We start from the raw sequence: 57,671 nt of genomic DNA on the forward strand, positions 1-57,671 counted from the left end.
GTCCCGCGCCGCGTCGAACACGCCCGACACCCACGACGACGGTCCAGGCACCGTCCCACCATCACTCGGCAACACCATCTCTCCCCCGCACAACCGAAACTGCACCAGCAACTCTAGCTACCTGAGTGACAGTGCGTAGCTGTCTCGTCGCAGAGAGCGATCGAATCAGGCCACACGTAGTGCGCCGGGCGACTCGGCCCGCGCCCAGACGCTGGGCGAATCAGTGAGCATGGCTCCACTCCACCCTGGCGCAAGAGCGGCCGCGTAGCGCGTGTACTCAGTTGACTGGGCACAAATGATCAGTGGGGTCCACGCGGCCGGTTCCTGCGCTAGACGGTCGACCAGGCACGGGGCACGTGTGGCCAGTGTCTGAGTCCCGGCCCGCTGCTGGCGTCAGAAACAGAAAGTGCAAGGTGAATGGCCGGTACGCGACAGTACGTGGCGCGGGGCTGGCCTTGACCAGTGCCCGCGACGGCTGGCCCGGATACCGACCGCGGAATGTCGGGTTCGGGGAGGGCGGGTTCGGGGAGGGTGCGCGTTATTCGGGAGGACGTGCATGAGCTTCGTCGGCGCGCCTTCCTGGGGGAAGCGGTAGACCCGACTCATGGGTCACGAAGCCGACGTCCACCCGGGGCTGCGTCACGCGGCGCACCGCATGGTCAGCCGCGTGGCCAGGGGCGGCCGTCAAGACGTTCGATGTCGCGGTTGAAGCGGCTGAGGTAGGCGGCGAACTCGGCCACGTCCTCGGCCGTCCAGTCGACCATGACCTTCTCCAGACCCTCCAGGTTCTCGGTCCGGTGGATGTCCAGACGGCGTTCGCCCTCGGTGGTGATGGCGAACTTGCGGGCCATGCCGCCCTCCGGGTCGGGCATACGCTCGACGACCCCGGCCCGTACCATCGCGGCGGTCTGCCGGTTGAGGGTCGAGGCGTCCAGGCCGAAAGCCTCACTGAACTCGCCGATCGACATCGGCCCCTGTGCCTGGATGCGGCTGAGCAGGACGTACGCACTGCGGTCCAGTCGCTCCTCGCCGGCCCCACGCGCCCGCGGGTTGAGCATGTGCATGTGCCGCCCGAGCAGCATGGTCTCGAATTCCAGCAGATCAAGTGGCTTGTCCACGCGAGGCATCCTTCAGTTCCCGGCTCGCTTCCCCTGTCAGGGGAACTGCCTGCGGCTAGATATACCACCCATATGTGCATCGTACACTCGACATGTACTGTGCACATTCTCCGTCGCCCGAAACGGTGACCTGCTGCGCCCCATGGCGGCCATGGTTATTTATTAGTTCCGTGGGTTCCGGGCGGCCCTCAAGGGGTGGCCGGGCGCCCCGCCCGTCGCCGAGCACCTCGAGGTGCTCGGCGCGTACGTCGCCTGAGGGCGCGCGGGTGTGCGTCCGGTGAGAGTCGGCGGGGCTCCGGGCGCGCTCCCGTGCGGTGGTCCCCGCGCCGAGTAGGTTCGCCCCTGGCCGTGCGGCCGACCGGTCAGGCGGAGCCCTGGCAAGGGCCGGGCGGCGGGTGCGGCCGGCGGTCGGGACCGAGGTGCGTGCGGCGCGGGGAGCCGCGTACGACGTGAGGAACCGCATACGTGACAAGGAAAGGCGGCGTACCTGAGGGATACGCCCGGTGAACGGTTAGCATCGCGGGCAGTGTTGTCGGCCTGGGATGGAGTGGTGTCGTGCCGGAGGGTCCGCGGATCGCCGTTGCCGTCGTGACGATGGGCAATCGGCCCGTCGAGGTCGACGCGCTGCTCACCTCGGTGGCCAAGCAGGACGTCGCGCCCGCCCGCATCGTGATCGTGGGGAACGGGTGCCCGCTGCCCGACTTCGCCGAGCGGCTCGGACTGCCCGGCGACGTGACCACCATCGAGGTGGACGAGAACCTCGGCTGCCCGGGCGGACGGAACGTGGGCCTCGCCCGGCTCGCGGAGTTCGGAGACGTGGACGTCGTGGTCGAACTCGACGACGACGGACTGCTGGTCGACGCGGACGTGCTGCGCAAGGTCCGCGACCTGTACGCCGCCGACCCGCACCTCGGCATCGTCGGCTTCCGGATCGCCGACGAGAACGGCGAGACCCAGCGCCGGCACGTGCCCCGGGTCGGGGCGAAGGACCCGATGCGGGGCGGTCCGGTCACCGGGTTCCTCGGCGGTGGGCATGCCCTGTGGATGCCCATGGTGGCCGAGATCGGTGACTGGCCCGCCGAGTTCTTCTTCGCCCACGAGGAGACCGACATGGCCTGGCGTGCCATCGACGCCGGGTGGACCGTCCTGTACGAGCCCGAACTGCTGCTCCAGCACCCGAAGACCTCACCCGCCCGGCACGCCATCTACTACCGGGTCACCGCCCGCAACCGCGTCTGGCTCACCCGCCGCCGGCTGCCCCTCGCGCTCATCCCCGTGCACCTGGGGATCTGGGTGCTGCTCACGCTCCTGCGGACACGTTCGCTCGGCGGACTACGGGCCTGGTTCGGCGGCTTCGCGGAAGGCCTGCGCGAGTCCGGCGGCCGGCGGCAGCCGATGCGGTGGCGGACGGTGTGGCGGCTCACGCGGCTCGGACGCCCGCCCGTCATCTGACGGTCCGGCGGTCGCCGGGAAGGACGAAGGCCCCGGTCGTTCACCTACGACGACCGGGGCCCTCTCTGTCCCCGGATCCGGCCACGGCGGCGACACTCCCCCGAGTTACGCGTCGTACGCGCGCACCGTCGGGCCAGATCCGATGTGCTGATCCCATCAGGCCGCGCCAACGGATCGCTAACATGTGGCCAACGGTTCCCTCGGGAACCGGCCAACGGTTCCGCCGGAACCGGGGGACGGCCGGTGCGAAGTCGCCGGGGGCACGGTCGGACGGTGGCGTGGGAAGGCAGTGGACGGGCTATGCGGTACGGGCTGCGGTTCGGGCTGCTGGGTCCACCGGTCCTGTACGGCGCCGGCGGTGAGGTCGGGTCGATCGGCAGCGGCAAGCTGCGCGCGCTGCTGGTGGCGCTGCTGCTGGAGCCGGGCCGGGTCGTCTCGGTCGACGCGCTCAAGGACGCGCTGTGGGGCGGGGCGCCGCCCGCGTCCGCGCAGGCCTCACTGCAGAACCACGTCACCCGGCTGCGCCGTCTCCTCGACGATCCGGAGCGGCTGCGGGCGGTGCCGCCGGGGTATCTCCTGCGCGTCGGCGAGGGCGAGTTGGACGTCCGCGTCTTCGAGTCCCACGTCACGGCCGCGCGTGCCGCGCATACCGGGCGGGACGGCGCACGGGCGCTGCGTGAGGCCCTGGCGGCGCTCGCGCTGTGGCGCGGCACCCCGCTCGGCGGAGTCCGGCCCGAGCTCGGCGGCCATGCTCTCGTCCAGCGCCTGGAGGAGGCCCGCCTGTTGCTTCTGGAGTGGCGCTACGAGGCCGAGTTGTGGCTCGCGGGGCCGATCGCCGGAAGTGGCGGTGGCAGTGGCGGCGGCGGGGGAGCGGCCGGGACTTGGGGAAGTACGGAGGGTGCCCGGGGGACGCGTGGCTACGGGAACTCCACGAGCCACCCGGGCACCGGCACGGGCACGGGCACGGGCATGGGTACGGGCACGGAAGTCTCCGGGGACGTCAGGAGCGCTGCGGGCGCGGACGGCTCCCCGGAGGCCGGGAGCGCTGCGCGCGAGGACGGTTATGGGGGTTCCGCGAACCCCTCGGGCGCCGGTGCTTCTGCGCATGCCCGACTCGCGGTTCTCGCACCCGAGTTGGCCGCTCTCGTCGCGGAGCACCCCTTGCGGGAGGCCTTCCACCGGCTGTTGATGCTCGTGCTGCACCGCACCGGTCGCCAGGCGGAGGCCTTGGCCGTCCACCGCGACCTGCGGGCCCGTCTGGTCGAGGAGTTGGGGGTCGAGCCGGGTCCCGCGGTGCGCGAGGCGCATCTGGAGATCCTGCGGGACCGGGGGCCCGGCGGATCGGCCGGGCAAGCCAGAACGGCCGGATCAGCCGTGACAGGCAGGGCGGGTGCGTCGGACGGACCAGGCGGATTTGGTCGGCCGAGGAGAACGGGCGGACCGGGCAGGACGGGCGGGCCGAGCAGGGCAGACGGATCGGACAGGGCAGGCGGGCCGGCCGGAGAGGACAGGGCCGGTGTCGTCGGTCAGGACCTCTGTGTCGACGGAGGCGCAGCGGACATACCGCCCGTACCGCCCGTACTGGCCCCATCCGCGCATCCGCCCCCGCCCCGCCCCGCCCAACTCCCCCCTCCTCCAGCTCACTTCACCGGCCGCGGTGACGTGCGCGACGAACTGGGCCTGGTCCTGGACACGGACCGGCGGCTGCGCCTGCCCGTTCCGGCCGTGGCCGTCATCAGCGGCATGGCCGGGGTCGGCAAGAGCGCGCTGGCGCTGCACGTGGCCCATGGGCTGCGGGAACGATTCCCCGACGGTCAGCTGTACGTCAACCTGCACGGGGCCACTCCCGGAATGACGCCGCTCACGCCCGGCCAGGCGCTGGCGGCGCTGCTGCGCGACCTCGGCGTCGAGCCCCGCCGCATCCCCGAACTCCCCGACGCGGCAGCCGCGTTGCTCCGGTCGACGCTGGCCCCGACGCGCACCCTGATGGTGCTGGACGACGCCGCGCACGCCGCTCAGGTGCGGCCGCTGCTGCCGGCGGGCGCCGGGTGCGCGGTGATCGTGACGAGCCGGTCGCCGCTCACCGCGCTGGACGGCGCACACCGTTTCCCGCTCGCTCCGTTGTCGGACGAGGACAGCGCGGCGCTGCTGCGCGCGGTCTCCGGGCGCCGCGACGGCCTCGACGGCGGGCACCCGCTCGTCGAACTCACCGGCCGGCTCCCGCTCGCCCTGCGTGTCGTCGCCGCCCGCCTCGCCGCCCGTCGCGCGCTCACCCCCGACGCGCTGGCCGGTCAACTGACCGACACGGAAGGCCGGTTGCGTCATCTGGAGTACGACGACCTGAGCGTCCGCAGGTCCCTCGCCGTGGCCCATGACGCGCTGCGCGCCTCGGAACGCGAGGCCGACCGGGACGCGGCGCGCGCTCTGTGCAGCATCGGGGCCCTCGACCTGCCCGTCTACGGTGCGCCCCTGCTCGCCAGGCTCTCCGGGATCGCCGAACACCGCGCCGAGGCCGCGCTCGACCGCCTCGTCGACGTCGCCCTCCTCGAGGAGACGGCGTACGCCCGGTACGCACCCCACGACCTCGTCCGCGACTTCGCCCGGGAGATCGCGGGAGCGACGGGGGCGAAAGGAACGACAGGAACGACGGGAACGACAGGCGCGGCGGGAACGAGAGAGGCAACCCGGGCGACGGAGACAGTGGGGGCGACGAAGGCGGTGACCGCACCCCAGTCGGCCGAGGCACCCGGCGAAGCGGCCGGCGCGGCCGGCGCGGTCGGTGCGGAAGCCGCCAGGACGCATGGCGTGACCGCGGGCCCCTGCGTCTCCGAGCGTGCCCTGCGCTGGTACGCCGGAGTCGCCGCCCGCTCGCTCGAAGTGATCGTCGAGGCGGGGCTCGACCGCGCGGACCGCAGCCGGCCCACCGCCACGCAGCCGGCCGTCCACGCGGAGGACGTCGCCGTCACACCCCCGTTCCGCTGCGCCAAGGACGCCTTCGTGTGGGGCGATCTGGAGCTGGAGAACGTGATGACACTGGTGGAGCGGTACGCGGAGGTGTCCGCGTACGTTCCGGTGCTCGTGCGGCTGCTCAACCCCTACCTCCAGCGCAGCGGCCGGGTCGCGGAGTCGGAGGTGCTCCTGCGGACGGCGCTGGGCGCGGCGCGGCGGCTCGGCGACGAGGCCGCGCAGGCGTACGCGCTCGGGGATCTCGCGGGGCTGCACTTCATGACGGGGCGGGCGGGCGAGGCGCTCACGCTGAACGACGAGGCGCTGGCGATCTGGCGGCGGCTCGGGGTGCTGTCGTGGGTGCGGCGCGGCCTGAACAACCGCGGCATGCTCCTGGAGGGGATCGGACGGTACGAGGAGTCCAGCGAGGCGCTGCTGCTGAGCCTCGAACTCTCCCGGGAGCTGGGCGACCCGCACACGGAGGCCATCACCTACAGCCACCTCGGCAACCTGTACGAGCACACCGACGCCCGTGCCGCCATCGACCACCACGAGCGCAGCCTCGCGATCGGCGACGTCATGGATGACGTGATCATCCGGCACTCCGCGCACTGCAACATCGGCTACGCGCACCTCACTCTCGGGGAACCGGCCGCCGCCGTACCGCACTTCGAGGAGAGCCTGCGCATCCTCGGCGGGCACGACGACTGGCACGGGGAGTCGCAGACCCGGCTCGGGCTGGTGCGCGCGCTGCGCGGGGTGGGGCACTGCGAGCGGGCCGCGCGGGAGTGCGAGCTGCTGCTGTGCCGTGCCGACCGGCGCGCCGACCGGTTCACCGGCGGCCTGGCCCGGCACCAGCGCGGACTGCTGCTGCGCAGCCGGGGGGACGTCGAGGGAGCACACGCACAGTGGAGGACGGCGCTGGAGGCGCTGGACGGCAGGGACACCTCGGTGGTGGGCGAGCTGCGGGAGCTGCTCCACGAGGCGTAGCTACTTCGCGTCCGCGTAACACTCCACCACCGCGGTCGTGAAAGGGAAGTGGACCGGTGTCTCGCCGAACGTCAGCCTGCCCGCCAGCTCCGCGGCCTCCCGGACTGCCGCCACGACCACGTCCGCCTCCTCGGCCGGGCAGTGCACGATCACCTCGTCGTGCTGGAAGAAGACCAGCTCGGCGGCGAGTCCGGAGCAGGCGCGGCGGAGGGCGGCGAGCAGCAGCAGCGCCCAGTCGGCGGCGCTGCCCTGGACGACGAAGTTGCGTGCGAAGCGGCCGCGGGCCCGGGAGTCGGAGGAGGCGTATCCGGGCACCCAGCCCCGGGCGCCGGGTGACTCGGCGGGCTCGTCCTGGGGGAGGCCCGCCTCCTCGGACGCCTGGTCGGAGGCACCGGCGGCCGGGGGGCTGGTCCGGCCCAGCCATGTCCGTACGAGCCGGCCCTCCTCGCCCGCGCGGGCGGCGTCGTCCACGTACGCCACCGCCCTGGGGAAGCGGCGGCGCAGGGCGGCCAGGTTCTTCAGGCCGTCGCCCGACGTCTGCCCGTACACCGCGCCGAGGACGGCGAGCTTGGCCTGGGCGCGGTCGCCCGCGAAGGCCCGGTCCGACACCGCCTGGTAGAGGTCGCCCTCCCGGCCCGCGACCTCCATCAGACCGGGGTCGCGGGAGATCGCGGCCAGTACCCGCGGCTCCATCTGGTCGGCGTCGGCCACCACGAGCCGCCAGCCGGGGTCGGCGACGACGGCGCGGCGGATGACCTTGGGGATCTGGAGCGCGCCCCCGCCGTTGGTCACCCAGCGCCCGGTGACCGTACCGCCCGGCAGGTACTCGGGCCGGAAGCGTCCGTCGCGCACCCAGTCCTGCAGCCAGGACCAGCCGTGGGCCACCCAGATCCGGTACAGCTTCTTGTGGGCGAGCAGGGGCTCCACGGCGGGGTGGGTGAGGGATTCCAGCTCCCACCGCCGGGTGGACCCGACCTTGATCCCGGCCTGCGCGAAGGCTTTGACGACGTCGGCGGGCAGGTCGGGTCTGACCCGTCGGCCGAAGGCCGCCGAGACCTCGTCCGTGAGCTCGGCGAGGCGGCGGGGCTCGCCGCCGCCCGCGTACCGCTCGCCGAGCAGTTCGTTCAGCAGGTCGCGGTGGACGTCCGCGCGCCACGGCAGTCCCGTCGCGTTCATCTCCGCCGCCACCAGCATGCCCGCCGACTCGGCGGTGGTGAGCAGGTGCATGCGCTCGGGGTGGGTGGTGTCCGCGTGACGGCGACGCTGGTCCGCGTACACCTCGATGAGGTCCTCCAGGGGGAGGTGGACCGGGCGCGGCTCGAAGAGGGACGACTGCGAGCCGGGCTCGGCGGAGCGCTGCGGGGGGTCCGGCGGCACGGGCCCGCCGCGCAGCCTGGCCAGCGCGGCGGCCGCCGAGCGGGGTTCGCCGAGCCGGCCCTCGTGGCCGAGCAGCAGGTTTTCGGCGGCCTCGATGTCGTAGCACCGCTCCACGCGCACCCCGGCGGCGAGCAGGCGCGGGTGGACGTCGGCCGTGGACCGCCAGACCCACCGGACCACGTCGGGCCGGGCGCGCACGGCTTCGACGAGATCGGACTCCCTGCGCACCGGTCCCGCGGGCAGCCCGTCGGGTCCGAGGGGGGCGAGCTCCACGCCGCCGTCCTCGGCCGGTCCGACAGCCCACCGGTCGCTCATGATGCCGAGTCTCGCAGCAGGGTCTGACAACGCCGTCGTGACGACGCGGCTGGTCGTGACGACGCGGCTGGTCGGGGCGGCGCGACGGCGCGGCCGGGCACGCCGTCGCGGCGGCCCGGGCTGTCACGGCGCCTTGGTGAGGTCCTCCAGCGCGCGGGCGATGTGGGCTTCGGTCGCCTGCTTGGTGACGCCGACGCCGCTGAGCACGCCCTGGCCGTTCTCGTGCTCCAGGAGGGCCAGAAGGATGTGTTCGGTGCCGATGTAGTTGTGGCCGAGCCGGAGAGCCTCGCGGAAGGTGAGTTCCAGGGCCTTCTTCGCGGCGGGACCGTAGGGGACGAGTTCCGGCACCTCGGCGGTGGCCGGCGGCAGCGCCGCGGTCGCCGCCTCACGCAGCGTGTCCAGGGTGACGCCCTGCGCGGTGATCGCGAGCGCGGCGAGACCCTCGGGCTCGGCTAGCAGACCGAGGACCAGGTGCTCGGGGAGGCCTTCGGCGTTGCCCGAGGCCTTGGCCTCGGCGTGTGCGGCCATGACCACGTGCCGGGCGCGTGGTGTGTAGCGGCCGAAGCCCTGGCTGGGGTCGAGGTCCGACTCGGCCTTCGGGACGAACCGCTTCTGCGCCGCCTGCCGGGTGACTCCCATGCTCCTGCCGATGTCCGTCCAGGACGCGCCCGAACGCCGGGCCTGGTCGACGAAGTGCCCGATCAGATGGTCGGCGACGTCGCCGAGGTGGTCCGCGGCGATCACCGCGTCCTGGAGCTGGTCGAGCGCGTCGGTGTGGACCTTCTTGATGGCCTCGATGAGGTCGTCGAGACGTACGGATGGCGTGCCGAGTGGGTTCGTCGTCATGTGTCAACCGTAGGTTGACAGTCGAGGAGTGTCAACCCGAAGTTGACATCTCCGTGAGAGAGCCTCCGCGAGAGAGCCTCCGCGAGAGGGCCTCCGCCGGAAACGCCCACGGAAAAAACTGTCCACAGGCTGTGGATACTTTTTCCGCCCGACGGAGATCCCGGCGGCACCTGCCCCGGAGGCGGCCCCGGAGCGCGTGGCACGATCGGAGCATGAGCAGCAGTACGACGCCCAGCACCGTGGAGCGCGCCTTCGGGGCCGCCCTTTACGCCGAGACCGACGCGACCCTCGACACGGGCGCCTCGCTGCTCGCCGCCGACCCCGCGTCCGACGCCGAACTCGCCCTGCGCGGCGCGGAGTTCGTCGCCGTCGCCTGGCGCCGCGGCTGGCAGCCCGCCGACGTCGTACGGATCGTGCGGCGCGAACTGGACGACGTACACGTAAGCCTGGTGTCGACCCTGATCCTGCGGGAGGACCGGACACCCCGGGGTCCGCGCTGGGCGGCTCAGCTCGACGAACTGGACGCGGACACCGAGCCGCAGCGCACCGACCGCTTCACGCACGCCACCACCGTCCTGGAGCTGTACCGGCTGCTGCTGCGGCTGCCCGCCATCGAGCCGCTGGACCCGCCCCGGCAGGACGCGCCGCAGGACTCCCGGATGCTCACCCGTATCCGGGCCCTGCTCGCCAAGGCCGAGGCGACCGGCTTCCCGGAGGAGGCGGAGGCGCTGAGCGCCAAGGCGCAGGAGCTGATGGCGCGGCACAGCATCGACGAGGCGCTGCTCGCCGCCCGTACCCACGCCAAGGACGCGCCCGGCGCCTGCCGCATCGGTGTCGAACCGCCGTACGAGACGGCCAAGGCGGTACTGCTCGACGCGGTGGCCGGCGCGAACCGCTGCCGTGCCGTGTGGAACGAGCCTCTCGCCTTCTCGACCGTCGTCGGCTTCGAACCCGACCTGGAGGCGGTCGAACTCCTCTACACCTCGCTGCTCGTGCAGGCCACCGCCGCGATGACGAAGGCGGAGGCGGCCCAGCGGGCGGGCGGGCGGAAACGTACGAAGACGTTCCGGCAGTCGTTCCTCGCCGCGTACGCCCATCGCATCGGGGACCGGCTCGCGACGGCCGCCGAGGGGCAGGTCGCGTCGGCGGAGGGGGAGCTGCTGCCCGTCCTGGCGGCCCGCGAGGTGGCGGTCACCGACCACATGGAACAGATGTTCCCGGACACCGTCACCACCCGGCTGCGCGGGGTGGACGACGCGGCGGGGTGGCAGGAAGGGGCCGCCGCGGCGGACCGGGCCCAGGTCAGGGCCCGGCCGCCGCTGCGATGAGACGACGGCCGGCGTGCCCGGGGAGCGGTGGATCGCTCAGTCGCCGGCCGCCTGGAAGGTGCTCACGGAGGCGTTCAGGTCGTCCGGTCCGGTCTTGCCCGCGAGAGGGCCGTACGACCACTTGAAGCGCTGGGCGTCCTTGGCGCCGGGCAGACTGATCTTCAGTGAGGTCGCGGCGAGGCTCTTCGCGTCGCCCGCGGCGCCCCGCACGTAGGTGATCGTGAAGGAGGCGGTGCCGTCCTTCGCCAGGGTCATCTTCTGCGGCTTCGCCGACTTGTCCGCGAAGACCTCCGTGCCACGGGCGCTGTCGTGCACCTCGATGCCGGGGAAGCCCTCAAGGGTGCACTTGTCGCCGTGGTTGGTGAGCGTGACGGGCACGTTGCCGGTGTCCCCGGCGGCCGGGGCGGTGTTGGCGGGGCCGACCTCGAAGTCGATCCGGTCGATCGCGCAGGCGGTGGAGGAGGCCGAGGTCGCCGGGGAGCCGCCGGAATCCTTCTTGTCGGCGCCGCCGCTGTCGCAGGCGGTCAGCATGAGGGCCGCCGCGGCGGTGACGACGGCGATCGGAAGGGCGCGCATGGGTTTCCCCCTGGGTTCGTGACGGTGCACACCGATCATCACGCAGACCGGGGGACGAGTGTCGCGCGACCCCCCGCTCCGGCGCGTCGTCCGTGCGACCGCCAGCCGGAGAATCACCGGAACGTCGAGCGGGGGCGGGCCGGCGGGCGTCCGATGCGGGGCCGCGGGACTCGGGGAGATCCGCGGCCCGTCCGGGGGCAGGGACCGCAAGTGCGCAGGCGGGAGCCGTGGACGGGGGGTCAGGACCCCAGGCTCGCCGTCGGCAGGCCCGACGGCAGCTTGCCGCCCTGGGCTCTGGTGTACGACTCCTTGCCGAGACCGCCCGACCAGGTGACCTTGAGCGTCGTGCCGTTGACGGAGTCGACCATGCCCGTGGCGCGCTGCTTGTTCCCGTCCGTACAGGTGAGGCGGATCATCCGCATACCCGCCTCCTCCCCGGCCGTACCGCTGCACACGGTGCCGCCCGTCGCGAAGAGCCCGGCCTGCTTCCCGGTGATCACCAGCGCCACCGCCTTGCCGCCCGTGGTGGCCAGCCAGCTGCCCTCGAGCCCCGCGTTGGCGGTGGGCGACGTTCCCGTATCCCCGCCCGCGCCGCCGGTTCCGGAGCCGCCAGGGCTCGCGGTCGTCTCCGGGGAGCCGGAGCCGGAGCCGGAGCCGGAGGGGGTGGAGCCGTAGCTGCTGCAGCCGGTCAGCGTGAGCGCGCCCGCCAGACCCGCGGCCACGAGCGCGGCGGTGGCCGCGGCCCGAGCCCGCCGACGCGGGCGGATCGCCGAAGTCGCCGATGTCACTGAAGCCCCCAAGAGTGGTGGTGTCGCTGGGGTCGCCGAAACGACCGCAGCAAGCTACCAGGAGCATGCGTGAACGCCTCGGGCGAGTCGTGCGGAGATCGTACGGATGTTCCGAGCGGGCCGACCCGGCCCGGCGCGAGCGGTCCCGTCCCGCCCCTGCGGGTCCCGTCCACGACCGCCCATCCGCGCCGTCCCCTCTCGTCCCGTCCGGCCCGGACGCCATCGACGACACTCGATGGGAATACCGCGGCCCCGTTTCCGCGCTCTCCTCTTTCTTTTCCTCACCCGCTGGACATCCGTCACCGCTAGACATCCGTCGAATGACGCTACGAGGAGGCACGGCCGGGTCCGCCGGTGTTCGCGGTGTTCGCGGTGTCAACGACGGCGGTGTCCGGCACCACACCGAGTGCGCCCACCGGACCGTCGGCTCGGATGGCCTGGAAGTGGCTTCGGCGTGACCGTGACCGCGTCCCGGAGAACCGGCCCGCGGCCCGCGAGTCCGGACGCGGCGGCCTGCCCCGCCGCGCTCCGACGTGCTGGACCACGGCGAGATCACGTACGGCGAACCTGTCGGTCCGCCTCGGCCGCGCGGGCGCCGACCTGCCCTGGAGGTTCCTCCGCCGGGGCGGGGCGGTCCGCGACGCCGGGTGCGGTCGTGCGACTGTAGGGGTGGCAGGGGCTGTTGGTGTGTGCGAGCGGGAACGTGGGGAAGCGCGTGCCGCGGCCGGACCGCCGCTCCGGCCGCCGACCGGATCACCGGTCGGAGGTTGAAAACCGGACGTTGAAGCCGAACGTTGAAACTCGAAAGGCTCGCCGTGCGTCTGTTCCTAGTACATAGGGATTCGACCCGGGCGAACCCGTACGGATGCCGGGGCGGACGAGCATGCACGGGGGCGGAGGTCGCGTTTCGGGCGACTTCCGGGGCAGACGATGGACCGTCGGCGGCCTGGCGGGCAGCAGGCCGTAGTCAAGCGGACAGCGGGCAGTAGTCAAAGGCCGGTAAAAGCTGTAACCGTGGGACCACCCCCCGTGCACGTGCATCTGCTCATGCATCTGCACATGAACAGAGCTATGATCCGGGGCAGTTGGCCACTGCATCAATGGCCACATCGGCCACTGCACGACCGGGGAGCGACCTGTGGACCACGACGTGTGCGACGTGGATGACGTGTACAACGGCATGGCTGCGACAGAGCTGACCGGGGTGGCCTGGCAGAAGAGCAGGCACAGCAACTCGCAGGGATCCTGTGTGGAGTTCGCGAGGCTGCCGGGCGGTGACGTGGCCGTGCGGAACTCGCGGTTCCCCGAGGGGCCGGCGCTCGTCTACACCCGCGCCGAGATCGAGGCGATGCTCCTGGGCATCAAGGACGGCGAGTTCGACCACCTGATCGCGGGCTGAGGGCCGGGTGCCGGCGGAGCGTTGGTGGGGCCTCTTTCCGTGAACGCGGCGCGGTTGTCACATCGCGTTGCGTAACGCGCGTAGAACCGCGGCGCCGAAAGGCGCCGCGGTTCTTCATTCGGCCGGGGCCGGGGCCGCCGTGACGGGGGCGTGCGGCGGGAGCCGGAACAGCGCCCAGACGACCTTGCCGCTGAGGGTGCCCGCGAGCGGGTGCCAGCCCCAGCTGTCGGCGAACGAGTCGACCAGGAACAGGCCCCGGCCCGACTCCGCGGAGAAGTCGTCCGAGTCGCCCGCCACGGGACTGTCGTGACTCGGGTCGCGCACCGCGCACACCAGACGTGAGGTCCACCGCATCAAGTGCAGCCGCACGGGCGCGCCCTGGTCGTCCGCGCGGGGTGTGTCCGAGGGCAGGGCGTGCCGCAGCGCGTTGGTCACGAGTTCCGAGACCACCAGGCACACGTCGTCGAAGCGATCGCCTATGTCCCACTGGTCCAGTGTCCTGCGCGTGAACTGCCGGGCCTCGCGCACCGCTTCGTACCGTGGGGGCAGGGCGCAGGAAGCGGCGCTGGACACGGCCGCGGGATCGAGCGGCGGAAGTCCCTGCCGTAAGGGCTCGAGCATGGTCGATCCATTCGTCCCCATGCGAGGCACTCCCGGGTGTTCGCGGTCGTTGCGATGCAGCGGTGGCGCGGGGACCATGGTTCCGAATGCGTACAGCAGATGCAAGGGCAGATGCACGTGCACGCGCCCGAATTGAAGGCTTGTACACCCCTTTCTGGTTACTTCTTCTGTCACCTTCTTCCCTGTTGTTGGCCCTCGCGTGGTCCTTTACTGCATCACGCCTTCGGAAGCTTTCCGTTTCTGTAATCGAACGAGTACTGCTTGAAGTGTTTTAGTGGCAGACTTCGGCGTCTGAAGACGGTTGGGGAGGCGGACGAACGTGAGCGCTGGTGAGTCGAGCGGCTCTGTGGTGCGGCGCATGCTGCTCGGGTCACATCTGCGGCGCCTGCGGGAGGCGCGCGGAATCACCAGGGAAGCGGCCGGCTACTCGATCCGTGCCTCCGAATCGAAGATCAGCCGCATGGAGTTGGGACGGGTGAGCTTCAAGACGCGCGACGTCGAGGACCTGCTGACGTTGTACGGCATCACGGACGAGGCCGAGCGCACCTCCCTGGTGTCCCTCGCCAAGGAGGCCAACGTCGCGGGCTGGTGGCACAGTTACTCGGACGTCCTGCCCAGCTGGTTCCCGACCTACGTCGGCCTGGAGGGCGCGGCCCACCTGATCCGGTCGTACGAAGTCCAGTTCGTGCACGGCCTGTTGCAGACCGAGTCCTACGCCCACGCGGTCGTCGCGCGCGGCATGAAGGGCGCGAGCGCGGCCGACATCGATCGCCGGGTGGCGCTGCGCCTGGAACGGCAGAAGTACCTCGTCTCCGAGAAGTCTCCGGAGTTCCACATCATCCTGGACGAGGCCGCGCTGCGCCGTCCCTACGGCGACCGTGAGGTGATGCGCGGCCAGCTCCAGCATTTGATCGAGGTGTCCGAGCGCCCCAACGTGCGCCTCCAGGTGATGCCGTTCAGCTTCGGCGGCCACTCCGGCGAGAGCGGATCGTTCACGATCCTGAGCTTCCCCGAGTCCGATCTGTCGGACGTCGTCTATCTGGAGCAGCTCACCAGCGCGCTCTACCTGGACAAGCGCGAGGACGTCACCCAGTACGAGAGTGCGCTGAAGCAGCTGCAGCAGGACAGTCCCGGGCCCTCCGAGAGCCGTGATCTGCTCCGCGGACTGCTCCAGCTCTCCTGATCCCTCGACCTGGCGTCGCCCGGCCGCCTCCGCCCTCCGCGGGGAGTCTTCACGTACTGCCCCGAGGGCACTCCAACTCCCTTTGACCACAAGTACGATGACGTCTGATCAGACGTTGATCGGATGTCTGCCGACTCAGACTCAAAATGTCTGCCTCGGCAGCAAGGGGATCGAGGGAGCACATGTCGTCCTACTTCACCGACCTGGCCCGGCAGTACATCGGCGGGGAGTGGCGCCCGGGCACCGGCTCCTGGGACATCATCGACTTCAACCCGTACGACGGTGAGAAGCTGGCGTCCATCACGATAGCCACGGTGGACGAGGTCGACGAGGCCTACCGCGCGGCCGAGCGCGCCCAGAAGGAATGGGCCGCGGTCAACCCGTACGCGCGCCGAGCCGTCTTCGAGAAGGCCCTGCGTCTCGTCGAGGAGCGCGAGGCGGAGATCACCGAGGTGATCATCGCCGAGCTCGGCGGCACCCACCTCAAGGCCGGCTTCGAGCTCCACCTCGCCAAGGAGTTCCTGCGCGAGTCCGTCCAGCTGGCGCTGCGGCCCGAAGGCAGGATCCTTCCCTCGCCGATCGACGGCAAGGAGAACCGCGTCTACCGCGTACCCGTCGGTGTCGTCGGCGTGATCAGCCCCTTCAACTTCCCCTTCCTGCTCTCCCTGAAGTCCGTCGCGCCGGCCCTGGCGCTGGGCAACGGCGTCGTCCTGAAGCCGCACCAGAACACCCCGATCGTCGGCGGCTCACTGGTCGCCAAGATCTTCGAGGACGCGGGACTCCCCGGCGGCCTGCTCAACGTCGTGATCACCGACATAGCGGAGATCGGCGACGCCTTCATCGAGCACCCCGTCCCGAAGGTCATCTCCTTCACCGGTTCCGACAAGGTCGGCCGGCACGTCGCGACGGTCTGTGCCTCGCACTTCAAGAACGCGGTCCTCGAACTCGGCGGCAACAGCGCGCTGGTGGTCCTGGACGACGCCGACATCGACTACGCCGTGGACGCGGCGGTCTTCAGCCGGTACGTCCACCAGGGCCAGGTCTGCATGGCCGCCAACCGCGTACTCGTGGACCGCTCGGTCGCGGAGGAGTTCACCGAGAAGTTCGTCGCCAAGGTCAGGACGCTGAAGGTGGGCGACCCGAGCGACCCGCGGACGATCATCGGCCCGGTCATCAACTCCTCCCAGGCGGACGCGATCACGGGCGCCGTCGACCAGGCGATCGCCGAGGGCGCCACCGCGCTCGTACGCGGCACCACCACCGACAACCTGGTCGAGCCGACCGTCCTGACGGACCTGCCGTCCGACTCCGCCATCCTCCGTCAGGAGATCTTCGGCCCGGTCGCACTCCTCGTCCCCTTCGACGGCGAAGAGGAGGCCGTACGCATCGTCAACGACACCCCCTACGGGCTCAGCGGCGCCGTCCACACCGCCGACGTCGAGCGCGGAGTCTCCTTCGCCAAGCAGATCGACACCGGCATGTTCCACGTCAACGACGGCACCGTGCACGACGAGCCGCCGGTCGCCTTCGGCGGCGAGAAGCACTCGGGCATCGGCCGCCTGAACGGCGAGGCGACGGTCGAGGCGTTCACCACCCAGAAGTGGATCTCGGTGCAGCACGGGCGGAGTCTCTTCCCGTTCTGAGGAAGGGGCGGGGCGGAGAATCCCGCACCCCGGTCGCACGGAGTCCTGAACCGACGGTGTCCCCGGACGGCGCGAGCGCCTTCGTGCCGGCGGCCCAGGAACAGGAGGCCCGTCACCCGGAGCGCCGGTGGGCGGGCCATCACCTGGGCGCATGTCAGCGATCCGTCTCCTGGCGCTGAGGGGCGTGCGCCGGCATGGGCGGGCCGACGGGTACCAGGTGCGCGACGACCTCGAGTACCGGGGCGGGTCTGAGGGCACCGCCCCCAGACCCCTACCGGGGGCGCTGCGCCCCTGGACCCCCGCCATCGCCCGAAGGGCTCGTCCTCGAACGCCGGACGGGCTGGAGATGCGGGCCGCGCCGCATGGTTCACGCCCGGCTGGGGGCCCCGGGGGCGCGGCCCCCAGGAACGGGACCGCGCGCGGCCCGCGCCGTCAGTGGTGGAAGCCGGTCGCCCGCTGCTTGTCCTGGGTCCACGGATGCGGCTGGCGGCGCAGCTGGGGCACCAGCCGGCCCAGGTCCTCCAGGAAGAGGTCGGCGAGGTCCGCCGAGAAGCCGTTACGGCACACCACACGCAGCACGGACAGGTCCTCCCGGTTGGCCGGGAAGGTGTACGCGGGCACCAGCCAGCCGTTCTCCCGCATGCGCCGGGACACGTCGAAGACGTCGTACGCGCTCACATGGGGTGCCGTCGTGAAGGCGAAGACGGGCAGCTCGTCGCCCCGGGTGATCAGGCGGAAGTCCTCCAGCGCCTCGATCCGTTCGGCGAGCCCGCGGGCCAGGTCCCGGGTCGTCTGCTGGACGGCCCGGTAGCCCTCCCGGCCCAGTCGCAGGAAGGAGTAGTACTGCGCCGCGACCTGCGCGCCCGGCCGGGAGAAGTTGAGCGCGAAGGTCGGCATGTCGCCGCCCAGGTAGTTGACGCGGAAGACGAGTTCCTCCGGCAGCTCGGCCGACGACCGCCACAGCGCCCATCCGACACCCGGGTAGACGAGCCCGTACTTGTGCCCCGAGGTGTTGATCGACGACACCCTCGGCAACCGGAAGTCCCAGACCAGGTCCGGGTCCAGGAAGGGGGCGATCATCCCGCCGGACGCGCCGTCCACATGGACGGGGATGTCCAGGCCCGTACGTTCCTGGAGCAGGTCGAGGGCCGCGCAGAGGTCCGCGATCGGCTCGTAGGACCCGTCGAAGGTGGAGCCGAGGATCCCGACGACCCCGATGGTGTTCTCGTCGCACAGCTCGGCCGCCGCCTGCGCGTCGAGGTGGAACCGGTCGCCCTCCATGGGTACTTGGCGGGCCTCGACCTCCCAGAAGTTGCAGAACTTCTCCCAGCAGACCTGGACGTTCACCCCCATGACGAGGTTGGGGCGCGCTCCCGGGTAGCGGTCCGCGTTCCGCTGCGTCCAGCGCCGCTTCAGCGCCATCCCCGCGAGCATGCACGCCTCGCTCGAACCGGTCGTGGAACAGCCCACGACGGCCCCGGGATCGGGTGCGTTCCACAGGTCCGCGAGCATGGCCACGCAGCGTCGCTCCAGCTCGGCGGTGCGCGGGTACTCGTCCTTGTCGATCATGTTCTTGTCGAGGCACTCCGCCATCAGCACCCCGGCCTGCGGCTCCATCCAGGTGGTGACGAAGGTGGCGAGATTCAGCCGGGCGTTGCCGTCCAGCATCAGTTCGTCGTGGACCAGTTGATACGCGATCGTGGGCGTCAGCGGCCGGTCCGGGAGCCGGTGCTTGGGAGGGGCCTCGGTCATGTCGCCGAGCGGATTCGCGTCGCCGAAGAAGGGGTTGACGGACATCGGTCGCTCGTCGGGCTTCTCGGGGCCGTTGTGGAGCGGCATGAGCTCTCCCATCGCGTCGGAGGTTCGGAGGGTCGGGGGCCGGAGTGGGCGGGGGAAGGTGTCGGTCTGTCCTGGGGTCTGTGAGGGCCTGTGGGGGGCCGAAGGGGTCCAGTGGGGTTCCATGAGGCGCTGTGGGGTCAACGAACGGCGGTTCCGTCCTGGTGGAGCTGCATCTGCGGGCTGCCGGTCACCAGCAGCCAGGCCGGCAGACTCGCGATGCACAGCAGGGCGAGAATCGTGGGGGAGGCGACCAGGACGGCCGCCGTGAACAGGCTCAGCCAGCCCTGCCGGGTGACCGCGAGGAGCATGCCCAGCACCCCCGCGGACACGCCGAGAGCGGCCGGGACCGCCGGGACGAGCGCGTGGGCGAACAGCCCGAACGCGGCGCCGATGAAGACGGCCGGGAAGATCCGGCCGCCCCGGAAGCCGCAGGACGCGGCGACGACCAGGGCGGCGAGCTTCACCACCGTCATCGTGGCGAACTGCCCGGCCGACCAGCCCTCGGGGTTCCCGGCCAGCTCACTGACCTCGTCCAGCCCCTTGAAGAGCGTCAGATGCCCGCCCAGGGCGCCCAGCAGGCCGAGGACGAGCCCGCCGAGCGGGAGCGCCAGCATGGGGTGCCCGAGCCGGGAGAAGGCGCCGTGGACGTACGGGAAGGCGTAGACCGCCGCCATGCCGAGCAGTGCCGCCGCGGAGGAGATCACGAGTGCGGCCAGGACGTGGCCCCCGCTGAGCGGTCCGAGCGGGGGCAGACGGAGGTCGAAGGCCGGATGAGACACCAGAGCGGTCGTCGTGGCACCCGTTGCGGCGGCCGTCAACGGCGCGAACAGGTTGTCCCACAACCTGCCCTCCAGTTGTTGTCCGGCGAGCGACTCGGAGATGACCAGCGCCGCCGCGACCGGGGTTCCGAACAGCGCGCCGAGCGTCGCCGCCTCGGCCAGCGTCCCCCACAGACCACCGGGCAGCCGTGGCGCGAGTCTGCGTCCCAGCCAGAACGCCAGGGCGACATTGCCGGCGATGATCGGGTTCTCCGGCCCCAGACTCGGACCGCCGGCCAGCATCAGCGCGGTCGCCAGCAGCAGGCTCGGCAGCACGGCGGGCGGCACCGGGGGCGCCGCGAGCCCGATGGTCGCCGGGTCGGGGCCCGCGTGGCCCGGGACCTTCCACACCACCAGCCCGACCAGAACGCCCGTCGAGGTGAGGACGACGAGCATCCAGAGCACGGAGTACCGGCCGACCCCCAGCGACTCCGGGAGGCCGTTCCAGAGCACCTCCTGGAGTCTCTCCGCGAGCGCGCTCACCCCCAGGTACAGAAGGCTGGCCCCGACGCCGACGACGAGTGCGGGGACGATCAGCGGCAACAGCGCCCGTGCGGGGGTCGCCGGGGCGAAGGCGTGTGCCTGCCGGGCCGCGTCGTGGGTCACGCGGTCACCCTAAGCGGGCATACCGGACATCACATCCGGAGTGGCGGCACACGGAATCCGCGCTTGCACCTCACGTGACGTCAGGGGCCAGGCTGAAGGGCGTACGGAGGAAGGAGCGGAGGAGTGAGCTATTCGGTGGGTCAGGTCGCCGGTTTCGCCGGGGTCACGGTGCGCACCCTGCACCACTACGACGAGATCGGCCTGCTCGTGCCGAGCGGGCGCAGCCACGCGGGGCACCGGCGCTACGGCGACACCGACCTCGACCGGTTGCAGCAGATCCTGTTCTACCGGGAGCTCGGTTTTCCGCTCGACGAGGTCGCCGCCCTGCTGGACGACCCGGTAGCGGACCCGCGCGCGCATCTGCGCCGGCAGCACGACCTGCTGACCGCCCGGATCGAGAGACTGCAGAAGATGGCCGCGGCCGTGGAACACGCCATGGAGGCACGCACGATGGGCATCAACCTCACGCCCGAGGAGAAGTTCGAGGTCTTCGGGGACAAGGATCCCGAAGTACACGCCGAGGAGGCCGAGCAGCGCTGGGGAGGCACCGAGGCGTACGCCGAGTCGCAGCGCCGCGCCGCCCGCTACACCAAGGACGACTGGAAGCGCATGCAGGCCGAGGTGGCTTCCTGGGGCGAGCGCTACGACGCCCTCATGGAGGCCGGTGAGCCCGCGGCCGGCGAGCGCGCCATGGACCTGGCCGAGCAGCACCGGCTCCACATCACCCGGTGGTTCTACACCTGCTCGTACGAGACGCATCGGGGCCTCGGCGAGATGTACGTGGCCGACGAGCGGTTCAAGGAGTTCTACGACTCCATGCGCCCGGGGCTCGCCGAGCACCTGAAGGACGCGATCGCGGCGAACGCCACCCGGCACGGAGGCTGACGGCGCCTGTCCCGCGGGTTCCCGGCCGCGGCCGTGTTCCCCGGCCCCCCTGGCTCACAGCTTTGTGCCAGGGGGGCCACAGTGCATGCTGGGGACAACCGTGGAACCTGGCGTGGACACCATGCGTTGATAGCTTTGGCCCGCCGTACCAGGACGCCGTTTCTTCCTTCACCCCTCAGGAGCCCGGAACCGTGACGCAGCTCGCCCTCGGTCCAAGCTGGATGGATCCGAACACGCTCCTGGACAACTTCGGTATCTGGGGCCTGCTTCTCATCGTCTTCGCCGAGTCCGGCCTGCTCATCGGCTTCTTCCTGCCGGGCGACTCGCTGCTGTTCACCTGCGGTCTGCTGATCACGTCGCACCAGCTGGACTTCCCGCTGTGGGGGGCCGTCGCCCTGATCTGCGTCGCCGCGGTCCTCGGCGACCAGGCGGGCTACCTCTTCGGCAAGAAGGTCGGCCCGTCGCTCTTCACCCGCCCGGACTCCCGCCTCTTCAAGCAGGAGAACGTGGTCAAGGCCCACGAGTTCTTCGAGAAGTACGGTCCCAAATCCCTGGTCCTGGCCCGCTTCGTGCCGATCGTGCGGACGTTCACGCCGATCATCGCGGGCGTCAGCGGCATGCGGTACCGCTCCTTCATCACGTTCAACGTCATCGGCGGTGTCCTGTGGGGCGCGGGCGTCACCCTGCTCGGCTCCTGGCTCGGCAACATCTCCGTCGTCAAGAACAACATCGAGGCGATCCTGATCCTGATCGTCCTCGTCTCGGTGGTCCCGATCGCCATCGAGTTCCTGCGGGCGCGCTCCAAGGCCAGGAAGAACCCGCCCGAGCCGCAGGCCCCCGAGGACCCGGCCGCGTACCGGCAGCAGCCCATGGCCCCCGTCATGGACGACGCCACGCGCCCGCTGCGCATGCAGCAGCCGCAGCAGGGCCAGGACCCGTACCAGCAGGATCCCTACCAGCAGCAGGACCCGTACCAGCAGGGCCGCCGGCAGCCGGGCCAGTACCAGCAGGACCAGTACGCCCAGGGCCAGGGGTACCCGCAGCAGCAGGACCCGTACGCCCAGGGCCAGGGATACCAGCCCCAGCAGCCCCAGCAGCCGTACGGCGACCAGGACCAGGGCTATTACCGGGGCCACGATCAGAACCGCGGCCGGCACGGCGACCAGAATTACGGCCAGAACCATGGCCAGGGCCAGGCCCACCCGCCCCAGCAGTACCCGCAGGGCTACCCGCAGCAGCCGTACGACGCGCGGCAGGACCCGTACCACCAGGGCTACCCCCAGGGCTGAGCCCCGGCAGACCGCGCCCTGAAGGGGGCGTGGGGAGCTCAGAAGCCCCTGGTGCGCTTGGCGGCCCGCCGCCCCGCTGCGGAGCCGCCGGGCACCCGCAGGAACAGCCGGGAGATCTCCGACCCCAGGTTCACCCCGATCGCGATGGCCATCGCGAGCGCGGCGGCCTTGGTGAGGGAGACCAGTCCCTTGTCGACGTTGTTCTGGGCGATGGACAGCAGCCCGAAGTAGGTGGCCGAACCGGGCAGCAGGGGCCCGATCGCGGCGGTCGTGTACGGCAGGGCGGAGGCGAAGCGGTAGCGGGACAGAAGCTGCCCGAAGAGGCCCACCAGGCCCGCCGCGACGGCCGTCGAGGCGACCGGTGAGATGCCGCCCGGGTAGTGCATCGCCCCGTACACCGACCAGGCCACCCCGCCGTTGAGGGTCACCGCGAGGACGGTGGAGCGTTCCTGCTGGAGCAGGACCGCGAAGGTCAGCGACAGCAGCATGGACGCGGCGATCTGGACCAGGGGCCGCTCGGAGATGCTCAGCGCCTGGTCCGGGTTGAGCTGGGCGTCGAACTTCACGCCGAAATACAGCACCACCAGGACACCGACGACGATGCCCACGAAGAGGTACATGACCTCCAGCAGGCGCGCGGACGCGGTGATGTAGAAGCCGGTCAGCCCGTCCTGCACGCCCGCGACGAGCGCCCGTCCGGGCAGCAGCGCGAAGAGCCCACCGGTGATCACCGCGGACGCCTTCACGTCGACGTGCGCGAGCTGGAGCGCGACCCCGATCGCGGCCGGCGGCATCGCGGCCACCGTGAACTGGTAGAACTCCGGCAGTCCGCGCCCGGCGCACAGCCACGCGAGCCGGTCGCCGAGCATCGCGCCCAGCGCCGCGGCGACGAACACCACGGCGTCACCGCCGACGAGCACCGAGGCCGCGCCCGCGAGCAGCCCGCTGGAGCCGGTCAGCACCCAGCCGGGATACGGGTGCCGGTTGCGCCGCATCTCGGCGAGCCGCCCGTAGGCGTCCTCCAGGGAGATGCCGGTCTCGGTGTCGCTCAGGTCGTCGACGAGCCGGTAGACGGCCGCCAGGCGTGTGTAGTCGGTGCCCCTGCGGCGTACCGTCCGCGAAGCCGTCACCGGATCGTCCACCAGGGACGGCTGGTGCGAGATCGACAGCAGCGTGAAGGTGACGTTCGGCTCGCAGCGGTCCAGGCCGTAGGAGCGGCAGACGGCGAACATGGCCGCCTCCACGTCCTCGGCGCCCTCGCCGCCCGCGAGCAGCAGCTCGCCGATACGCAGCGTCAGGTCGAGCACGCGCGGGACGGCGGGTCCCGAATCGTCCTCCTTGTGCACCAGCTCGGGTGCCGGGCGCTCCGCCACGGGCATGCGCAGCATCGTGCGCATCCGGTCCTGCCAGGGCACGTCCTTGGTCAGACTGACGACCGGGACGCCCGTCGCCGGTGTGAAGGCCGGCGGAGCGTGCCGTGCGCTGTAGGTGTGCGGCGTGCTGAACGCCGACCCCTCGGAATCCGCGCCCGCCGGCTCCGGCGGCGCCAGCCCCTTGGGGATCGCGAACTCCGACGTGGTCCCCGACTCGTCCTCGGCCGCCTGCGCCACGCCGTCCGGCTGGACGAAGGCACTCCTCGCCTCGTCCGACTGCGGTTTGCGGTCCTCCGCTTCCGTCACTCACTGCTCCCGACTGCTCAGGTCCAGTACGCCCCAGTATGCGCACTGATACACGAACGGGCCGCGCCACCCCGGCAGGGGTGGCGCGGCCCGCGGAACTCAGGAGGGATCAGTGACCGCCCTGCTCCTTCAACCGCTTGTAGGAACGCTCGATCTCGGCCTCGGCCTCCGTGCGGCCCACCCAGTTGGCGCCCTCGACGGACTTGCCGGGCTCCAGGTCCTTGTAGACCTCGAAGAAGTGCTGGATCTCCAGGCGGTCGAACTCCGACACGTGGTGGATGTCGCGCAGGTGCTCCACCCGCGGGTCGTGCGCCGGGACGCACAGCAGCTTGTCGTCGCCGCCGGCCTCGTCCGTCATACGGAACATGCCGATCGCGCGGCACTGGATGAGGCAGCCAGGGAAGGTCGGCTCGTCCAGGATGACCAGCGCGTCCAGCGGGTCGCCGTCCTCGCCGAGGGTGTTCTCGACGAAGCCGTAGTCGGCCGGGTAGCTGGTCGAGGTGAAGAGTCGACGGTCCAGACGGATCCGACCGGTCTCGTGGTCCACCTCGTACTTGTTCCGCGAACCCTTCGGAATCTCGATCGTGACGTCGAACTCCACCGGTGGCTCCTCCATGATCAACACATAGTTCTGGTGGTTAAGTGTCCCTCACGCAGGTGGGTGATCGCGAAAGGGGCTGGTGGTCGTGCCAGAGCTGAGGGCTTGGCGGGCCGCGAGACCGCGTGTGCTGCGGGTCGCGCGGGCCGTTCAGCCGCGCGTGACGCGGGTCGTCCGGGCCGTGCGACCGCGGGTGAGGCGGGCTGCGCGGTCCGTACGGCCGCAGCTGGTGCGGGTCGCTCAAGCCGTGCGGCCGCGCTCCGGGAGGATCACGACCCCGCAGCTCACGGCCGTGGCCGCCACCGCGGGCCTGGCGCTCGCGGTCGGTGCGGTGGCCGTGGCCGGTCCCTGGGACTCCACCGGTCAGCGTACGGCGGAGCGTGACTGGGCCGCATCGCGGGACCAGGAGGGTGGCGCAGATCACGGGCGGAACGCCGGTAGGTCCCCCGCGGCGCCGCTGCCCGCGCCCAGCGCCGCGTCCGTGCTCACCGGCCTCGGCAGTGCCACCTCCGTGGCGCCCGCGCCGGACGGGAAGGCCCTCGCGACCGCCCTCGACCGGCTCCTGGGCGTTCCCGAGCTCGGAGCCCGGCGCACGGCCGTGGTCGTCGACGTGGCGACCGGCGGACGGCTGTACGGCAAGGAGGCGGGCACGGCGCAGACCCCGGCCTCCACCACCAAGATCGCCACCGCGGTCGCCGTGCTCTCCGCCGCGGGCGCCGACCACCGCCTCGTGACCCGCACGGTGCTGGAGCCCGGCACCAAGGAGGTCGTCCTCGTCGGCGGCGGAGACCCGACACTGACCGCCCGCAAGGACGCCGGGGAGTGGGCGAGCCTGCGCACCCTCGCCGACGGCACGGCGAAGGCGCTGAAGGCCCGTCACCTGGACCGGGTGACGCTCTCGTACGACACCTCGCTCTACTCCGGTCCCGCCGTGCACCCCATCGGCCCCAACCCCAACCTCGCGCCGGTCAGCGCCCTGACGGCCGACGAGGGCCGTACCGACACCTCCACCAGCGGCCCGGCCGCGCGCACCGCGGACCCGGCGGTGGACGCGGCGGGGACGTTCGCGGACCTGTTGCGGGCCAGGGGCATCGACGCCACGGCGCCCGGCCCGTCGAAGGCCACCGGCGGCTCGCAGGCCCTCGCCTCGGTCTCCTCGCCACCCCTGTCCGCCCTCGTGGAGCGGATGCTGACGAACAGCGACAACGACATCGCGGAGGCCATGGCGCGGCAGGTCGCCGTCGCCACGGGCCGGCAGGCGAGCTTCGGCGGCGGCGCCGGGGCGATCGACGCGCAGCTGCGGAAGCTCGGACTCCCGCTGTCCGGGGCCCACTTCACGGACGGCAGCGGCCTCGACCGCGACGACCGGCTGACGGCGGACCTGCTCACCGCCCTCCTGGTGAAGGCCGGTGACCCCGCCCGTCCCGAGCTCCGCCCGGTGCTGACCGGCCTCCCGGTCGCGGGCTTCACGGGCACCCTCAGCGACCGCTACACCGACGACTCCTCCGGCCCCGGCGTCGTACGCGCCAAGACCGGCACCCTGACCGGGGTGAACACCCTTGCGGGCACGGTCGTCGACGCGGACGGCCGGCTGCTGGCCTTCGCCTTCCTGGCCTCCGGCACCTCCGACCCCATGGCGGCCCAGTCGGCGCTGGACGACACGGCCTCGGCGCTGGCGGGCTGCGGCTGCCGCTAGGACCTGTCCGGCGATTCCCGTCCGCCCAGCACCCGAGTACGCCCGGTACGGGGGTCCGCTCCCGGCATGCCGGGAGCACGTACCGGACGCCGGTCCTCGACGGGCGGACGTTGTCTGGCAGGGCACCGGCCGCATGGCCGGATCCGCCGAGTCCGCCCCGTACGCCGGAGATTCCCCGCCGTGCGGCGGCGCCGCACCGGACACCCCGCCGCCGATCCGGCGTGGACCGCCGGACGCGGACCGGGCCCCGCCGGACGCGCCGACGGGGCCTGAGCCCCCGCCGCCACACGAGCCCCGGCAGCCCCGGGCGGGGGACTCATCCGGCGCCTTACCCCTGCCCGCAGCCCGATCCCCTCACGTACGGTTGACGCATGACGAGCATCGGTGGTGCCGCATCTACTGGGATGGTCGACTGGAATCTCGCGGTGGCGACCGCGACCCGGCTCGTGCGGCCTGGCCCCGACGTGAGCCGCGACGAGGCCCGGGAGATCGTCGCGGAGCTGCGCCGGCACGCGAAGGCCTCGGAGGCGCACGTCCGGGGCTTCACGCGGATGGGCACGGAGGACACCCACGACACCCCCGTACTCGTGGTCGACCGCCCCGGCTGGGTGCGGGCGAACGTGGCCGGGTTCCGGGAGGTCCTCAAGCCCCTGCTGGACAAGATGCAGGAACGCCGGGGGAGCGGTCCGGGCGGAGCCGTCCTCGGCGCCGTCGGCGGCAAGGTGACCGGCGTGGAACTGGGCATGCTGCTGTCGTTCCTGTCGTCGCGGGTCCTCGGCCAGTACGAGACCTTCGCCCCCGCGACCCGCGAGCTGCCCGCCGGGGAGAACGGCGGCGGCAGGCTCCTGCTGGTCGCGCCGAACATCGTCCACGTGGAGCGCGAACTCGACGTGGAGCCCCACGACTTCCGCCTCTGGGTGTGTCTGCACGAGGAGACCCACCGCACCCAGTTCTCGGCCGTGCCCTGGCTGCGGGACCACCTGGAGGGCGAAATCCAGTCTTTCTTGGCGGAGACCGAGGTCGACCCCATGACGGTCCTGGAGCGCGTCAGGGAGGCGGCGCAGTCGCTCGCGGGCGGCCGGCCCGAGGGCGAGGAGGACGAGGGCCGCTCACTGGTCGAGATCGTGCAGACGCCCGCCCAGCGGGAGATCCTGGCCCGGCTGACGGCCGTGATGTCGCTCCTGGAGGGGCACGCGGACTTCGTCATGGACGGAGTGGGCCCGGACGTGGTCGCGTCCGTCGCGGAGATCCGCGAGAAGTTCCAGCAGCGCCGCGCCAAGGGTGCCTCGCGCCTGGACCTCGCCCTGCGCAAGCTGCTGGGTCTGGACGCCAAACTGAAGCAGTACCGGGACGGTGAACGGTTCGTGAGCGCGGTCGTCGGACAGGTGGGCATGGACGGGTTCAACCGTGTGTGGACCTCCCCGAACACGCTCCCGACGAAGGCGGAGATCGCCAAACCGGCGGACTGGGTCGCGCGGGTGCACCGCAAGACGGAGTCGTGAACCCTACGGCAAGGTCGTGAAACGAATCCGGCCGACGGCAGGTGAACGCCCCTCCAATCACCCGTCCGAGGGACCGTGGGCCATGCGTGGGCGTGCAATGCTCGGGGAACGGCCTGTTTCTGTCACCATCTACACACTCTGAGTGACCGAAACTCGGGCTCACCCCCCGAAAACTTCATGAAGGGAACCGGACATGGGTCCCCATCCTGCGGTCGCGGCGATACGCCTGGCGGTCCGCCGCGTACTCCACGACATCCTCCTCGACCACACACGTCCCCCGGGCGGGTCCTCCCCGCTCGACCCGCACAGTCCACGCGGCCCGCACGGCCCGCTCGTCATCGTCGCCTGCTCCGGCGGCGCCGACTCCATGGCGCTCGCCTCCGCCCTTGCCTTCGAAGCACCCAAACTCGGTGTCCGCGCCGGTGGCATCACCGTGGACCACGGTCTGCAGTCCGGCTCCGATCTGCGCGCCGACGACGTGGTCGGACGCCTCGTCGAGCTGGGCATGGCGCCCGTCGAGTCCCTCGCCGTGACGGTGGGCCGCGACGGTGGCCCCGAGGCCGCCGCCCGCGACGCCCGGTACGCCGCCCTGGACGCCGCCGCCGAGCGCCACGGCGCCGCTGCGGTCCTCCTCGGACACACGCGCGACGACCAGGCCGAGACGGTTCTGCTGGGCCTCGCCCGCGGCTCCGGCATCCGCTCCCTGTCCGGAATGGCCGAGGTCTCGGGGGCCGGCGGCCGTTACCGGCGCCCGTTCCTGCACCTCGACCGGCAGACCGCGCGCAAGGCCTGCATGGTCCAGTCGCTGCCGGTCTGGGACGACCCGCACAACGCCGACCCGGCCTACACCCGTTCGCGACTGCGACACGAGGGCCTGCCCGCCCTGGAGAAGGCGCTGGGCAAAGGAGTGGTCGGGGCCCTCGCCCGCACGGCCCAGCTCTCCCGCGACGACGCCGACGCCCTCGACGCCTGGGCCCGGCAGGCCGAGGCCTCCGTACGGGACACCGCGGGCCTGCTGGAGTGCGCCAAGCTCTACGCCCTGCCGCCCGCCGTGCGCCGCCGCATCCTGCGCCGCGCCGCCATCGAGGCGGGCGCCCCGGCCGGTTCGCTGTTCGCCCGCCACATCGAGGAAGTCGACCGGCTGATCACCGGCTGGCGCGGTCAGGGAGTCATCAATCTCCCGGGCAAAGTCGTCGCGCAGCGGCAGGGTGGCAGACTGGTGATTCGGCAAAGCTGAACCGCGCCCCCCTCCGGGGAGGGCCGGGACAGCCGGTGGGACGACCGAAAGTGATGCGGGTGGACGCGAAAGACATGGGCACCGACCTCAAGTCGGTGCTCATCACCAAGGAAGAGATCGACGCCAAGCTGGCTGAGCTGGCCGCGAAGGTCGACGCGGAGTACGCGGGCAAGGACCTGCTGATCGTGGGGGTGCTCAAGGGCGCCGTCATGGTCATGGCGGACCTCGCGCGTGCGCTGTCCACCCCCGTCACCATGGACTGGATGGCGGTGTCCTCGTACGGCGCGGGCACCCAGTCCTCCGGTGTGGTGCGGATCCTCAAGGACCTCGACACCGACATCAAGGGCAAGCACGTCCTGATCGTCGAGGACATCATCGACTCCGGGCTGACCCTGTCCTGGCTGATCTCCAACCTCGGCTCCCGCGAGCCCGCCTCCCTCAAGGTGTGCACGCTGCTGCGCAAGCCGGACGCGGCCAAGGTGGCGATCGACGTGGAGTGGGTTGGCTTCGACATCCCGAACGAGTTCGTGGTCGGGTACGGCCTGGACTACGCCGAGAAGTACCGCAACCTCCCGTTCGTCGGTACGCTCGCGCCTCACGTCTACGGCGGCTGAACCCCCGAGTCCCGGTCTTCGTAAGACGATCGGGAACCCCAGCGGGTTTCGCGCCGTTGGAGCATGCGTGGGCGGGATTGCCAGTCGTCCCCTGCGGCTGCGGGTGACAATGCTGGGGTACCGTCCGAAGAACAGTCTTTCTAAGTCTTTATCAAACTCACTATGGCAGGAGGGACGGGGCGGCTCCGCTCCGTATGGATGGACGTGAAGCGATACTTCCGTGGGCCGGTCATGTGGATCGTGCTGGCCGTCCTTGCCGTGGTCGTGTTGATGCAGGTCGTCGGCTCGTCCGGCGGCTACAAGACAGTGGACACCGGCCAGGTCGTCCAGGCGATCAATGACAACAAGGTCGAGTCGGCCAAGATCACCACTGGCGACGAGCAGGTCATCAAGGTCTCGCTGAAGGACGGCGAGAAGGTCGATGGCAGCTCGAAGATCCAGTCGAGCTACATCGGCGACCAGGGCGTGGCCCTGGCCAACACCCTGCAGGACAAGTACCAGAACAAGCAGATTCCGGACGGCTACACAGTCGCGCCGTCGAAGCAGAACCCGTTCCTGGGCATCCTGCTGTCGCTGCTTCCCTTCGTTCTCATCGTCGTCGTCTTCCTGTTCCTGATGAACCAGATGCAGGGCGGCGGCTCCCGGGTCATGAACTTCGGGAAGTCCAAGGCGAAGCTCATCACCAAGGACACCCCGAAAACGACGTTCTCGGACGTCGCGGGTTCGGACGAGGCGGTGGAGGAGCTCCAGGAGATCAAGGAGTTCCTGCAGGAACCGGCGAAGTTCCAGGCCGTCGGGGCGAAGATCCCCAAGGGCGTGCTCCTGTACGGGCCTCCGGGTACCGGCAAGACGCTGCTCGCACGCGCCGTCGCGGGCGAGGCGGGCGTTCCCTTCTACTCGATCTCGGGTTCCGACTTCGTCGAGATGTTCGTCGGTGTCGGTGCCTCCCGGGTCCGTGACCTCTTCGAGCAGGCCAAGGCGAACGCCCCGGCGATCGTCTTCGTCGACGAGATCGACGCGGTCGGCCGCCACCGCGGCGCCGGCCTCGGCGGCGGTCACGACGAGCGCGAGCAGACGCTGAACCAGCTGCTCGTCGAGATGGACGGCTTCGACGTGAAGGGCGGCGTGATCCTCATCGCCGCCACGAACCGGCCCGACATCCTCGACCCGGCCCTCCTGCGCCCCGGCCGCTTCGACCGCCAGATCGCGGTCGACCGCCCGGACATGCAGGGCCGTCTGGAGATCCTCAAGGTTCACCAGAAGGGCAAGCCGGTCGCTCCGGACGTCGACCTGTCCGCCGTCGCCCGCCGCACCCCCGGCTTCACCGGTGCCGACCTCGCCAACGTGCTGAACGAGGCCGCGCTCCTGACGGCCCGCAGCAACATGAAGCTGGTCGACAACAACATGCTGGACGAGGCGATCGACCGAGTGGTCGCGGGCCCGCAGAAGCGGACCCGGATCATGTCGGACAAGGAGAAGAAGATCACCGCGTACCACGAGGGCGGCCACGCCCTGGTCGCGGCGGCGTCTCCGAACTCCGACCCGGTCCACAAGATCACGATCCTGTCGCGTGGTCGGGCCCTCGGTTACACGATGGTCCTGCCGGACGAGGACAAGTACTCCACGACGCGCAACGAGATGCTGGACCAGCTGGCTTACATGCTGGGCGGCCGCGCGGCCGAGGAGCTCGTCTTCCACGACCCGACCACCGGTGCCGCGAACGACATCGAGAAGGCCACCACAACGGCCCGCGCGATGGTCACGCAGTACGGCATGACCGAGCGTCTCGGCGCGATCAAGTTCGGCGGCGACAACACCGAGCCGTTCCTCGGCCGGGAGATGTCGCACCCGCGCGACTACTCGGAAGAGGTCGCCGCGCTCGTCGACGAAGAGGTCAAGAAGCTCATCGAGAACGCGCACAACGAGGCCTGGGAGATCCTGGTCGAGAACCGCGACGTTCTGGACGCGCTGGTGCTCCAGCTGCTGGAGAAGGAGACGCTGAGCAAGGAGCAGATCGCCGAGGTCTTCGCTCCCATCGTGAAGCGCCCGGCCCGCCCCGCGTGGACCGGCTCCTCCCGCCGCACGCCGTCCACCCGCCCGCCGGTGCTCTCCCCCAAGGAGCTGTCACTGACGAACGGGGCGAACGGCGCGACGCCGTCCATCGTCAAGACGGAATCCGTCCCGGCGAAGGAAGCGGCTCCCGAGGACCGCACCGAGAGCTGACCCGCTCAGCTCTCCGGCGGCCTCAGCCGGCCCGGAATGACTGCCGCGCCCCCCAGGTTTTAGCCTGGGGGGCGCGGCATTTCGGTATGCCCGCACGTCGGCGCGTCGAACCGCACGCGCCGAGAGGCACAGGAACGAGGACCACATGACCGACCCCGTGACACTGGACGGCGAGGGCTCGATCGGCGAGTTCGACGAGAAGCGCGCCGAGAACGCCGTACGAGAGCTCCTCATCGCCGTGGGCGAGGACCCGGAGCGTGAGGGCCTGCGGGAGACGCCGGGGCGGGTGGCCAGGGCGTACAAGGAGCTTTTCGCCGGACTGCGGCAGGCTCCGGAGGACGTGCTGACGACGACGTTCGACCTCGGGCACGACGAGATGGTCCTGGTGAAGGACATTGAAATCGTATCTTTGTGCGAACATCATCTCCTGCCCTTCCACGGCGTGGCTCACGTCGGGTACATCCCGGCCGACACCGGCAAGATCACTGGCCTGTCCAAGCTGGCGCGCCTCGTCGAGGTCTTCGCCCGGCGGCCTCAGGTACAGGAGCGGCTCACCACGCAGATAGCCGACTCGCTCATGCGGATCCTTGAGGCGCGCGGCGCGATCGTCGTCATCGAGGCTGAGCACATGTGCATGTCGGTCCGTGGCATTCGCAAGCCGGGTGCCAAGACCACGACGTCCGCGGTGCGCGGCCAGCTTCGTGATGCCACGACCCGGGCTGAGGCGATGAGCCTGATACTGGCACGTTGACCCGGCAGGGCCTCGAAGCTCCTCGTGGCCGGCGGTCGGCCGTCACGAGGAACGTTCCAGCCCGAGCAGCACCCACAGCACCCCCCTGCAGCTCGGGGAGGCGGCATGGTCCCGGCCGTAGACCCGCATCCCGGCTCCGGGTCTACGGGCACCTCGCCCGGCAGCCCTGGTGACCCTTACGCGGCCGGGGCCGCGCCGCCGTGTTCGTTGTCGTCGTCCTCCGGGAGCTTGCAGACGCGCTCCAGGAGGAAGGCGGCCGCTATGACGGCGATGCCGGCCAGGACCGAGAAGCCGGCGTAGATGGCCTGGTCGCGCCGGGCCGGGACTTCCAGGGACTCGAGCAGGAACGCGCCCGCGCCGCCGTACATGCCCGCCACCAGGGCGGCGACCAGGGCGCTCGCCTGGCCGAAGACGACCGCGCGGGCCGCCATCAGCGGGTCGACGCCCTTGGCGCCGGGGCGGCGCTCGCGCTGGGCCTTGAGACGGGCGCGCAGCGAGAGCGCCGTGGACAGCAGTACGACGGCGATCAGGGCCAGCACGATGGGGGCGGCCAGAGGGACGCGGGGAAGTGTGCCCACCGCGTTCCACAGCCGGGCGCCCGCCCAGGACAGCAGGCCCGCCACGACGAACACGGCGGCCAGCGTCCTGATCCGCAGCTCTTTCACTTTGCCCCTTCGGTCACCCGCCCCCGGACGGTCGTCCGGCCTCTGGTCGTCTTGACCTTAACGACTACTCGGGCAGGTGGAGTTCCAGGTCGGCGCGGGGAGTGGCATCGTCCCGGCCGACGCCGGCGAGGAGCTGTGCCACCGGGCCACGGCCGGGCAACTGGGCCTCGGGCTCGACGTCGTGCCACGGGGCGAGAACGAAGGCCCGCTCGTGGGCGTGCGGGTGAGGGAGCGTCAGGACCGGGTCGTCCGAGACGACATCGGCGTACGCCACGATGTCCACGTCGATCGTGCGTGCGCCCCAGCGCTCGTCGCGTACCCGGTCGAAGGCCTCCTCGACCGCGTGCGCCCGCTCCAGGAGCGAGGACGGGGGGAGGGTGGTCCTGAGGACCACGACCGCGTTGAGGTACGTCGGCTGGCTGCCGGGCTCGACGCCCCACGGCTCCGTCTCGTAGACCGGCGAGACCGCTTTGACGCGGACGCCGGGGGTGTCCTCCAGGGCGTCGATGGCGCCCTGGAGGGTCTCCAGCCTGTTGCCCAGGTTCGAGCCGAGCGAGAGGACCGCCCGCTTCGGGTTCTGCAGTGTCGTGTCGGCGGCGTCCACGCGCTCCACCACGGAGGCGGGCACCGGCTGGACCGTCGGGTCGCTGTGGCCTTCGGTGTAGGACGCGGTCATACTCGGCTCCGGGTGATGGTGACGGTCACGTCGTCGAAGGGGACGGTGATCGGCGCGTCCGGCTTGTGGACGCAGACTTCGACCTCCTTTACCCCGTCGTGCTTGAGGCAGGCCTGGGCGATGAGCTCGGCGAGCGTCTCGATGAGGTCGACGGGCTCGCCCTCGACGATGGCCACGACCTCCTCCGCCACGATGCCGTAGTGCACGGTCTTCGTCAGGTCGTCGTCGGCCGCGGCCGACCGGGTGTCGAGGCCCAGCGACAGGTCGACGATGAAGGGCTGTCCCTCTTCGCGTTCCTTCTGGAAGACACCGTGGTGTCCGCGAGCCTTGAGGCCGCGCAGCGCGACACGATCCACGCGAATCACTCCTGCAATCGTCGGTAGGGCCCGTCGTGCACCGCGTGCGGTCGGCACACCGGCCTTCGAACGAATCTACCTGCGGCCACTGACAATGCTCGTCCGCGGGGCGAGCGCCCCCATGATGGTCACGAGGCTTCATCGGGTGTTTCCCCTGGGGAACGCCGGGCTCATGGGTGGGTAGCGGCCCCTACCCGGTGGTTCGTGATTCCAACCACTCCATTGGTTCCGCCGGGCGTCCGGCCCACTCAACCGGGTGTCTCCTCGTCCTCCTCCTCGCCGGATTCGGCCAGGACGGGGGAGGCGTGGTGCGACCAGAGCTTCCAGCCGTCGTCCGTGCGCCGGAACACGTTCGTGGCGACCACCAGCTGGCCGACCAGCGGGCCTAGCTCGTCGCTGTCGTCGGGCGCGGGGCCGCCGCTGAGGATGTTCTCGGTGCAGGTGACCAGCGCGGTGTCGCCGCCGACGGAGACGTGCACATCCGTGAGGAAGAACTGGATGTACTCGGTGTTGGCCATGATGAGCGCGTACGAGCGCAGGACCTCGCCGCGGCCGTTGAGGACCGGCCAGCCGGGGTGGACGCAGGAGACGTGCGGATCCTCGCCGCCGATGTGGTCGTCGGTGGTGTCCAGGGGGGCCAGCCAGAGGGACGACAGTTCCTCGAAGTCGCCCCTTTCCAGTGCCTCGTAGAAGGCGGTGTTGGCGAGTTCGACCTGCTCGACATCGGTGCGCGGTGCGCTCACTGGGCTCCCTCGACGGCTCGCGCGACACGTACGGCGTCCGCGGTGGCCCGTACCTCGTGGACGCGGACCGCCCACGCGCCCTGGTGGGCGGCGAGCGCGGAGACGGCGGCGGTGGCGGCGTCCCGTTCGCGGGCCGGCGGCGGGGCGCCCTCCGGGCCTGCCAGGACGTGGCCGAGGAAGCGTTTGCGTGACGCGGCGACCAGGAGCGGACGGCCGAGCCCGCCCAGCCGGTCGAGGTGGGCGAGGAGGGCCAGGTCGTGCTCGGAGTCCTTGGAGAAGCCGAGGCCCGGGTCGACGACGATCCGGTCGGGGCTGACGCCGCCGGCCAGAACGGCCTCCACGCGTGCGTGCAGCTCGTCGACGACCTCGGAGACGACGTCCGCGTAGGTCCCCCTGACGTTGCCGCCCTCCAGGAAGCCGCGCCAGTGCATGACCACGAAGGGGGCTCCCGCCGCGGCGACGGCGGAGATCATCGCGGGATCGGCGAGGCCGCCGCTGACGTCGTTGACCAGGGCGGCTCCCGCGGCGAGCGCCCGCTCGGCGACGCTGGCGCGCATGGTGTCCACGGAGACGGTGACCCCCTCGGAGGCCAGGCCCCGGACGACCGGGATCACCCGCTTGAGCTCTTCCGCCTCGTCGACACGGGAGGCGCCGGGGCGGGTGGACTCGCCGCCCACGTCCACCAGGTCGGCCCCCTCGGTGACCAGGTGGAGGCCGTGTTTGACGGCGGCCGTCGTGTCGAACCAGCGGCCGCCGTCCGAGAAGGAATCGGGCGTGACGTTGACGACTCCCATGACCGCGCAGCGGTCCCAGGTCGGCAGTCCCGCGACGTGGCCGCGCCGGCTCTCAGTGCTCATACGTCCAGCCTAGGCCTCCGGCGTGGGCCGGATTCCTTCGCGGGTCGTCCCTGACCGGGGCCTTCGGGCCACCTCGCGGCCGGTTCGGGACCTTCCCCGGACGCCCTCCACCGTGCGGGCCCGTGGGGTCCGTGCGAGGGCCCCGGAGACGGGGCGGGAGCCCTCGCGCGGGCCGGTCCGCGCGGCTACGCCGCTGTGACCCCGCGGTCCGCCACCGCGTGGGCGCAGGGGCGCGGGGACCGGACACGGCGGCGGAGCAGGCCGGGAAGGGCCAGGGTCACGAAGCCCTCGGCCTGCATGGCGGCGAAGCCGATGCGCGGGAGGTCGCGGGAGGAGCCGTAGACGACGAAGCGGGGCTCCCAGCGCGGGCGGAACTTGGCGTTGAACTTGTACAGGGACTCGATCTGGAACCAGCGGGACAGGAAGACCAGCAGGCCCCGCCAGGCGCGCAGCACGGGCCCCGCGCCGATCTTCTCGCCGCGTGCCAGCGCCGAGCGGAACATCGCGAAGTTGAGCGAGATCCGCTGGATGCCGAGGCGGGGGGACGCCTCCAGCGCGGCCACGATGAGGAGTTCGTTCATGCCGGGGTCGGCGGCGCGGTCGCGTCGCATGAGGTCCAGGGAGACCCCGTCGGTACCCCACGGGACGAAGTGGAGGACGGCCTTCAGGTCACCGTACGGGCCGGGTGCGTCGTCGGCCTTGTGGGCGGTGGCGATCAGGCAGTCGCTGTCGGACGGGTCGCCGATGCGGCCGAGCGCCATGGAGAAGCCGCGCTCGGTGTCCGTGCCGCGCCACGCCTCCGAGGCGCGACGTATCCGGTCCAGTTCGCCCTCGCTCAGGTCACGGATGCGCCGTACCCGGGTCTCGTAGCCAGCCCGCTCGATGCGTTTCACCATCTGGCGCACGTTGCGCATCGCGCGCCCGGCCAACGAGAAATCCGCGACGTCCACCACCGCCTCGTCCCCCAGTTCCAGGGCGTCGAGGCCGGTCTCGCGGGTCCACACCTCGCCGCCCGTCTCGGAGCAGCCCATCACGGCCGGGGTCCAGGAGTGGGCCTTGGCCTCGTCCATGAAGCGTTCGATGGCACCGGGCCAGGCCTCGACGTCACCGATGGGGTCGCCGCTGGCCAGCATCACGCCGGAGACGACGCGGTAGGTGACGGCCGCCTTGCCGCTGGGCGAGAACACGACGGCCTTGTCGCGGCGGAGCGCGAAGTGACCGAGTGAGTCGCGGCCGCCGTGTTTGTCGAGGAGGGTCCGCAGCCGGGTCTCGTCGTCCTCCGTGAGGCGGGCGGCGGGGTGTTCGGGGCGGAAGGCCAGATAGATCGTGGTGACGGCGGTCAGCCAGCCGAGCGCGCCGAGCGAGAAGGCGACCGTCCAGGAGGTGGGTCCGGCGTAGTCGACGGGGCCCTCGAAGCCGAACAGGCCGTACAGCACGTGGGCGAGGCGGTCGGCCAGACTCGGGTCGCCGACCATCCGGTCCTCGTGGGCGCTGACGATGATCAGTCCGAGGACCAGGGAGCCGGCGCCCATGAGGACGAAGTTCGCGAGCGCACGCCAGCGGCTGCGGGGATCGGGCAGGGCGGCGAACTCGCTCCGGTGGCGCAGCAGCGGGGCGAGCAGCGCCAGGGAGATGACGACGCCGATGAGCGAATGGCGGTACGCGAACTGGGCGACGGCGCCGGCCGGCAGCAGCACCACGGCGGCGCGCCACGCCCGGCGCTTGCGGCGGCGCAGTCCGTGGGCGAGGAGCAGCAGGAGCACGCCGGCGCTGAGCGACAGCGCCGCGGCGAAGGGGCCGAACGAACCCGGCAGCACCTCGGCCATGGCGTGCATCCGGCTGCGCCGGAAGCGCGGGAAGACGCCGGCGGCGATGTCCAGGACCCCTACGAGCGTGCAGGCCCTGGCGACGAGGGCGGGGACGGCCTCAGGGCGGGGACCACGGACTATGCGTCGCGTCCTACCTGTTCGGTCTGGAACCCCACCTGACATTTCCCCATCTATCCTGACAGACATCGCATCCCGTAGTTCTGCGAGAGACCTTGATTCCGGTGCCATTCCGGCATCCGGCGACATTGCGCCCTCTAGGACGGTGTCTTGGGGGGTCAGGTTCACTCCCCATCGGAAAGCCGGTTCAAAAGGCAAGGAAAGTCCGGGGCAAGCTCCTGCGAAGGCGCAGGGCGCGTCCGGGACGGGAAGCGCGGGCGGGAACAGTCCATGGGTCTCACAAGCAACAAGGTGCTGGTGTTGGCGATCTTGTTCGCCGTGCTGCTGTTCGTCGGCACGGTGTGGTGGTGGCCACGGCTGGCGCGGCGCGGCTGGCGGGCCGTCGGCGGACGGATCGGCCTGCTTCTGGTCACGCAGGTGGCGGTCTTCGCCTCGATCGGTCTCTTCGCCAACCAGGCGTTCGGGTTCTACGCGACCTGGGCCGACCTCCTCGGCCAGGAGAGCGGCCAGGGTGTGGTGGTCGACCATTCGGGTCACGGGGCCGGCGGCCCTCTTCAGGTCGTCGACACCCGGCAGGTGAATGTGTCGGGCGGTGCCCGGCCGCAGATCGGCGGTCAGATCCAGAAGGTCGACATCGTCGGCCGTACGACGCACATCGCCACCCCGGCGTACGTCTATCTGCCCCCCGAGTACTTCCAGTCGCGATACCGCACCCGCACCTTCCCGGCGACCACTGTCCTCACCGGATACCCGGGCACCGCGGAGGCGCTCATCAAGGGGCTGCACTATCCGCAGACGGCCCACGAGCTGGCCAAGGACGGCAGGATGCAGCCGATGATCCTGGTCATGATGCGGCCCACCGTCGCGCCACCGCGGGACACCGAATGCGTGGACATCCCGGGCGGACCGCAGACCGAGTCCTTCTTCGCCAAGGACCTTCCCGAAGTCGTAGGGGCCCACTACAGGGTGGGCAAGAGGCCCGGGAGCTGGGGCATCGTCGGCGACTCCACGGGCGGGTACTGCGCGCTGAAACTGGCCATGCACCACCCCGAGACGTACGCCGCCGGGGCGGGCCTGTCGCCCTACTACAAGGCGCCGATCGACCCGACGACGGGCGACCTCTTCCATGGGGACCGGCTGCTGCGCAATGCGGCCGACCTGCGCTGGTATCTGCGGCACAACCCCGCGCCCAAGACGTCGCTGCTGGTCACCAGCAGCAAGGTGGGCGAGCACAACTACCGGGACACGCTGCGGTTCATCGACCAGGTGAAGGCCACCGGACGCACCGGGATCGCGTCGGTCATCCTCGACAGCGGTGGTCACAATTTCAACACGTGGCGAAGGGAGATCCCGGGGACGCTGCAGTGGATCAGCGGGATGCTGAGCGACCGCTGACGGCCCCACCGGGGGACCGCTGGCCACCCCTCCGGGGAGTGTGAACGGCGCGGCGGAGAAGATCCTGGGAATTCCCGCCGACTGTTTCGTGGTGGGTTCTCCGGCCGTTCCGCCGCCTATTCGGCGGGAAACGCGACCTCAAAGCGCTTTTCGGAATGACGAAGGGGCCGGACGCAGGGCCGGGCCGCGGGATCAGGACGAAGAGGCCGATCAACAACGAGTGGCGCTCGCGGTCATGCGGGGCATGCGGTGGCCCTTTAGGGGCAAGTGGTCACCCTTGAGGCTGCCGGTGCGCCGCGGAGGTTTCGGGGTGGCTGTGTTTTTACCGGGCGGGGCTCCAAGATTCGCCTACGCGCGGTAAGTTTCTGGCCATGCCACGTGGACGTCACCGTCATTCCCCGCCTCTGCACAGGCTGCTGCCTCCCTCGGCCATCGCGGGCGTCTCGCTCGTCTGCGCCGTGGGTCCCTGGCTGTTCACGGAGCCAGGTGTGCTCCGCATGCTGGCAGCGGGCGCCGCGGTGACCGCTGCCGTCGGCGCCGTCGTCATGCGCAGCTGGGACACGGCCGCGGGCAAGCGGGTCGCGGACCTCACGCGCGCGCGTGCGAGCGACGAGTGGCGCCATGAGGAGCGCGTCGCCGAACTGGAGACGGATCTCGACGAGTCGCGCGAGCTGCGCACCAAGCTCGAACACAACCTGCGCGCCAAGCGCGTGGAGCTGGCGGGCCTGCGCAACGAGCACGCGGCGCTGCTGCGGCGGTACGCCACTGCGGAGACCGAGCGGGCGAGCGCGCTGGAGGGCCGTCGGCTGCTCGAGATAGAGACCACGGCTCCCGCGCGCGAGCTGACCGCCGCGGGGGAGCCGGCGCGGTCCGAGGACGCGGCGGAGCCGGAGACCACCGAAGGGGCCGACTCGGCGGAGACGCCCGAGGACGGGGCCGACGCGGGCGAGGAGACGCAGGCCGACGCGGGCGAGGGCACGGACGCGCGGGAGGCGGCGGAGAAGACGGAGGAGGAGGCCGACGAGGAGTCGGCAGCCGGGGCGTCGGAGGCGTCCGGGGGGCCCGAGGCCTTCTCCCCGGCCGGGTCGTCGCTCTTCCTGCGGGCCGACGCGGCGCTCAGCCGGATCGCGGGCGGTGCCGCGGAGGCCGACGTCCCGGACGCGGACACCGACACCGACGCCGGCTCTGCCGCGGACACCGCCTCCGACGCCGGGGGTGCTGACGCCGCCGACGGCGACGCCCACGGTGACGCGGGCGACGGCACCGAACCGACCGCGGACTCCGATCCGGAGCCGGACCCCGACCCCGAGGCCGAGTCCGTGCCGCAGGACGACGACGCCGGTGCCTCCGCGGGTGCCGAGCCCGGTGACTCACCGGCGGACGGGTCCGCGCACGACGCCCCCGCGACCCCCGCGAGCGCTCTGAGCCTCTTGGACGAGCGGCGCGCGCGAGCCGACGTCACCGACACCGCCGCGTCCGCGCACGGAGCCGGGGAGCGGACGGACGGGACACGGCCGGCGACGACGCCCGGGGCCGCCGACGAGCACGCGCGCACGGACACCGTTCCCGCGCCTCCGCAGACCCCCGTTCCCGCTCCCACCGCCGCTCACGCGAAGGCGTCCGCGGTGGCCGACGAGGCGGCCCACCCGGCGCAGCCGGTGAAGCCCGCCAAGCCCGTGCGTCCCTCCGGGCACTTCACCGTGCCGACCGCGGTGGCCGTCGTGCCGACCGCGCCCGCGCGGCGCCCGTCCGTCGAGGGCGGGTTCGACTTCTTCGGTACGCAGCAGGGATCGTCGCCCGAGGCGATGGCGTCCATGCAGAACGAGGACCTCGCCGACGTGGTCGGCCAGGAGGCGCTCGCCCTGCACAAGGCCGAGGCCGAGGCCGGTTTCAAGCCCGTCGACGAGAGGTCCCGCGGGGTCGGCCAGGTCATCGACCTGACGGCGCACGACGAGACCGAGCACATCGACGTGGGCGTGCTGCGGAGCGCGGTTTCCTGACCGTGCCTCCCGCCGCCTGAGGCGTCAGGGGTCCTGCGACGAGAGGGCAGTGGCACCGGGCCACTGCCCTCTCGCCGTCAAGCCCTCCCCACCAGACCTTCCGCGCACCGCGCCTCGCGTATCAGACCTTCGGTATCAGGCCCTCCACGTCAGGCCCCGCCCGTCACGCCATCCACCGGTCCGGCCGGGCCTCCCGCCGCCCCGTCCGTGACCGGTCCGCCTGCGCCTGAAGGAGCTCCGCGGCCTCCGCGGCGCGGCGCAGCCGAGCCGTCACCGTCTTGCCGGCCCCGGTGTCCACATGGACGTCGGCGAGGCCGTGGAAGCGTTTCCAGGGCCCCTGCGTCAGCCGGACGCTCTGGACCTTCGCATGGGGTACGAGGGAGAGGCTGCGGCGCAGCAGGCCGTGGCGCGTGGCGAACACGGTGTCGGTGACGGCGATCCCGTACCCCCGCCACCAGAACGGCACGCACCAACCGGCCCGGCGCGGCGGCCGGGACAGGGCGGACGGCACCGTCACTCCCGGCAGCACGCCCGCGACCACCGCCTCGGCGACCTCGCGCGGGGCGACCGGCACGAGGACGGAGTTGGACGATCCCGCCACGTCCAGTTCGACCCGTACCCACCCGCGCCGCCGCCACAGCAGCGGTTCGACGATCCGTACGGTCTGCACGCGCCCCGGCGGCACCGTCTCGTGGGTACGGTCGAGGAGGCCGTGGTCGATGCGGAGCCCGTCGGGGGAGTCGCCCACCGTCCAGTCGTACTCGCCGACGAACCGGCCCACGCTGCTCGCGCCCGCGGCGCCGAGCAGCGGCACCCCGGTCGCGAGGACCGACCACACGCTGTGGGTGGCGAACCAGAGCACGGGCGGTACGACGAGCGCGGCGGCCAGGGAGCCCCAGGTGGCGCCGGTGAGGACCAGGGAGACGGCCAGGACGCCCGCGGGGACGTGCAGCAGCCGTCGTACCGGGGCCTCGCCGACCTCGCGCGCCGTCTCGGGGGCGAAACCGGCCGCGCGGGCGAGGAGTTCGGCGCGCAGGGCGCGGGCGTCGTCCTCGCCGAGGAAGGCGAGTTCGTCCTTCTTGTGCGTCCCCACGACGTCGAGTTTGAGTTTGGTGACACCCGCCACGCGGGCCAGCAGCGGCTGGGTGACGTCGACGGCCTGGAGGCGGTCGAGCCGGATGTGCGCGGTACGCCGGAAGAACAGGCCGGTGCGGATGCGCAGTTCCGTCTCGGTCACCGCGAAGTGCGTGAACCACCAGCTGAGAAAGCCGTAGAGGGCGGCCGCCGGGACGATCACGGCGAGCCCGATGAGCAGGGCCGTCGTCGTCAGCCGGGTCAGCTGCTCCTGTGCCTGATCGGGGTCGTGGACGGCCCAGCCGGCTATCACGGCGACGGGCGCCCAGGCCCGCCGGAACGGCGTCACGGGGTGCAGCCGCCGCTCGACCAGCGGCTTCTCCTCCCGCGCGGTCTCCTGCGGGCCCGGCGCCGGCGTCGTCACAGCCCCGCCGATCGGGCCTCGCCCAGCTCGGTCAGCCGGTCGCGCAGCCGCTCGGCCTCGGCCGGGTCCAGCCCCGGGATGCGGGCGTCCGTCGCCGCGGCCGCCGTGTGCAGCTGCACGCTCGCGAGCCCGAAGTGCCGCTCGACGGGTCCGGAGGTCACCTCGACCAGCTGCATCCGCCCGTACGGCACCACGGTCTCCTCGCGGAACAGCACCCCCCGGCTGATCAGCAGGTCGTCCGCGCGCTCGGCGTACCGCCAGGAGCGCCAGTTGCGCCCCAGCATCCGCCAGCCCCACCCGAGCAGAGCGAGCGGCAGCAGGGCGAAGGTGGCCCAGACCGGCCCCGCGAGCAGTCCCGGCAGGAGGGCCACGGCGATCGTCAGCAGCCCCAGCCACACCACCAGCAGCAGCCGGCGCATCCGCAGCAGACCCGGCGGCAGCCCGGTCCAGACAGGCTCCGAGGCGGTGTCGACCGCGGCTTCCGTGCTCCGCTTTTCCATGCCGCAAGGGTACGTACGCCAGACTGTGTCCATGACTCCCAAGACGGAGACCACGATCGGTATCGGCGGCGCCGCGGAAAGCACCGACATGGTGCTCAACATCGGCCCCCAGCATCCGTCGACGCATGGCGTGCTGCGGCTGCGGCTCGTGCTCGACGGCGAACGGATCCGGCATGCCGAGCCGGTGATCGGCTATATGCATCGCGGTGCGGAGAAACTGTTCGAAGCGCGCGACTACCGCCAGATCGTCATGCTCGCCAACCGCCACGACTGGCTCTCGGCGTTCTCGAACGAGCTGGGTGTGGTGCTCGCCGTGGAGCGGATGCTCGGCATGGAGGTCCCCGAGCGCGCGGTGTGGCTGCGCACGCTGCTGGCGGAGCTCAACCGCGTCCTGAACCATCTGATGTTCCTGGGCTCCTACCCCCTGGAGCTGGGCGGGATCACGCCGATCTTCTACGCGTTCACGGAGCGCGAGGAGCTCCAGCACGTGATGGAGGAGGTCTCCGGCGGGCGCATGCACTACATGTTCAACCGGGTCGGGGGCCTCAAGGAGGACCTCCCCGCCGGATGGACCACACGCGCGCGCGGCGCCGTCACCGCGCTGCGCTCGCGGATGGGCGTGTACGACGACCTGGTGCTCGGCAACGAGATCTTCCGGGGGCGCACGCGGGACGTGGGCGTCCTCGCGCCCTCGGCCGTGCACGCGTACGGCGTGAGCGGGCCGATCGCGCGCGCCTCGGGGGTCGACTTCGACCTGCGCCGCGACGAGCCGTATCTGGCGTACGGCGAACTCCAGGACACCCTGAAGGTCGTCACGCGGCAGGAGGGCGACTGCCTGGCCCGCTTCGAGTGCCTCCTGGAGCAGACGCACAACGCGCTGGACCTCGCGGACGCCTGTCTCGACCGGCTGGCAGAGCTGCCGCCCGGACCGGTCAACCAGCGCCTCCCCAAGGTCCTCAAGGCGCCCGAGGGCCACACGTACGCCTGGACCGAGAACCCCCTCGGCATCAACGGCTACTACCTGGTCAGCAAGGGCGAGAAGACCCCGTACCGGCTGAAGCTGCGCTCGGCCTCGTTCAACAACATCCAGGCGCTGACCGAACTGCTGCCGGGCACGCTGGTCGCGGACATGGTGGCGATCCTGGGATCACTCTTCTTCGTGGTCGGCGACATCGACAAGTAGATCGGCGAGCAGGCCGTCGAACAGGGCGCGGCGGCCGGACCGGGGCACTCCCACCGGCTGCAGCAGCCAGCCGAAGCCGCCCAGGCCGCCGGGCGCGGTGAGCTCGGCGGCCTCGCCGGCGCCCGCGAGGGCGCGTACGTACGCGGCAGGATCGCTCGAAGCCAGCGTGAGCGCCGGTCGGGCGCCGCTCACGCCCAGCGCGCGCAGCGCGTCCCGCTGGGTCACCACGTGCCCCCCGGGCAGCGCGCACGCGTCGAGCGCGACGTGCGCTGTGATGTCGCACGACCCGTCGGGCACGGCCCGTGTCTCCCGGCCCCCACGAAAGCCCGTGAGCGTCCCGAAGGGCGGCCGGGCGGCGGCGAGGTGGGCGTAGTCGACGGCGACGGCCAGACCCCGGTCGAGGGTGGCCACGGCTCCGGCCCAGGCCGTGTCCCTGGAGAGCCCGATCTCGGCGCGGGCCCCCTCGCCGGACGCCGGCCACCACGCGCGCAGCCACCGCGCCTCCGCCCCGGCGACGGGCTCCCCGAGGCGTTCGGTCCCGTCCTCGGGCCGTACGAGAACGAGTCTCCGTACGCCCTCGGAGTCCACCTCCGCCACGTCCACCGGTACGTTGTCCAGCCACTCGTTGGCGAACAGCAGCCCGGTGGTCCCGCGTGGGGGCTCCGGGAGCCACTGGACACGGGGGTCGAGTCCGGCGGGGCGCCCGGCGTGTTCGACGGCGTACGCGCGTGCCCGGGAGGCCACGTCGGACGGGAGCGCGGCGAGGACACCCGTCGCCAGTTCGCCGTGGCCGGCCGCCATGTCGACGAAGTCGAGCACGGCGGGACGGCCGAGGGCCTCGTCGACCCGGCACAGCAGCCGGGCCACGGCGGCCGCGAAGAGCGGGGAGGCGTGCACCGACGTACGGAAGTGGGCCGCGGGTCCCTCGGGCCCGCGGTAGAAGCCCGACGGGCCGTACAGCGCCTCCTGTGCCGCCTCGCGCCAACCCCGCCACACGCCCGCCGCCTCATGCCTCACCGGGCCAGGCTAAGCGTCGGGAACGGGGGGAGCCTCCACCTTGGGGAGTACGAGCACCGCTCGCGGATCGGCCCTCCGGTTGACCCCTGCACACTGCACGCTTCCCTACTCTGGGTTACGTGCAGCGCCTTTATGACTTTCTCCGCAGACACCCGACGTGGGTCGACGGCTTCTGGGCCGTCGTCCTGCTCGGGATCTCCGCCGTGAGCCTCGCCAAGGTCGACGGCGCTGCGAACCGCCACGGGTCGCTCGCGGTGGCCCTCCCGATCGCCCTGGTCCTCAGCCTGGTCGTGGCGCTGCGCCGCCGTATGCCCGAGAAGATGCTGGTCTTGGCGGCCGCGATGGGCCTCGCCCAGCTGGTCCTGGACGTCGAGGTGGTGCCCGCCGACTTCGCGATGCTGGTGATCATCTACACCGTGGCTGCGGACGGCGCCCGCTGGGCCTCGCGCTTCGCGCTGATCGGCGGCCTGTGCGCGGCGACCCTCTCGCAGATCCGCTGGCCCCAGCTCGACTCCGGCTCACTGGGCAACGTCCTGATAGCGGCCTTCCAGACGGTGCCGTTCGCGCTCGCCTGGGTGCTCGGCGACTCCGTCCGCACCCGCCGTGCCTACCTCGCCCAGCTGGAGGAGCGGGCCGCCCGGCTGGAGAAGGAGCGTGAGGCGCAGGCCAAGGTCGCCGTCGCCGCCGAGCGCGCCCGGATCGCCCGCGAGCTGCACGACGTGGTCGCCCACAACGTCTCGGTGATGGTGGTCCAGGCCGACGGCGCCGCCTACGTCATGGACACCGCCCCCGAGCAGGCGAGGAAGGCCCTGGAGACCATCTCCGGGACCGGCCGTCAGGCGCTCGCCGAGATGCGCCGCCTGCTCGGCGTGCTGCGCACCGGCGAACACCAGGAGGTCGGCGAGTACGTGCCGCAGCCCGATGTGGAGCAGCTCGACGACCTCATCGAGCAGTGCCGCACCTCGGGGCTGCCCGTCGACTTCAAGGTCGAGGGGACACCGCGCCCCCTCCCCAGCGGCGTGGAGCTCACGGCGTACCGCATCGTGCAGGAGGCGCTCACCAACACGCGCAAGCACGGGGGCCCGAACACCGGTGCGAGCGTGCGCCTGGTCTACTTCGACGACGGCCTCGGCCTGCTCGTCGAGGACGACGGCAAGGGCGCGCCCCACGAGCTGTACGAGGAGGGGGGCGCCGACGGGCAGGGGCACGGTCTGATCGGGATGCGCGAGCGCGTCGGCATGGTCGGCGGCACCCTGGACGCGGGACCGCGGCCCGGTGGAGGCTTCCGCATCAGTGCCCTGCTGCCGCTCAAGCCCGCGCACTGACACCTGTACACGTGCGATCCGTACGCACATGTGATCCGTAAGCAAGTGATGTGAAGGGACCCCGATGGCGATCCGCGTGATGCTCGTCGACGACCAGGTGCTGCTGCGCACCGGTTTCCGGATGGTGCTCGACGCCCAGCCGGACATGGAGGTCGTGGCCGAGGCGGGCGACGGTGTCGAGGCTCTCCAGGTGCTGCGGGCGACGGCCGTCGACGTGGTGCTGATGGACGTCCGGATGCCGAAGCTGGACGGGGTGGAGACCACGCGCCGCATCTGCTCGGAGCCGGACCCCCCGAAGGTGCTGATCCTCACCACCTTCGACCTCGACGAGTACGCCTTCTCGGGACTGAAGGCGGGTGCCTCCGGCTTCATGCTCAAGGACGTGCCGCCCGGCGAACTGCTCACCGCGATCCGCTCCGTGCACAGCGGTGACGCGGTGGTCGCGCCGTCCACCACCCGGCGCCTGCTCGACCGCTTCGCGCCGATGCTGCCCAACGCCGGCAAGGACCCCCAGCACAAGGGGCTGGAGCGGCTCACCGACCGCGAGCGCGAGGTGATGATCCTGGTCGCGCAGGGCCTGTCGAACGGCGAGATCGCGGCCCGCCTCGTGCTCTCCGAGGCGACCGTGAAGACCCATGTGGGGCGCATTCTGACGAAGCTGGGGCTGCGGGACCGGGTACAGGTGGTGGTCCTCGCCTACGAGACGGGGATCGTACGGGCGGGCGGTCACCGCTGATCCGTCGTCGGGCCGGGCGTGCCCGGCCCCGCGCGGTCCCACCGGGGCCGTGGGGCGCGGCTCAGCGCAGGATGCCCTCCAGGAAGTCGGTGCCGAGCCGGGCCACGACCGTCACGTCCAGCTGGTGCAGCACGTACCGGCCACGGCGCCGCGTGGTGATCAGGCCCGCCTTCTTGAGCACGCCCAGGTGCCGGGATATCTCGGGAGCCGTCATCCCGTTCACCTGGGCCAGCTCGCCCGTGGTGAACACACTGCGGGCCAGACTCCGGCAGATCCGCATCCGGACCGGATGCGACAGGGCGGTCATCCGCAGCGTCAGCTGCTCCAGGGAGGACGGGGCGGTCAGCTCGGGGGAGCCGACCGGGTAGTGCAGCACCGGCTGCCAGCCGTACCGGTGCAGCACCATCAGGTGCGGCCAGCCGAGGCTCGTCGGCACCAGAAGGAGGCCGCCGTCCCCGGTGGACGTCCGGCCCTGGCCCAGCTTGTCGACCGTGATCGTCCGGGTGCTCTCGTCGAGCGCCATCGCGGGGGAGACCGAGGCCACGGCCTCCGCCAGGCCCTTGCGCCGCAGGAGGTCCGTCTTGTGCCGGGCGTCCGCCGCGAGCTGGTGGCGCAGCCGGGACCAGGTCTCCGCGAAGAACGCCTCGTCGCAGTCCTCCAGGAACTGCCGCAGCCACGCCCGGATCTGCGGGGGATCGTCCAGCAGCCGTCTGCTGAACCGCACCTGCCGGGGTCCGCGCGCGGCGGCCAGCTCCAGCGCCCGGTCCTGCAGCTTCGGGTCGGAGAGCGTGTCGGGGCCCGGCCCGTCGTACGGGAGCGCGCAGGTGAACTCCAGCGCCGCGTCCACGAACTGCTCGTCCGTCAGCTTGTCCAGCTGGTCCAGCTCCTCGGCGAGCGTGGCGCCCGGGAGCGTGCTCCGGCCGGGGATGCCCGCGTACGGCAGGAACAGGTCGGAGAAGGTCGTCCGCCACAGGAAGTCGGCCTCGCACATCCGGTCGGCGAGATGCGGGTCGAGGCGGGGGGTCACGCCGGTCGCCCAGCCCTGGAGCCCGGGGTGGTGCCCCGGCTCGGACAGCGCGTGCAGCGCCATCCCGAGCTCGGCCAGCGGCGAGGGCACGACGGCGATCCGCTCCGGCCGCAGCCCGGTGACATCGATGCGCACGCTCATGACCTCATGGTGCACCCCGGCACCGACAACGCCGCCGCCGATTGACGGCGGCCGTCAATCGGCGGCGGCGTACGACGGGCGCGGGCGCCCCGGGAGGGCCGGGATCTCAGCCGGGCGGATCTCAGCCGGGCAGCCGCGCCACGAAGTCCGCGACGGCCGCCTTCACGTCCCCGGCCGTCCACTCGAGGCCCGGGGCCGCCACCGTGACCTCGGTGAGCGCCAGCCCCGGGCCGCCACGACTCCAGCGCCCGAAGAGACCGGTTCTCGTCTCCTCGGTGTGCAGCGTCGCCGCGTCCGTGAGCACCTCGGCGTCATAGGGCAGCCAGACCTGGAACTGATGGGTGTGCGGCTCCTCGGGATGGACGCGCGCCCAGGGCACCCCCGCCTCGGCGAACCCCTCCCGCAGGGCCGCGGCGACCACGCGCGCGTGGGCCACGTACGCGGGCAGCCGCGGCAGCTCCCGGTCCAGCCCGATCAGCGCCGCCAGAACGGTCGGGAACTGCTGGAAGACCATGCCGCCGTAACGGTGCCGCCAGGCCTTCGCCTCGTCGATCAGCGTCCTCGGGCCCGCGACCGCCGCACCGCCGAGGCCGCCCAGCGACTTGTAGAACGACACGTAGACGCTGTCCGCGAGGCCCGCGATCTCGTCCAGGGGACGACCGAGACGCGGGGTGCACTCCCACAGCCGGGCTCCGTCGAAGTGCACGACGGCGTCCCGCTCGCGCGCCGCCTCCGTGACCGCCACGAGCTCCTCCCAGGACGGCAGTACGAAACCGGCGTCCCGGAGGGGCAGTTCGAGGAGCAGTGAACCGAACGGTTCCTCGAAGTCCCGGACCTCCTCGGCGGTCGGCAGCCGCGGTTCGTCCGTCACGCGGACCGGGCGCAGGCCGCTGAGGCTGCTGAACGCATGCCGCTCGTGCGTCTCCGGGTGGCTGAGCGCGTGCATCGCGACGGTCGCGTCGCCGGTACGGCCCGCCCAGCAGCGCAGGGCGACCTGCTGCGCCATGGTCCCGGTGGGGAAGAAGGCGGCCGCCTCCTTGCCGAGCAGTCCGGCGACCCGCTCCTCCAGGGTCTCCACCAGCCGGTCGCCGTACATGTCCACCGGCCGGTCGAGGTCGTACACGCCCTCGGCGCCGTCGCTCAGCCAGGCCAGCCGCGAACGGACCGTCTGCAGATGGCTGGACCGCGACAGCACCCGTTCGGCCGCCTGCCACGCGGCATTTCGCCGCTCCCGCTTCCGCTCCGCCGTCTCTTCCCGGTCCTGCCCGCCCGTCTCCTCCGTGTCCCGCTCCGGGTCCCGCTCCGCGGCCTGTTCCCGGCCCCGCTCCGCCGAATCGCTCATCCCCGGATGATGCCGTGCGCCGTCCCGTCCCTGCACCCCCATTTGCACACCCGTCGCGACCTGCGGAAACCCACAGCCTGTGGACAACCGAAACGGCCCCCGAACCAATCGCGTTAACATGACGAGAAATCGTCCGGTACCCCGAGCGGACTGGAACGGAAGGCCGCCGTCGAGTGAGTACATCCCCCCAGCCAGAACCCAAGGACCGACCCGCACGACTCGGCGTCGGCGTCGTCGGCGCGGGCCGCGTCGGCCCCGCCCTCGCGGCGGCCCTCCAGCTCGCCGGACACCGCCCGGTGGCCGTGTCCGGGGTCTCCGACGCCTCCAGGCGCCGTGCCGCGCAGCTCCTGCCCGATGTGCCGCTGATGTCCCCGGCACAGGTCCTCGAGCGCGCCGACCTGGTCCTGCTGACGGTCCCGGACGACACCCTGCCCGGCCTCGTGGAAGGACTCGCCGAGACCGGGGCCGTCCGGCCCGGCCAACTGCTCGTCCACACCTCTGGGCGGTACGGCGCGAGGGTCCTCGACCCGGCACTCAGGGCCGGCGCCCTGCCGCTCGCGCTGCACCCCGCCATGACCTTCACGGGGACCCCCGTGGACGTGCAGCGGCTGGCCGGATGCTCCTTCGGGGTCACCGCGCCCGAGGAGCTGCGCCTCGCCGCCGAGGCCCTCGTGATCGAGATGGGCGGCGAGCCCGAGTGGATCTCCGAGGAGTCCCGGCCGCTCTACCACGCGGCTCTCGCGCTCGGCGCCAACCACCTGGTGACCCTGGTCGCCGAGTCCATGGACCTGCTGCGCGCCGCGGGCGTCGAGGCACCCGACCGGATGCTCGGCCCGCTGCTCGGCGCCGCCCTCGACAACGCCCTCAGGTCCGGCGACGCGGCCCTCACCGGGCCCGTCGCGCGCGGGGACGCGGGCACGGTCGCGGCCCACGTCGCCGAACTGCGCAAACACGCCCCGCAGACCGTCGCCGGCTACCTCGCGATGGCCCGCGCGACCGCCGACCGCGCCCTCGCCCACGGACTGCTGAAGCCGGAACTCGCCGAGGATCTCCTCGGGGTACTCGCCGACGACGCGACCCTGCCCGACGACGGGAGCGACCGATGACCGTCCTGCTGCGTACCTCCGACGACCTGCACGCGCGCGGACGGGGTGAGCGCCGGGTCGCGGTGATGACCATGGGGGCCCTGCACGAGGGCCACGCCACGCTGATCCGCACGGCCCGCGAGCTCGCCGGCCCGCGGGGCGACGTCGTCGTCACCGTCTTCGTGAACCCCCTCCAGTTCGGCGCGGGCGAGGATCTCGACCGCTACCCCCGCACCCTCGACTCCGACGTCAAGACCGCCGAGCAGGCGGGCGCCGACGCCGTGTTCGCCCCCTCCGTGGACGAGGTCTACCCGGGTGGCGAACCCCAGGTCCGGCTCTCCGCCGGCCCCATGGGTGAGCGCCTGGAGGGCGCCACGCGCCCCGGCCACTTCGACGGCATGCTCACCGTCGTCGCCAAGCTGCTGCACCTCACCCGGCCCGACACGGCACTGTTCGGGCAGAAGGACGCCCAGCAGCTCGCCCTGATCCGCCGCATGGTCCGCGACCTGAACTTCGGCGTGGAGATCGTCGGCGTACCCACCGTGCGCGAGGACGACGGACTCGCCCTCTCCAGCCGCAACCGCTTCCTGGCGCCCGAGGAGCGGCGCACCGCCCTCGCGCTCTCCCAGGCGCTGTTCGCCGGCCGCGACCGGCACGCCGCCCAGGAGGCCCTGCGCGCGCGGGCCCGCGAAGTGCCCGCCACGCGCGCGCGTGCCGAGGCGCTCAGCGCGATCGGCGAGTCCCGCGCCGCCGCCGACGCGCACGCCGTGGCCAAGGCCGCCCCCAGCGGCCCGACCGGTGTCCGCGCGGCCGCGCGCCTGATCCTGGACGAGGCGGCCCGTCTCCGGCCGCCGCTGGCCCTGGACTACCTGGCACTGGTCGATCCGTCGGACTTCACCGAGATCCAGGACGACTTCACCGGTGACGCGGTCCTCGCCGTCGCCGCCCGGGTCGGGACGACCCGCCTGATCGACAACATCCCCCTCACCTTCGGAGCCGCCTCGTGACCGGCAAAGGCACAGGTACCGGTAAAGCCACAGGTACTGGCATACGACTGCACGCGCCCGCCCCCGGCTGGGCCCTGTCCGCCGACGTGGTGGTCGTGGGCTCCGGCGTCGCCGGCCTCACCGCCGCCCTGCGCTGCGAGGCCGCGGGCCTGACGACCGTCGTCGTCACCAAGGCACGCCTGGACGACGGTTCCACCCGCTGGGCCCAGGGCGGCATCGCCGCGGCCCTCGGCGAGGGCGACACCCCCGAGCAGCACCTCGACGACACCCTGGTCGCGGGCGCGGGACTGTGTGACGAGGACGCGGTACGCATCCTCGTCACGGAGGGCCCCGACGCCGTACGCCGCCTCATCGCGACCGGAGCCCACTTCGACGAGTCCTCCGAGGGCGACCTGGAACTCACCCGCGAGGGCGGCCACCACCGCCGCCGCATCGCGCACGCCGGCGGTGACGCGACCGGCGCCGAGATCTCCCGGGCGCTCGTCGAGGCGGTCCGCGCGCGCGGCCTGCGCACGGTGGAGAACGCGCTCGTCCTGGACCTCCTGACGGACGCCGACGGCCGCACCGCGGGTGTGACCCTGCACGTCATGGGAGAGGGCCAGCACGACGGCGTGGGAGCCGTGCACGCCCCCACCGTGGTCCTCGCCACCGGCGGTATGGGCCAGGTCTTCTCCGCGACCACCAATCCCTCGGTCTCCACGGGCGACGGCGTGGCCCTCGCGCTGCGCGCCGGCGCCGAGGTCTCCGACCTCGAATTCGTCCAGTTCCACCCGACCGTGCTGTTCCTCGGCCCGGACGCGGAGGGCCAGCAGCCGCTGGTGTCGGAGGCGGTACGGGGCGAGGGCGCCCATCTGGTCGACGCGGACGGCGTGCGCTTCATGCTCGGCCGGCACGAGCTGGCCGAGCTGGCACCCCGGGACATCGTCGCCAAGGGCATCATGCGCCGCATGCAGGAGCAGGGCGTCGAGCACATGTACCTCGACGCCCTGCACTTCGGCGCCGACATGTGGGAGCACCGCTTCCCGACCATCCTCGCCGCCTGCCGCGCCCACGGCATCGACCCGGTGACCGAGCCCGTACCGGTCGCCCCGGCCGCCCACTACGCCTCCGGCGGCGTCCGCACGGACGCCCGGGGCCGCACCACGGTGCCCGGCCTGTACGCCTGCGGCGAGGTCGCCTGCACCGGAGTGCACGGCGCCAACCGGCTCGCCTCCAACTCCCTCCTGGAGGGCCTGGTCTACGCCGAGCGCATCGCGGCCGACATCGCGCACAACCGTGCCGAGGAGGGCCTCCACGCGCGCGTGCCCGAGCCGGTCCCGCACCCCGACAAGCCCGCGCACCCGCTGCTCGCGCCCGAGGCCCGGTTCGCCATCCAGCGGATCATGACGGACGGCGCGGGCGTCCTGCGCTCGGCCGAGTCCCTGTCCCACGCGGCCGACCGTCTCCAGCGGCTGCACACGGACGCCCGTGACGCCCTCGACGAGAACGGCAAGACCTCCGAGCCCGGCGTCGACACCTGGGAGGCCACCAACCTCCTGTGCGTGGCGCGGGTCCTGGTCGCCGCCGCCCTCCTGCGCGAGGAGACCCGCGGCTGCCACTGGCGCGAGGACCACGCCGACCGCGACGACTCGGACTGGCGCCGGCACATCGTCGTCCGGCTGAATCCCGACCGCACGCTCGCCGTGCACACCACCGACACAGCAGACTTCCCCCCGACCCTCCCCCAAGCCGACGGCCCCGCCCGGGCAGGGGAGCCCCCCATGTCCCAGCAGACGCCCCGCGACCAGGAGCAGTGACCGAAGTGAGCACCCCCGACCTTCCCCTCGCCCAGAGCGGCGGCTGCGGCGACGGCTGCGGCTGTGGCGGCGCCGACAACGACGGCGACGAGACGTACATGGAGTGCGGCCTCGACCCCGCGCTCGCCCAGCTCCTCGCCGACGCCGGACTCGATCCGCTGGAGGTCGAGGACATCGCGAACGTCGCCATCCAGGAGGACCTCGACAACGGCGTGGACGTGACGACCGTCGCGACCATTCCCGAGGACGCCGTCTCCACCGCCGACTTCACCGCCCGTGACGCGGGCGTCGTCGCGGGCCTGCGCGTCGCCGAGGCCGTCGTCTCCGTGGTCTGCACCGACGAGTTCGAGGTGGAGCGGCACGTCGAGGACGGCGACCGGGTCGAGGCGGGACAGAAGCTGCTCAGTGTCACCACCCGCACCCGCGACCTCCTCACGGCCGAGCGCAGCGCGCTGAACCTGCTGTGCCGGCTGTCCGGCATCGCGACCGCCACGCGCGCGTGGGCCGACGCCCTGGAGGGCACCGGCACCCGCGTGCGCGACACCCGTAAGACGACCCCGGGCCTGCGCTCCCTGGAGAAGTACGCGGTGCGCTGCGGCGGCGGCGTGAACCACCGCATGTCGCTCTCGGACGCCGCACTGGTCAAGGACAACCACGTGGTCGCCGCCGGTGGCGTGGCGCAGGCCTTCACGGCCGTCCGTGAGGCCTTCCCGGAATTGGCGATCGAGGTCGAGGTCGACACGCTCCACCAGCTGCGCGAGGTCGTGGACGAGGGCGCCGACCTGATCCTCCTCGACAACTTCACGCCCGTCGAGTGCGAGGAGGCGGTGGCCCTGGTCGCCGGCCGCGCGCTTCTGGAGGCCTCGGGCCGGCTCACCCTCGGCAACGCCGAGGAGTACGCCAGGACGGGCGTCGACTTCCTCGCGGTGGGCGCCCTGACCCACTCCTCGCCGATCCTGGACATCGGCCTGGACCTGCGCGACGCGTCGGCGGACGAGGCTTCCACGGACGAGGCGGAGTAGGACCCATGCTCCTGACCATCGACGTCGGCAACACCCACACGGTCCTCGGCCTCTTCGACGGCGAGGAGATCGTCGAGCACTGGCGCATCTCCACGGACGCCCGCCGCACCGCCGACGAGCTCGCCGTGCTCCTCCAGGGCCTGATGGGCATGCACCCGCTGCTCGGCGAGGAACTCGGCGACGGCATCGACGGCATCGCGATCTGCGCCACCGTCCCGTCCGTGCTGCACGAACTGCGCGAGGTGACCCGCCGGTACTACGGCGACGTCCCGGCCGTCCTGGTCGAGCCCGGCGTCAAGACGGGCGTGCCGATCCTCACGGACAACCCCAAGGAGGTCGGCGCGGACCGCATCATCAACGCGGTCGCGGCCGTCGAGCTCTACGGGGGGCCGGCGATCGTCGTCGACTTCGGTACCGCGACCACGTTCGACGCGGTCAGCGCGCGGGGTGAGTACGTGGGCGGTGTCATCGCGCCCGGGATCGAGATCTCCGTCGACGCGCTCGGGGTCAAGGGGGCCCAGCTGCGCAAGATCGAGGTGGCCCGGCCGCGGGCGGTCATCGGCAAGAACACCGTCGAGGCGATGCAGTCCGGGATCATCTACGGGTTCGCGGGGCAGGTGGACGGGGTCGTCAACCGGATGGTGCGGGAGCTCGCGGAGGATCCGGACGATGTCACCGTCATCGCGACCGGGGGGCTGGCGCCGATGGTTCTGGGCGAGGCCTCGGTCATCGACGAGCACGAGCCGTGGCTCACGCTGATCGGGCTCCGCCTGGTGTACGAACGAAACGTGTCCCGCACCTGAGGAGTTCCGCCCCGCCGGCCTGAAGGGCCTTGTCCTCGAACGCCGGACGGGCTGATGGCGCGGGCCCGCGCCGGAGACGCAAGGCCGAGACGCAAGGCCGAGACGCAAGGCAGCGCTCAAAGGCCGGCGCCCGGGCCATGCGTTTCAGCCCGTCCGGCGTTCGAGGACGAGCCCTCCGGGCGATGCGGGGGTCCGGGGGGCGGCAGCCCCTTGGCAGGGGCAGGGAGAGCCGGGGGCCGCGGTCACCAGGGGACGGGCGGGGGCCCAGGACACGCGTAGGGGGATATGGCGGATTTTGTCTGATTAGCGCGTATCGTCGCGGCATGCCCACGCCCTACGGATCCCGCGGCGGCATGGCGTTCGGTGCGCAGGAGCTGCGTGTGCTCCGTCGTGCTCTCGCCCTCGCCCTCCATCCCGCCCCCGCCTCGGCCGAAGACGTCCAGGACTGCCTCCGGCTCGCCGAATCCGTCGACGAGGCCGCCCGCGAGGGGGCCAGGCTCCGGGCCTTCCTGCTGGCCGACCTCTCCCGCTACCGGGCGGCTCTGCCCGGCACGGCCGCCGGCTACCTCGTACTCCTGGAAGAAACCCTGGCCGCCGGCTACCGGCCGAATCCGGACGATCTCGCCGCCCTGCGCGCCCTGCGCGGGAACCCCGCCGCGGCCGCCCTCCTGGCGCGCTGCTGCGACCTCGCCGAACGGGACGTCCGCGTCCGCCTGGCGGACCGCACGGCCACTCCCACGGTCCCGGCGTCCCGTACCCGGCTGACAGCTCTCCCCGGAGGTCTGGCACGGGCCGCGAGTGCCGACGAGCCCGTCCGGAAACCGGCCGACCGGCCCGCCGCCGACCCGAAACCGAACCCTCCCGGCAGGGGCCCGCGCCCGGACCGCCCGATCCCCACCCCGGGCGAGGTCTTCCCGCCCAGGCGCAAACCCGCGCCGCCACCGGTGAACCCCCCTCAGCAACTCGCGGCGGGCTAGCTACTCTGGAGGCATGGACTATGTCTCCGCGCTCGTGCCCCCCGTAGTGATGGCCGTGTTCTTCATCGGGTTGATCGTGACGATCGTCAAGACCCAGGGCGGTGCCAACAAGTCCAAGGAGGACGCGGTCGTCGACGCCGCTCTCGCGCGGGCGGACGGCGCCCGCCAGGTCTCCCGGGACTCCGAGGCCTGAGCGCCCGACCCCTTCGGGGCGCTCATCGGCGTACGACTCATACGTTTTTCGAGTCGTACGCCCTTTTTGTTGCCGATCTCCCACTATTGTTCTGAGCTGTGCCTCGCCCATTGGGAGAACTCGAAGACTCGGTCATGACGCGGGTGTGGAAGTGGAACCGCCCGGTGACCGTTCGAGAAGTCCTGGAAGACCTTCAGCAGGAACGGTCCATCGCCTACACCACGGTGATGACCGTTTTGGACAATCTCCATCAGAAGGGCTGGGTGCGTCGCGAGGCGGAAGGCCGGGCCTATCGATATGAGGCGGTCTCCACGCGTGCCGCCTACTCGGCGGCCCTCATGAACGACGCATGGTCCCAAAGTGACAACCCCGCCGCCGCTCTCGTCGCCTTCTTCGGCATGATGAGTGAGGAACAGCGCCATGCGCTGCGCGACGCCATGCGTATCGTGCAGTGGCCCGAAGAAGCCCCGGTTGTCGCCGAAACGCCCGCACCTCCGGAAGCTTCCGGGGAGAAGCGCGAGGAGAAGTCGGGCGAGAACCCGGCCGGGAACGCGGGGGAGAAGCCGGGCGGCGAGAACCCCGCCTCGGACCGTGACGGCACCGGGCGATAGCGTCCGCTCATGCCAGCAGAGCATCCAGCGCGGCGGCCCGCGCCGCATCCCGGGGACACCGCGAAAGCCATCACCGTCCGGCGGGCCAGGACCGGCGATGTCCCGGCCGTGCGCCACCTCCTCGACGCGAACGTCCGGCGCCGCATCCTGCTCGACAAAGCCACGGTGACGCTTTACGAGGACATCCAGGAGTTCTGGGTCGCCGAACGCGACACCGGCTCAACTACTGAGGTCGTCGGCTGCGGCGCGCTGCACGTGATGTGGGAAGACCTCGCGGAAGTCCGCACTCTCGCGGTGAACCCGGCGGTCAAGGGCGCCGGTGTCGGTCATCAGTTGCTGGAGAAGTTGCTGCACACCGCCCGCTGGCTCGGCGTCCGCCGCGTTTTCTGTCTCACCTTCGAAGTGGACTTCTTCGCGAAGCACGGCTTCGTGGAGATCGGTGAGACGCCGG

At 71.8% G+C, this 57,671-nt stretch carries 49 protein-coding genes (1 of these 49 running past the window's edge); 28 read left to right on the top strand and 21 right to left on the bottom strand.

Annotation, left to right across the window (positions count from 1 at the left end):
• Positions 1–659 precede the first annotated feature (659 nt).
• Positions 660–1,118: a MarR family transcriptional regulator gene (locus ABZV34_RS27540; RefSeq protein WP_356282059.1), complete on the bottom strand. Its 459-nt coding sequence runs from the start codon at positions 1,116–1,118 to the stop codon at positions 660–662.
• A gap of 555 nt (positions 1,119–1,673) precedes the next feature.
• On the opposite strand from ABZV34_RS27540, the gene ABZV34_RS27545 reads away from it, so the two are divergent.
• Together ABZV34_RS27545 and ABZV34_RS27550 are read left to right on the top strand one after the other, a co-directional pair.
• Positions 1,674–2,570, top strand: coding sequence for a glycosyltransferase (locus tag ABZV34_RS27545; RefSeq protein ID WP_356282062.1), 897 nt, complete (start codon positions 1,674–1,676; stop codon positions 2,568–2,570).
• Positions 2,571–2,870: 300 nt separating this feature from the next.
• Positions 2,871–6,506 carry a BTAD domain-containing putative transcriptional regulator gene (locus ABZV34_RS27550; RefSeq protein WP_356282064.1) on the top strand — a complete coding sequence of 1,212 codons (3,636 nt, stop codon included), beginning with the start codon at positions 2,871–2,873 and terminating at the stop codon, positions 6,504–6,506.
• Here the strand turns inward: ABZV34_RS27550 and ABZV34_RS27555 are convergent, their stop codons facing one another.
• Both ABZV34_RS27555 and ABZV34_RS27560 read right to left on the bottom strand, forming a co-directional pair.
• Positions 6,507–8,198, bottom strand: coding sequence for a bifunctional 3'-5' exonuclease/DNA polymerase (locus ABZV34_RS27555; protein WP_356282067.1), 1,692 nt, complete (start codon positions 8,196–8,198; stop codon positions 6,507–6,509).
• 123 nt (positions 8,199–8,321) lie between these two features.
• Positions 8,322–9,044: a Clp protease N-terminal domain-containing protein gene (locus tag ABZV34_RS27560; RefSeq protein WP_356282070.1), complete on the bottom strand. Its 723-nt coding sequence runs from the start codon at positions 9,042–9,044 to the stop codon at positions 8,322–8,324.
• Positions 9,045–9,256: 212 nt separating this feature from the next.
• Here ABZV34_RS27560 and ABZV34_RS27565 point away from each other — a divergent pair, with 212 nt between their 5' ends.
• Positions 9,257–10,372, top strand: coding sequence for a DUF2786 domain-containing protein (locus ABZV34_RS27565; protein ID WP_356282072.1), 1,116 nt, complete (start codon positions 9,257–9,259; stop codon positions 10,370–10,372).
• 36 nt (positions 10,373–10,408) lie between these two features.
• Here ABZV34_RS27565 and ABZV34_RS27570 read toward each other — a convergent pair whose 3' ends face one another.
• Both ABZV34_RS27570 and ABZV34_RS27575 read right to left on the bottom strand, forming a co-directional pair.
• On the bottom strand, positions 10,409–10,948 hold the full coding sequence (locus ABZV34_RS27570; protein ID WP_356282075.1) for a DUF4232 domain-containing protein: 540 nt from the start codon (positions 10,946–10,948) through the stop codon (positions 10,409–10,411).
• Between the two features lie 239 nt (positions 10,949–11,187).
• The gene (locus ABZV34_RS27575) at positions 11,188–11,715 is read right to left on the bottom strand and encodes a hypothetical protein (RefSeq protein ID WP_356282184.1); all 528 of its coding nucleotides are present in this window, start codon (positions 11,713–11,715) and stop codon (positions 11,188–11,190) included.
• Between the two features lie 1,159 nt (positions 11,716–12,874).
• Here ABZV34_RS27575 and ABZV34_RS27580 point away from each other — a divergent pair.
• The gene (locus ABZV34_RS27580; protein WP_153289320.1) at positions 12,875–13,135 is read left to right on the top strand and encodes a DUF397 domain-containing protein; all 261 of its coding nucleotides are present in this window, start codon (positions 12,875–12,877) and stop codon (positions 13,133–13,135) included.
• A 114-nt stretch (positions 13,136–13,249) separates the two neighbouring features.
• On the opposite strand, the gene ABZV34_RS27585 is transcribed toward ABZV34_RS27580, so the two are convergent.
• Positions 13,250–13,777 carry an ATP-binding protein gene (locus ABZV34_RS27585; RefSeq protein WP_356282078.1) on the bottom strand — a complete coding sequence of 176 codons (528 nt, stop codon included), beginning with the start codon at positions 13,775–13,777 and terminating at the stop codon, positions 13,250–13,252.
• A gap of 337 nt (positions 13,778–14,114) precedes the next feature.
• On the opposite strand from ABZV34_RS27585, the gene ABZV34_RS27590 reads away from it, so the two are divergent.
• The gene (locus ABZV34_RS27590) at positions 14,115–14,939 is read left to right on the top strand and encodes a helix-turn-helix transcriptional regulator (protein WP_356282187.1); all 825 of its coding nucleotides are present in this window, start codon (positions 14,115–14,117) and stop codon (positions 14,937–14,939) included.
• Positions 14,940–15,121: 182 nt separating this feature from the next.
• Positions 15,122–16,582 (top strand): aldehyde dehydrogenase family protein, encoded by a 1,461-nt coding sequence (locus tag ABZV34_RS27595; RefSeq protein WP_356282081.1) that lies wholly within the window; start codon positions 15,122–15,124, stop codon positions 16,580–16,582.
• A gap of 432 nt (positions 16,583–17,014) precedes the next feature.
• On the opposite strand, the gene ABZV34_RS27600 is transcribed toward ABZV34_RS27595, so the two are convergent.
• Complete coding sequence (locus tag ABZV34_RS27600; RefSeq protein ID WP_356282084.1) at positions 17,015–18,421, bottom strand: glutamate decarboxylase; 1,407 nt, start codon at positions 18,419–18,421, stop codon at positions 17,015–17,017.
• A gap of 137 nt (positions 18,422–18,558) precedes the next feature.
• Positions 18,559–19,845 carry an ion channel protein gene (locus ABZV34_RS27605; RefSeq protein WP_356282087.1) on the bottom strand — a complete coding sequence of 429 codons (1,287 nt, stop codon included), beginning with the start codon at positions 19,843–19,845 and terminating at the stop codon, positions 18,559–18,561.
• 123 nt (positions 19,846–19,968) lie between these two features.
• Between ABZV34_RS27605 and ABZV34_RS27610 the strand changes: the two genes are divergently transcribed.
• Together ABZV34_RS27610 and ABZV34_RS27615 are read left to right on the top strand one after the other, a co-directional pair.
• Entirely contained in the window at positions 19,969–20,730 is a 762-nt protein-coding gene (locus ABZV34_RS27610; RefSeq protein ID WP_356282090.1) for a MerR family transcriptional regulator, read from the top strand.
• A gap of 191 nt (positions 20,731–20,921) precedes the next feature.
• Complete coding sequence (locus ABZV34_RS27615; RefSeq protein ID WP_356282093.1) at positions 20,922–22,019, top strand: VTT domain-containing protein; 1,098 nt, start codon at positions 20,922–20,924, stop codon at positions 22,017–22,019.
• Positions 22,020–22,057: 38 nt separating this feature from the next.
• Here ABZV34_RS27615 and ABZV34_RS27620 read toward each other — a convergent pair whose 3' ends face one another.
• Both ABZV34_RS27620 and ABZV34_RS27625 read right to left on the bottom strand, forming a co-directional pair.
• Positions 22,058–23,698, bottom strand: a complete 1,641-nt coding sequence (locus ABZV34_RS27620) for a threonine/serine exporter family protein (protein WP_356282096.1) — start codon at positions 23,696–23,698, stop codon at positions 22,058–22,060.
• 109 nt (positions 23,699–23,807) lie between these two features.
• Positions 23,808–24,299, bottom strand: coding sequence for an inorganic diphosphatase (locus ABZV34_RS27625; RefSeq protein WP_189150540.1), 492 nt, complete (start codon positions 24,297–24,299; stop codon positions 23,808–23,810).
• 79 nt (positions 24,300–24,378) lie between these two features.
• Here ABZV34_RS27625 and dacB point away from each other — a divergent pair, with 79 nt between their 5' ends.
• The 6 genes from dacB to folE all read left to right on the top strand — a co-directional run bounded on the left by dacB (position 24,379) and on the right by folE (position 32,319).
• Positions 24,379–25,992 carry a D-alanyl-D-alanine carboxypeptidase/D-alanyl-D-alanine-endopeptidase gene (gene dacB, locus ABZV34_RS27630; protein ID WP_356282099.1) on the top strand — a complete coding sequence of 538 codons (1,614 nt, stop codon included), beginning with the start codon at positions 24,379–24,381 and terminating at the stop codon, positions 25,990–25,992.
• Positions 25,993–26,363: 371 nt separating this feature from the next.
• A complete protein-coding gene (locus ABZV34_RS27635) occupies positions 26,364–27,494 on the top strand; it encodes a zinc-dependent metalloprotease (protein ID WP_356282102.1) in 1,131 nt (376 codons plus the stop codon).
• Positions 27,495–27,687: 193 nt separating this feature from the next.
• Positions 27,688–28,731, top strand: coding sequence for a tRNA lysidine(34) synthetase TilS (tilS, locus tag ABZV34_RS27640; protein WP_356282105.1), 1,044 nt, complete (start codon positions 27,688–27,690; stop codon positions 28,729–28,731).
• 53 nt (positions 28,732–28,784) lie between these two features.
• Complete coding sequence (gene hpt / locus ABZV34_RS27645) at positions 28,785–29,345, top strand: hypoxanthine phosphoribosyltransferase (RefSeq protein WP_168533898.1); 561 nt, start codon at positions 28,785–28,787, stop codon at positions 29,343–29,345.
• 198 nt (positions 29,346–29,543) lie between these two features.
• Positions 29,544–31,568, top strand: a complete 2,025-nt coding sequence (gene ftsH, locus ABZV34_RS27650) for an ATP-dependent zinc metalloprotease FtsH (protein WP_356282108.1) — start codon at positions 29,544–29,546, stop codon at positions 31,566–31,568.
• Between the two features lie 145 nt (positions 31,569–31,713).
• Positions 31,714–32,319: a GTP cyclohydrolase I FolE gene (gene folE, locus ABZV34_RS27655; protein ID WP_356282111.1), complete on the top strand. Its 606-nt coding sequence runs from the start codon at positions 31,714–31,716 to the stop codon at positions 32,317–32,319.
• A 176-nt stretch (positions 32,320–32,495) separates the two neighbouring features.
• On the opposite strand, the gene ABZV34_RS27660 is transcribed toward folE, so the two are convergent.
• The 6 genes from ABZV34_RS27660 to ABZV34_RS27685 all read right to left on the bottom strand — a co-directional run bounded on the left by ABZV34_RS27660 (position 32,496) and on the right by ABZV34_RS27685 (position 37,607).
• On the bottom strand, positions 32,496–32,984 hold the full coding sequence (locus ABZV34_RS27660; RefSeq protein WP_356282114.1) for a DUF3180 domain-containing protein: 489 nt from the start codon (positions 32,982–32,984) through the stop codon (positions 32,496–32,498).
• Between the two features lie 64 nt (positions 32,985–33,048).
• Positions 33,049–33,660, bottom strand: coding sequence for a 2-amino-4-hydroxy-6-hydroxymethyldihydropteridine diphosphokinase (folK, locus tag ABZV34_RS27665; protein WP_356282116.1), 612 nt, complete (start codon positions 33,658–33,660; stop codon positions 33,049–33,051).
• Positions 33,657–34,016, bottom strand: coding sequence for a dihydroneopterin aldolase (gene folB, locus ABZV34_RS27670; protein ID WP_356282119.1), 360 nt, complete (start codon positions 34,014–34,016; stop codon positions 33,657–33,659). Before folB ends, folK begins: the two co-directional genes overlap by 4 nt.
• A gap of 248 nt (positions 34,017–34,264) precedes the next feature.
• Entirely contained in the window at positions 34,265–34,759 is a 495-nt protein-coding gene (locus ABZV34_RS27675) for a nuclear transport factor 2 family protein (RefSeq protein ID WP_356282122.1), read from the bottom strand.
• The gene (folP, locus tag ABZV34_RS27680; RefSeq protein WP_356282124.1) at positions 34,756–35,616 is read right to left on the bottom strand and encodes a dihydropteroate synthase; all 861 of its coding nucleotides are present in this window, start codon (positions 35,614–35,616) and stop codon (positions 34,756–34,758) included. Before folP ends, ABZV34_RS27675 begins: the two co-directional genes overlap by 4 nt.
• A gap of 185 nt (positions 35,617–35,801) precedes the next feature.
• Complete coding sequence (locus ABZV34_RS27685; protein WP_356282126.1) at positions 35,802–37,607, bottom strand: phosphatidylglycerol lysyltransferase domain-containing protein; 1,806 nt, start codon at positions 37,605–37,607, stop codon at positions 35,802–35,804.
• Between the two features lie 225 nt (positions 37,608–37,832).
• Between ABZV34_RS27685 and ABZV34_RS27690 the strand changes: the two genes are divergently transcribed.
• A complete protein-coding gene (locus ABZV34_RS27690) occupies positions 37,833–38,957 on the top strand; it encodes an alpha/beta hydrolase-fold protein (protein WP_356282129.1) in 1,125 nt (374 codons plus the stop codon).
• Between the two features lie 371 nt (positions 38,958–39,328).
• Entirely contained in the window at positions 39,329–40,957 is a 1,629-nt protein-coding gene (locus tag ABZV34_RS27695; protein WP_356282132.1) for a hypothetical protein, read from the top strand.
• A gap of 163 nt (positions 40,958–41,120) precedes the next feature.
• Here ABZV34_RS27695 and ABZV34_RS27700 read toward each other — a convergent pair whose 3' ends face one another.
• Together ABZV34_RS27700 and ABZV34_RS27705 are read right to left on the bottom strand one after the other, a co-directional pair.
• Positions 41,121–42,455 (bottom strand): PH domain-containing protein, encoded by a 1,335-nt coding sequence (locus tag ABZV34_RS27700; RefSeq protein WP_356282134.1) that lies wholly within the window; start codon positions 42,453–42,455, stop codon positions 41,121–41,123.
• Positions 42,452–42,955: a PH domain-containing protein gene (locus tag ABZV34_RS27705; RefSeq protein ID WP_356282137.1), complete on the bottom strand. Its 504-nt coding sequence runs from the start codon at positions 42,953–42,955 to the stop codon at positions 42,452–42,454. The genes ABZV34_RS27700 and ABZV34_RS27705 overlap by 4 nt, the downstream gene beginning before the upstream one ends.
• A gap of 31 nt (positions 42,956–42,986) precedes the next feature.
• Between ABZV34_RS27705 and ABZV34_RS27710 the strand changes: the two genes are divergently transcribed.
• Complete coding sequence (locus tag ABZV34_RS27710; protein WP_356282140.1) at positions 42,987–44,138, top strand: NADH-quinone oxidoreductase subunit D; 1,152 nt, start codon at positions 42,987–42,989, stop codon at positions 44,136–44,138.
• Here ABZV34_RS27710 and ABZV34_RS27715 read toward each other — a convergent pair.
• On the bottom strand, positions 44,103–45,155 hold the full coding sequence (locus ABZV34_RS27715; protein WP_356282143.1) for an SAM-dependent methyltransferase: 1,053 nt from the start codon (positions 45,153–45,155) through the stop codon (positions 44,103–44,105). The two genes, ABZV34_RS27710 and ABZV34_RS27715, sit on opposite strands and share 36 nt — an antisense overlap.
• A 119-nt stretch (positions 45,156–45,274) precedes the next feature.
• Between ABZV34_RS27715 and ABZV34_RS27720 the strand changes: the two genes are divergently transcribed.
• Together ABZV34_RS27720 and ABZV34_RS27725 are read left to right on the top strand one after the other, a co-directional pair.
• A complete protein-coding gene (locus tag ABZV34_RS27720) occupies positions 45,275–46,480 on the top strand; it encodes a sensor histidine kinase (protein ID WP_356282146.1) in 1,206 nt (401 codons plus the stop codon).
• Between the two features lie 64 nt (positions 46,481–46,544).
• A complete protein-coding gene (locus tag ABZV34_RS27725; protein ID WP_356282149.1) occupies positions 46,545–47,216 on the top strand; it encodes a response regulator transcription factor in 672 nt (223 codons plus the stop codon).
• 61 nt (positions 47,217–47,277) lie between these two features.
• On the opposite strand, the gene ABZV34_RS27730 is transcribed toward ABZV34_RS27725, so the two are convergent.
• The gene (locus ABZV34_RS27730; protein WP_356282152.1) at positions 47,278–48,384 is read right to left on the bottom strand and encodes a DUF5937 family protein; all 1,107 of its coding nucleotides are present in this window, start codon (positions 48,382–48,384) and stop codon (positions 47,278–47,280) included.
• Positions 48,385–48,505: 121 nt separating this feature from the next.
• Positions 48,506–49,726, bottom strand: a complete 1,221-nt coding sequence (locus ABZV34_RS27735; protein ID WP_356282155.1) for a beta-eliminating lyase-related protein — start codon at positions 49,724–49,726, stop codon at positions 48,506–48,508.
• Between the two features lie 173 nt (positions 49,727–49,899).
• Here ABZV34_RS27735 and ABZV34_RS27740 point away from each other — a divergent pair, with 173 nt between their 5' ends.
• From ABZV34_RS27740 to ABZV34_RS27780, 9 genes are all read left to right on the top strand, one after another.
• Entirely contained in the window at positions 49,900–50,832 is a 933-nt protein-coding gene (locus ABZV34_RS27740) for a DUF2520 domain-containing protein (protein ID WP_356282158.1), read from the top strand.
• Positions 50,829–51,818: a pantoate--beta-alanine ligase gene (panC, locus tag ABZV34_RS27745; RefSeq protein ID WP_356282161.1), complete on the top strand. Its 990-nt coding sequence runs from the start codon at positions 50,829–50,831 to the stop codon at positions 51,816–51,818. The genes ABZV34_RS27740 and panC overlap by 4 nt, the downstream gene beginning before the upstream one ends.
• On the top strand, positions 51,815–53,614 hold the full coding sequence (locus tag ABZV34_RS27750; RefSeq protein ID WP_356282164.1) for an L-aspartate oxidase: 1,800 nt from the start codon (positions 51,815–51,817) through the stop codon (positions 53,612–53,614). The genes panC and ABZV34_RS27750 overlap by 4 nt, the downstream gene beginning before the upstream one ends.
• Before the next feature lie 5 nt (positions 53,615–53,619).
• Positions 53,620–54,636 (top strand): carboxylating nicotinate-nucleotide diphosphorylase, encoded by a 1,017-nt coding sequence (gene nadC / locus ABZV34_RS27755; protein WP_356282166.1) that lies wholly within the window; start codon positions 53,620–53,622, stop codon positions 54,634–54,636.
• A 5-nt stretch (positions 54,637–54,641) separates the two neighbouring features.
• Positions 54,642–55,439 carry a type III pantothenate kinase gene (locus ABZV34_RS27760; protein ID WP_168529338.1) on the top strand — a complete coding sequence of 266 codons (798 nt, stop codon included), beginning with the start codon at positions 54,642–54,644 and terminating at the stop codon, positions 55,437–55,439.
• A 353-nt stretch (positions 55,440–55,792) separates the two neighbouring features.
• The gene (locus ABZV34_RS27765) at positions 55,793–56,416 is read left to right on the top strand and encodes a hypothetical protein (RefSeq protein ID WP_356282190.1); all 624 of its coding nucleotides are present in this window, start codon (positions 55,793–55,795) and stop codon (positions 56,414–56,416) included.
• Between the two features lie 13 nt (positions 56,417–56,429).
• A complete protein-coding gene (locus ABZV34_RS27770; RefSeq protein ID WP_356282169.1) occupies positions 56,430–56,609 on the top strand; it encodes a hypothetical protein in 180 nt (59 codons plus the stop codon).
• Between the two features lie 98 nt (positions 56,610–56,707).
• Positions 56,708–57,220, top strand: a complete 513-nt coding sequence (locus ABZV34_RS27775; RefSeq protein ID WP_356282172.1) for a BlaI/MecI/CopY family transcriptional regulator — start codon at positions 56,708–56,710, stop codon at positions 57,218–57,220.
• A gap of 9 nt (positions 57,221–57,229) precedes the next feature.
• On the top strand, positions 57,230–57,671 hold the 5' portion of the coding sequence (locus ABZV34_RS27780) for an amino-acid N-acetyltransferase (RefSeq protein ID WP_356282175.1). Its footprint extends 122 nt past the window's final position; 442 of the gene's 564 nt are visible here — the first part of the coding sequence; its start codon is at positions 57,230–57,232; its stop codon lies off the right edge, out of view.

The sequence above is a fragment of the Streptomyces sp. NPDC005195 genome, assembly GCF_040608315.1.
Classification (GTDB): Bacteria; Actinomycetota; Actinomycetes; order Streptomycetales; family Streptomycetaceae; genus Streptomyces; species Streptomyces kaempferi.

Excerpts from the sequence above, each read along its gene's own strand:
- tilS (WP_356282105.1), top strand. The coding sequence starts at position 27,688 with ATGGGTCCCCATCCTGCGGTCGCGGCGATACGCCTGGCGGTCCGCCGC.
- ABZV34_RS27600 (WP_356282084.1), bottom strand. The coding sequence starts at position 18,421 with ATGCCGCTCCACAACGGCCCCGAGAAGCCCGACGAGCGACCGATGTCC.
- folK (WP_356282116.1), bottom strand. The coding sequence starts at position 33,660 with ATGACCGCGTCCTACACCGAAGGCCACAGCGACCCGACGGTCCAGCCG.
- folE (WP_356282111.1), top strand. The coding sequence starts at position 31,714 with ATGACCGACCCCGTGACACTGGACGGCGAGGGCTCGATCGGCGAGTTC.
- ABZV34_RS27570 (WP_356282075.1), bottom strand. The coding sequence starts at position 10,948 with ATGCGCGCCCTTCCGATCGCCGTCGTCACCGCCGCGGCGGCCCTCATG.
- ABZV34_RS27730 (WP_356282152.1), bottom strand. The coding sequence starts at position 48,384 with ATGAGCGTGCGCATCGATGTCACCGGGCTGCGGCCGGAGCGGATCGCC.
- ABZV34_RS27765 (WP_356282190.1), top strand. The coding sequence starts at position 55,793 with ATGGCGTTCGGTGCGCAGGAGCTGCGTGTGCTCCGTCGTGCTCTCGCC.
- ABZV34_RS27695 (WP_356282132.1), top strand. The coding sequence starts at position 39,329 with ATGCCACGTGGACGTCACCGTCATTCCCCGCCTCTGCACAGGCTGCTG.
- ABZV34_RS27690 (WP_356282129.1), top strand. The coding sequence starts at position 37,833 with ATGGGTCTCACAAGCAACAAGGTGCTGGTGTTGGCGATCTTGTTCGCC.
- ABZV34_RS27585 (WP_356282078.1), bottom strand. The coding sequence starts at position 13,777 with ATGGGGACGAATGGATCGACCATGCTCGAGCCCTTACGGCAGGGACTT.
- ABZV34_RS27725 (WP_356282149.1), top strand. The coding sequence starts at position 46,545 with ATGGCGATCCGCGTGATGCTCGTCGACGACCAGGTGCTGCTGCGCACC.
- panC (WP_356282161.1), top strand. The coding sequence starts at position 50,829 with ATGACCGTCCTGCTGCGTACCTCCGACGACCTGCACGCGCGCGGACGG.
- ABZV34_RS27635 (WP_356282102.1), top strand. The coding sequence starts at position 26,364 with ATGACGAGCATCGGTGGTGCCGCATCTACTGGGATGGTCGACTGGAAT.
- ABZV34_RS27550 (WP_356282064.1), top strand. The coding sequence starts at position 2,871 with ATGCGGTACGGGCTGCGGTTCGGGCTGCTGGGTCCACCGGTCCTGTAC.
- ABZV34_RS27560 (WP_356282070.1), bottom strand. The coding sequence starts at position 9,044 with ATGACGACGAACCCACTCGGCACGCCATCCGTACGTCTCGACGACCTC.
- ABZV34_RS27685 (WP_356282126.1), bottom strand. The coding sequence starts at position 37,607 with ATGTCAGGTGGGGTTCCAGACCGAACAGGTAGGACGCGACGCATAGTC.
- ABZV34_RS27555 (WP_356282067.1), bottom strand. The coding sequence starts at position 8,198 with ATGAGCGACCGGTGGGCTGTCGGACCGGCCGAGGACGGCGGCGTGGAG.
- hpt (WP_168533898.1), top strand. The coding sequence starts at position 28,785 with ATGCGGGTGGACGCGAAAGACATGGGCACCGACCTCAAGTCGGTGCTC.
- ftsH (WP_356282108.1), top strand. The coding sequence starts at position 29,544 with ATGGACGTGAAGCGATACTTCCGTGGGCCGGTCATGTGGATCGTGCTG.
- ABZV34_RS27565 (WP_356282072.1), top strand. The coding sequence starts at position 9,257 with ATGAGCAGCAGTACGACGCCCAGCACCGTGGAGCGCGCCTTCGGGGCC.
- folP (WP_356282124.1), bottom strand. The coding sequence starts at position 35,616 with ATGAGCACTGAGAGCCGGCGCGGCCACGTCGCGGGACTGCCGACCTGG.
- ABZV34_RS27770 (WP_356282169.1), top strand. The coding sequence starts at position 56,430 with ATGGACTATGTCTCCGCGCTCGTGCCCCCCGTAGTGATGGCCGTGTTC.
- ABZV34_RS27710 (WP_356282140.1), top strand. The coding sequence starts at position 42,987 with ATGACTCCCAAGACGGAGACCACGATCGGTATCGGCGGCGCCGCGGAA.
- ABZV34_RS27705 (WP_356282137.1), bottom strand. The coding sequence starts at position 42,955 with ATGGAAAAGCGGAGCACGGAAGCCGCGGTCGACACCGCCTCGGAGCCT.
- ABZV34_RS27760 (WP_168529338.1), top strand. The coding sequence starts at position 54,642 with ATGCTCCTGACCATCGACGTCGGCAACACCCACACGGTCCTCGGCCTC.
- ABZV34_RS27595 (WP_356282081.1), top strand. The coding sequence starts at position 15,122 with ATGTCGTCCTACTTCACCGACCTGGCCCGGCAGTACATCGGCGGGGAG.
- ABZV34_RS27735 (WP_356282155.1), bottom strand. The coding sequence starts at position 49,726 with ATGAGCGATTCGGCGGAGCGGGGCCGGGAACAGGCCGCGGAGCGGGAC.
- ABZV34_RS27590 (WP_356282187.1), top strand. The coding sequence starts at position 14,115 with ATGCTGCTCGGGTCACATCTGCGGCGCCTGCGGGAGGCGCGCGGAATC.